A 54517-nucleotide genomic window follows, 5' to 3' on the forward strand; every position below is an offset into this window, starting at 1 on the left:
CTGGGTGGTGATGAGCAGGCTCGACGAACCGCCGACGCTCGGCGTCGTCGGGGGCGGACAGCTCGGCCGGATGCTGGCCGAGGCCGCGTCCCCGCTCGGCGTCGAACTGGTCGTGCTGGACCCGACGCCGGACTGTCCCGCTGCCCCGGTCGCCCGCGAGCAGATCGTCGGCGACTTCGACGACGCCGACGCGCTCGACGAACTCGCTGCGCGCTCGGACGCGCTGACCTTCGAGATAGAACTCGCCGACCCCGACCTGCTGGAGCGGGTCGGCGAGGAACACGACGTGCCGGTCCACCCCGACCCGGCGACGCTGCGGACCATCCAGGACAAGCTGGTCCAGAAGCGTCGCCTGCAGGACCGCGGGGTGCCGGTGCCGGAGTTCCGCGCCGTCGACGACCGCGAGGACCTGCTCGCGGCCGGCGAGGAACTCGGTTACCCGATGATGGTGAAGGCGCGCCGCGGCGGCTACGACGGCCGGGGCAACGTCCCCGTCGAGAGCCCTGACGACGTCGACGACGCGCTGGCCGAACTCGACGGCGACCTGATGGTCGAGGCGTTCGTTCCCTTCGAACGCGAACTCTCGGTCATCGCCGCGAAGGGCGACGGCGAGGCTGCGACGTTCCCCGTGGGCGAGAACGTCCACGAGGAAGAGATCCTCCGGGAGACGGTCGTTCCCGCGCGCGCACCCGAGGGCGCTCGCGAGCGCGCAGAGGAGGTCGCGTTCGACGTCCTCGACGCGATGTCCGGGCGCGGCGTGTACGGCATCGAACTGTTCGAGCGCGAGGACGGCGAAATCCTCGTCAACGAGATCGCCCCGCGGCCGCACAACTCCGGCCACTACACCATCGAGGGGGCGCTCACGTCCCAGTTCGAACAGCACGTCCGCGGCGTCCTCGGCTACCCGCTCGGGGCGACGGACCTGCGCGGCCCGGTGGCGATGTCGAACGTGCTCGGCGACGTCGACGAGGCACAACCCGCCGCGCTGACGGGCGTCGACGACGTGCTCGCGACTCACGGTGCGAACGTCCACTGGTACGGGAAAGACGAGGTGCGGCCCCTGCGGAAGATGGGGCACGTCACCCTCGTCGGCGAATCGTCTGCCAGCGACCTGCTGGCCGAAGCGCGCGACTGCACCGACACGCTCACCTTCCGCTGATAGCCATGCCCACCGCAGATTCAGTCACCGACCTGATCGAACAGTTCGAAGCCGAGGCCGACCGCGACCGTTCGCCGGAGGCGACGCCGGACGTCGGCATCGTCATGGGGAGCGACTCCGACCTCGACGTGATGGCCGGGACCGACGACTCGGCGGGCGCGTACGACGCGCTCACGGAACTCGGCTTCGAGGAACTCACCGACTACGACGACCCGCCCGGGTCGCGGTTCACCTTCGAGACGTTCGTCGTCTCCGCGCACCGGACGCCGGAACTGATGTACGCCTACGCCGAGACCGCCGAGGACCGCGGCCTCGACGTCGTCATCGCCGGCGCGGGCGGGAAGTCGGCCGACCTCCCGAACATGACGGCGTCGCTCGCCTACCCCCTGCCGGTCGTCGGCGTTCCCGTCCAGGAGAAGTCCGTCTCGTCGGTCATCGGCATGCCGACCGGCGCGCCCATCGTCGCCGTCGACGCGGGGAAGTCGTTCAACGCCGCGCTGTCGGCGGTTCAGATCCTCGCGCGTGAGCACGACGAGCTTCGCGACCGACTCGTCGAGTACCACGACGCGTTGCAGGAAGACGTCGGCGACGTCTCGCGCCGCCTGCACGAATCGGGAACGTCGACGTTCCAGGGTCGCGAGTAGCCGACGTCGGTCGCGTTTCGCGGTTTTTCTGCCCGTTCTCCTGTCGCCTCGCTGTGGGGAAATGTCGTCTTGCGTGATGGAAAGCGTCAATTGTCGTATCCTCGGGAAAGCCGGTCTCTACCTCCTGAATCGAAAGAATCAACGCTTATAGGGGTGCGCTCACAAAACACCGCCTGCTAGGAGATACCGGTATGAATCCATGGGTAGCCATTGGCGCGCTGGCGTTGGTGGGGCTCCTCATTCCACTCGGGATGATGGCGGTGTCGAGCCTCCTCAGGCCAAGCGTTCCAGAAAAAGGAAAAACAACCGTGTACGAGAGCGGTGAGGTCCCAACCGGGACGACGCGGATCCGCTTCAACATCCAGTACTACATGGTCGCACTGCTGTTCCTCGTGTTCGACATAGAGACGGTCCTGATATTCCCCTGGACCGTCATCTATCGGTCGGCCATCGAGGGTGGCGTCGGCCTCGCCACAGTACTGGTCCCGATGTTGGTGTTCATCGCCGTGCTCGTCGTCGGGCTCGCGTGGGCCTGGCGCAACGGTGCCGTGCGGTGGGTGCGGAGCCCCCGCAGTTCGCAACGGAGAGTGGAACAATGAGCAACGAGCCACGGGAGTCCATACAAACGAGTACAGACCCGCAGACGAAGACCCGACAGGCCCGCATGGGTGAGGGCGTCGACAACCGGTTCAACTCGACGCTTCGGGAGGCGTTCGGCTCCTCGCCGTTCATCCTCACGAAGTTCGACAAGTTCATGAACTGGGTGCGGGGGTCGTCGATGTTCATGCTGCAGTTCGGTATCGCGTGCTGCAGCCTGGAGATGATGCACACGTACGCCGTGAAACACGACCTGGACCGGTTCGGGTCGGGCGTGCCGCGGGCGTCGCCGCGGCAGGCCGACGTGATGATCGTCCCCGGCACCATCGTCTCGAAGTTCGCGCCGCGGATGAAGCGCGTCTACGACCAGATGCCCGAGCCGAAGTTCGTCGTCAACATGGGGTCGTGCTCCATCAGCGGCGGGCCGTTCCAGGAGGGGTACAACGTCATCAAGGGCGCCGAGGAGGTCATTCCCGTGGACATCAACGTCCCCGGCTGCCCGCCGCGTCCGGAGGCGCTCATCTACGGCGTCGTCAAGCTCCAGGAGCGCAACGCCAACGGCGAGACCAGCCCCGTCACCGTGAAGCCGTACGAACTGGAGCAGTTCGGCGACATGGAGCGCGACGAGGTCGTCGACAAGCTCGCCGACCAGATCGACGACGACACGCTCGCCATGCGGTACAACTGGAGTGACTCGCCATGAGCACCGGAACGGAGCTACCCGACACGGTAGAGACGCTCGACGGCGACGAGCTCGCCGACCTGCTCGGCGACCACGTCATCGACCGCGAGGAGCACCTCAACGCGCCGGCGTTCGTCGTCCGCCCGGACGAGGTTCAGGCGACGCTGCGGACGCTGCGCGACGAGGCCGGCTTCGACCACCTCTCGATGGTCACCGCACAGGACTACGAGGACCGCTACGAGAGCATCTACCACCTCAAGAAGTACGACGACCCGACCCAGGAAGTGAGCGTCGTCGTGCCGACGGATCCGGAGAACCCCGTCAGCGAGACGGCGGAGCCGGTCTACCGGACCGCCGACTGGCACGAGCGCGAGGCCTACGACCTGGTCGGCGTCGAGTACGAAGGCCACCCCGACCTGCGGCGCATCCTCCTGCCGGAGACGTGGCAGGGCCATCCCATGAGTTCGGACTACGACCAGGACCGGCCCCAGATCGTCACCCTGGAGGAGCACAAGAACCCGCTGCAGGACGACCACCGCGCGGGTGGCCAGGACACGATGTTCCTCAACATCGGTCCGCACCACCCGGCCACGCACGGCGTGCTCCACCTGAAGACCGCGCTCGACGGCGAGCAGGTCGCAGACGTGGAGCCCGACATCGGCTACCTGCACCGCTGCGAGGAGCAGATGGCCCAGAACGGCACCTACCGGCACCAGATCATGCCGTACCCCGACCGCTGGGACTACGCGTCGGCGGGCCTGCTCAACGAGTGGGCGTACGCCCGCGTCGCGGAGGACCTCGCGGACATCGACGTCCCGGAGTACGCGCAGGTCATCCGGACGATGGGCGCCGAACTCTGTCGCATCGCGTCGCACATGCTGGCGCTCGGGACGTTCTGTCTCGACGTCTACGGCGACTTCACCGCCATCTTCATGTACGCGATGCGGGACCGCGAGAAGGTCCAGAACATCCTCGAGGACCTCACGGGCCAGCGGATGATGTTCAACTACTTCCGGCTCGGCGGGGTCGTCTGGGACCTCCCGGAGCCGCGCGAGGAGTTCTTCGACAAGACCCGGGACTTCCTCGAGGACCTCCCGGAGGCGCTGGAGGAGTACCACGACCTCATCACCAGCAACGAGATCTTCCAGGTCCGGACGGTCGGCACCGGCATCCTGGAGCCGGAGACCGCCAAGCAGTACGGCGTCACCGGTCCCGTCGCCCGGGCGTCGGGCATCGACTACGACCTGCGCCGCGACGACCCCTACGGCTACTACGACGAACTCGACTGGGACGTCGTCACGGAGGACGGCTGCGACAACTACTCGCGGCTGCTCGTCCGGATGCGCGAGGTCGAGGAGTCGGCGAAGATCATCGAGCAGTGCGTCGACCTGCTGGAGGACTGGCCGGAAGAGGAGCGCGACATCCAGGCCAACGTCCCCCGGACGCTCAAGCCGGACGCCGACAAGGAGATCTACCGCTCCGTCGAGGGCGCGAAGGGCGAACTCGGCATCTACATCCGCGCGGACGGCACGGACAAACCCGCGCGGTTCAAGATTCGCAGCCCGAGCTTCAGCAACCTCTCGGCGCTGGCGGAGATGTCCGAGGGCGAGTACGTCCCGGACCTCGTCGCCACGCTCGGTAGCCTCGACGTGATCCTCGGGGAGGTGGACCGATGAACCTCCTCGTCCCGCTCCAGGCGAACGGGCAGACGCTGCTCCCCGAGACCGTCGGTCGCGCGCTGTTCGGCAGCCAGATGAGCGGCTGGCAGGAGCTGGTCTCGGCGTTCATCGCCGCGTTCATCGTCGGCAACATCATGCTGGCGATGACCGGCGTCGCCGGCCCGTGGGCGAAGCGGAAGATCACGGCGGCGTTCACCGACCGCATCGCGGTCAACCGCGTCGGGCCCTTCGGCCTGCTCATCATCGTCGCCGACGCCGTCCGCCTGCTGAGCAAGGAGCTCATCATCCCGGACGGCGCGGACCGTCCGGCGTACGACGCGGCACCGATCGTCGTGGCGGGGTCGGCGCTGCTCGGCTTCGCCGTCATCCCGATGGGCTCTATCTTCGGCGTCAACCTGCAACTGGCCGACCCCGAGACCGGTCTGGCGTACGTCTTCGCCGTCGCGTCCATCGCGACGCTCGGTCTGACGATGGGCGGCTACGCGTCGAACAACAAGTACTCGATGATGGGCGCGCTCCGCGCGGTGGCACAGAACATCGCGTACGAGATCCCGCTCGTCATCACCGCGGCGTCGGTGGTCATCTTCACCGGCACGCTGCAGACGAGCGAGATCGTCGCCCAGCAGCAACAGACGCTCATCAGCCTCGGCGGTCTCTCGATTCCGTCGTGGTACGCGTTCGTCAACCCGTTCGCGTTCGTGCTCTTCGTCGTGGCGAACCTCGCGGAGGTCGGCCGTAATCCGTTCGACATCCCCGAAGCGCCCACCGAGATCGTTGCGGGGTACCAGACGGAGTACTCCAGCGTCTACTTCGTCCTGTTCTACCTGGGCGAGTTCCTGCACATCTTCCTCGGCGGCGCTATCATCGCCACCGTCTTCCTGGGCGGCCCGGGTGGCCCGGTCCTGCCGGGCTTCATCTGGTTCGTCATCAAGATCTGGGCCGTCTTCCTGTTCACGCAGTGGGCGCGCTCGGCGGTGCCCCGGCTCCGCATCGACCAGCTGATCGAGATCGGCTGGAAGGGCATGCTCGTGCTGTCGTTCGCGAACCTGGTCCTCACGGCCATCATCGTGGGGGTGATGCTATGATCGGACTGCTCAAATCGATGGCAACCACGATGAAGCACGCACTGGACGGGTCCACGTTCACGGTCGAGTACCCGGACGTGGCACCCGAAGTGAGCCCCCGGTTCCGCGGGGTGCACAAGTTCAGCCAGGAGCGCTGCATCTGGTGTCGCCAGTGCGAGAACGTCTGTCCGAACGACACGATCCAGATCGTGATGGACGACCAGCGAAACGGCGAGCAGTACAACCTCCACATCGGACAGTGCATCTACTGTCGGCTGTGCGAGGAGGTCTGCCCCGTCGACGCCATCCTGCTCACGCAGAACTTCGAGTTCACCGGCGACACGAAGGACGACCTGGTGTACAACAAAGAACAGCTGAAGAACGTACCGTGGTACAAGGACATCGACCCGCTCGAATCACGCGAACCGGACCGCGGTGCGTGGATCGGCGAAGGCGAAGGCGAGGTCGACTACCAGTGAACGCGCCCGTCTCGAAATGTTGAAAGGGCGTTTATACGAACCAACAAGGTGATTCAAATGGTATACGAGATGCTCGCGTTCGGGCTGTTCGCCCTGGTGACAGTGGCGAGTAGTCTGGGCGCAGTCCTGGTGCGGGACGTGTGGCACTCCGCGCTACTGCTCGGCGTGTCGCTGCTGAGCTTCGCCGTCCATTACGTGATGTTACAGGCGGAGTTCGTCGCAGCGATGCAGATCCTCGTCTACGTCGGCGGTGTGCTGATACTCATCACGTTCGCCGTGATGCTCACACGTCAAGCAAGTACAGAGGAGGTGACCAACGCATGACCTCGAGACCGCAGACGCGCGACGCGTCGACCCTGCTGCCGGGTCTCGTCGCCGTGGCGCTGTTCGGCGTGCTCGCTGTCGTGTTCCTGGGCGCGTCGTTCGGCGACGCCGTCGGATTCCCACCCGGAGCGAACATCACCGCTAGCATCGGCTACGCGATGTTCAACATCTTCGGGATCGGCGGCGACCAGATCGTCGAAAGCGAGGGATTCCTCATCGCGTTCGAGATAATCGACCTCGTGCTCGTCGCAGCCCTCGCGGGCGCGGTGATGCTCGCCCGCCGCGAGACCGACGAGGAGTCGTCCGCGGTGCGGGCCGACGGTGGCCGCAAGGGAGGTAACGACTGATGGTAGTCCCGATAGAGAACTACCTGCTCCTCTCGGCCGCCGTGTTCTGCACGGGGCTGTTCGGTATCCTCACCCGGCGGAACGCGCTGATGTTCCTCATCAGCGTCGAGCTGATGCTGAACGCCGCGAACATCAACCTCGTCGCGTTCTCCTACTACCACGGCAGCCTGACGGGTCAGACGTTCAGCCTGTTCACGCTGGCGCTGGCCGCCGCCGAGGTCGCGGTCGGGATCGGCATCATCCTCGTGCTGTATCGCAACTTCAACGACGTCGACGTGACCAAGGCGACAACGATGAGGTGGTAAGATGGTGGAAACGGCATTCGAACTGGTTCCGGTCATCGCGCTACTGCCGTTCGTATCGTTCCTGATCGCCCTGTTCGCCGGCGAGTTCGCCCGGAAGATGCTGCCGAAGGGCGGTGCGCTCCCTGGCATCCTCGCCACAGGCGGGTCGCTGCTGCTGTCGCTGTGGGCGTTCGTCGCGGTGAGCGGCGGGAAGACCTACCACGAATCCATCGTGTGGGTCGCCGGCGACGGAACCTTCGACCTGCAACTGGGCGTCTTCGTCGACCCGCTGTCGGCGATGATGCTCGTCATCGTCTCGCTGGTCGCGTTCCTCGTCCACATCTTCAGCCTCGGGTACATGAACGACGAGGGCGAGACGGGCCTGCCCCGGTACTACGCCGGCCTCGGCCTGTTCAGCTTCAGCATGCTGTCGTTCGTGTTCGCGGACAACCTGCTGATGGCGTTCATGTTCTTCGAGCTGGTCGGGTTGTGCTCGTACCTGCTCATCGGCTTCTGGTTCCGCGAGCAGGGGCCGCCGAGCGCCGCGAAGAAGGCGTTCCTGGTCACCCGCTTCGGTGACTACTTCTTCCTCATCGGCGTCGTCGGCGTGTTCGCCACGTTCGGGACCGCCCAGTTCGTGGGCGACCACGCGTTCCCGCACATGGCACAGCAGGCGCTCCAGGAGGGCGCGACCGAGGGCATCACCACGTTCTTCGGCCTCGGGCCGCAGGCGTGGTTCGCGGTCCTCGGGCTGCTCGTGCTCGGCGGCGTCGTCGGCAAGTCCGCGCAGTTCCCGCTGCACACGTGGCTGCCGGACGCCATGGAGGGCCCGACGCCCGTCTCCGCGCTCATCCACGCTGCGACGATGGTCGCGGCCGGCGTCTACCTCGTCGCCCGGATGTACGGGTTCTACGCCATGCTCCCGACGGTGCTCGCCATCATCGCGTTCGTCGGCGGGTTCACCGCACTGTTCGCGGCGACGATGGGCGTCGTCAAGAACGAGATCAAGCAGGTGCTGGCGTACTCGACTATCTCCCAGTACGGGTACATGATGCTCGGCCTGGGCGCCGGCGGCTACGTCGCCGCGACCTTCCACCTGATGACCCACGCCTTCTTCAAGGCGCTGCTGTTCCTGGGTGCCGGGTCGGTCATCATCGCCATGCACCACAACGAGAACATGTGGGACATGGGCGGCCTGAAAGAGCGGATGCCGGTCACCTACTGGACGTTCCTCTCGGGGTCGCTCGCGCTCGCGGGCATCGTCCCGTTCGCGGGCTTCTGGTCGAAGGACGAGGTGCTCTACACGGCGCTCATCCACGGCCTGGAGAACCCCATCCTGCTCGGCGCGTACGCCATGGGACTGCTCGCGGTGTTCTTCACCGGGTTCTACACCTTCCGGATGGTGCTGCTCACCTTCCACGGTGAGCCCCGCACCGACACCGCGCGCGACCCGCACGGCGTCGGCTGGAACGTGAAGTTCCCGCTGGTCGTGCTGGGCATCCTCGCCGCCACTGTCGGACTCGTCAACATGACGCCCGTCGCGGAAGCGACCGGCATGCACATCGAGTACCTGCACCAGTGGCTCAGTGGGCCGCTGCACGCGACGAACGCCCACTTCTACGAGGACCTCGTCGTCGGTTCCTTCGGCGAGGCTGCTCACCTGTCGCCGCTACTGCCGGGTGCGGTCAGCCTGGGACTCGCGCTGGCCGGCGCTGGCCTGGCGTGGACGCTGTACAGCGCTCCGTCGCCCGAGCGGCACACGGAGAAGCTCGGCAGCGTGAAGACGCTGCTGTTCAACAACTACTACCAGGACGAGTACCAGGTCTGGCTGGCGGAGGGCGTCACGCTCCCGCTCGCCCGGGCCGCCGACAAGTTCGACCAGGGCGTCATCGACGGCGTGGTCAACGGCGTCTCCAGCGTGAGCCTGTTCGGCGGGAGCCGCGTCAAGCGCATCCAGAGCGGCGTCGTGACGAACTACGCTCTCATGCTGGTGCTGAGCTTCGTCGTCCTGCTCGTCTTCCTCGGCATCACGGGAGGTTGGTTCTAAATGTTGATCGAAGCGCTCATCGCGGTAACGCTGCTCAGCGCGGCCGTCGTCTTCTTCGCCCCCAACCGGGTGGCCGGGAAGCTGGCGTTCGTGTTGAGCCTGCTCCCGGCGGCCGGGAGCCTCTGGATGTACAGTCGCTTCGGCGGCGAGGGCAACGCCCTCCTCGGCGGTGAACTCGCCTTCGAAGAAACCGCGACGTGGGTCTCGCTCGGTCAGTACTCGCTGAACTGGCACGTCGGCCTCGACGGCATCAGCATGCCGCTGGTCGTGCTCACGACGGTGCTCACCCCGCTCGCCATCCTGGCGGCGTGGACGCCCATCGACGAGCGCCAGAGCCAGTTCTACGGCCTGATGCTGTTCATGGAGACGAGCCTCCTCGGCGTCTTCTCGGCGCTGGACTTCATGGTCTGGTTCGTCTTCTGGGAGATGGTCCTGGTCCCGATGTACTTCCTCATCGGCGTCTGGGGCGGTCCCCGCCGCAAGTACGCGGCGATCAAGTTCTTCGTCTACACGAACGTCGCCTCGCTGGTGATGTTCATCGGGTTCATGGCCATGGTGTTCGGCATCGACGGCCTGAACACGCTGGACCTGCCGGCCATCGCGCAGGCGCTGAACGACGGCGCGCTCGGCGCGCTCGGTCCACTGAGCGCCGAGACCCTGCAGGTCGTGGCGTTCTTCGCCATGTTCCTCGGGTTCGCGGTGAAGGTGCCGGTCGTCCCGTTCCACACGTGGCTGCCGGACGCCCACGTCGAGGCGCCGACGCCCGTCTCCATCATGCTGGCGGGCGTCCTGCTGAAGATGGGGACGTACGCGCTACTGCGGTTCAACTTCACGATGCTGCCCGGCGTGGCGCAGGACTACGCGCTGCTCATCGCGGTCTTCGCCGTCGTGAGCGTCATCTACGGCGCGATGCTCGCGCTGGCGCAGACCGACCTCAAGCGCATCGTGGCGTACTCCTCGGTCTCCTCGATGGGGTACGTCATCCTCGGCCTGGTCGCGTACACGATGTACGGCGTCGGCGGCGCGACGTTCCAGATGGTCGCGCACGGCCTCATCTCGGGGCTGATGTTCATGTCCGTCGGCGTCATCTACAACACGACCCACACCCGGATGGTCTCGGACATGTCCGGGCTCGCCGACCGCATGCCGATCACCGTCGCGGTGTTCGTCGCGGGCGCGTTCGGCTACATGGGCCTGCCGCTGATGGCCGGCTTCGCCGCGGAGTTCTTCATCTTCGTCGGCTCGTTCCAGTCGACCGTGCTCGCCGGCACCGTGCTCGGCACGAACGGCCTCGCGCTGCTGACCGGCCTGGCGATGTTCGGCATCGTCATCGTGGCCGGCTACCTGCTGCTGGCGATGCAGCGCACGCTCTTCGGCCCGTTCGAGGTCGAGACCGACTACGACGTCGACCGCGCGGCGTTCCACGACGTCGCGCCGCTCGTCGTGCTCGTGCTGCTGGTCATCCTGCTCGGCGTCAACCCGGACATCTTCTACACGATGATCCAGGACGCCGTGCGTGAGATGCCCGACGTTGCGACCACCGCGGCCACGGGAGGTGGGAACTGATGGCGGAGGTCGTCTGGCCCGACTGGGCAGCGATGGCACCGGCCATCATCCTCACCCTCACCGCGCTGATGCTGTTCCTCGTGGACAGCCTCAACCCGCGGAAGACCAGCGGAGCGGTGCTGTCCGGCATCGCGACGGTCGGTTCGCTCGTCGCGCTCGGCATCACCGGCTGGTTCCTCGCTGCCGGCACGGGCGAGGAGGCCATCACGCTGTACGACGGCGCGCTCGTCGTCGACACGATGAGCCTCTTCTTCGCCCTCATCTTCACCAGCGTCACCGCGCTGGTGACGGTGGCGAGCTTCGACTACCTGCGCGGCAGCCCCAACCAGGGCGAGTACTACATCCTGGTCGTGCTGGCCGCGACGGGGATGACGCTGATGGCGAGCGCGAACAGCCTCGCCGTCGTGTTCGTCAGCCTCGAACTCGCCAGCCTGCCGTCGTACGCGCTGGTGGCCATCCTCAAGCAGAACCGCGGCAGCGTCGAGGCGGGACTGAAGTACTTCCTCATCGGCGCGCTGTCGTCGGCCATCTTCGCGTACGGTATCAGCCTCGTCTACGGCGTCACCGGGTCGCTGAAGCTCGCCGACGTCGCCGCCAGCCTCAACGGCGGCTTCGAGCCGCTGGCGGGCGTGCTCGGCGTCGGCGTCCTGATGGTGCTCGGCGGGTTCGCGTTCAAGACGGCGACCGTGCCGTTCCACTTCTGGGCACCCGAGGCGTACGAGGGCGCACCCGCGCCCATCTCGGCGTTCCTCTCGTCCGCCTCGAAGGCGGCCGGGTTCGCCGTCGCCTTCCGCGTGTTCGTCACCGGCTTCCCCATCGAGGCCGTCGCGGGCACCATCGACTGGGTGCTGGCGTTCCAGATCCTGGCCGTCGTCACGATGACGCTCGGGAACTTCGCCGCCGCCACCCAGGACAAGGTCAAGCGCATGCTCGCGTACTCGTCCATCGGGCACGCGGGCTACGCGCTCATCGGCCTGGCCGCGCTGTACGGCCAACCCGGAAACAACGAGTGGGTGATGGGCGGCGCGATGCTCCACCTGCTCGTCTACGGCTTCATGAACACGGGCGCGTTCCTGTTCATCGCCCTGGTCGAGCACTGGGGCGTCGGTCGCACCTTCGAGGACTACAACGGGCTGGCGACGAAGGCACCCATCGCCTCGGTCGCCATGACGGCGTTCATGTTCAGCCTCGCCGGCCTCCCGCCGTTCGCGGGCTTCATGAGCAAGTACGTCCTCTTCATGGGTGCCATCGGCGCTGGCTTCTGGTGGCTGGCCGCCGTCGGCGCGGTCAACAGCGCGCTGTCGCTGTTCTACTACAGCCGCGTCGTGAAGGCCATCTGGATCGAGGACCCCGCGACGGAGTTCGAGTTCCAGGACCGGCCGGTCGGTCTCTACGTGGCCATCGTCGCGGCCGCCATCATGACGGTGGCGCTGCTGCCGGCGTTCGGTCCCGTCACCGACGAGGCGTTCGCGGCGGCGGCGTCGCTGTTCGCCTGACCGCCTGCGATTAGCGGTTTCGATTTTTTCGGTGCGTTCGCTGGCCCGATAGCATAGTTTCGACATTGGACAGTCCCAATCGCCCGCCTCGATTCAGCACCGCTCGCGGACGGATCCTGGATTGTACTGTCGAAACCCTGAAAGCTGATACGATTCTCCTGTCGAATAGAGTGGGTGTACGCAGTACGTGTGCATACGCCAGGATTCCACGAGGGCTCGTGCCTGCGAGCTAACCGGGGTGTGGTCCCCACAAGGTTGACAGAGAACAGACGAACCTTGCGAGGAGCAATGGACCAGATGACGCTCGAAAGTCTGACCAAGACATGTCTTTCTTTCAGCGCTGCTCGTGGTGACTCAGCCCTGGACCCGTGTCGCAGTTCCTGCTTTGAATCGACAGCTACCTTGCCGCATCCACTATTCGAGACGTCGATCGGTGAGCGAGACCGAAGACGAGGATTACTGCAAGCCACCACATCCAGATCGGGACGAGCGACATACTGCTCTCGTTATGGAACCTGGCAGCGGCCGCAAGAACGACCCAGCCGACGATCGTGAGCCCGGTTAATACTGCTAGTCGATAGTTCTTGGTCCGATAACACTCAACACCAACTGCAGTTATACTGAGACCAATAATACCTGTGAAGACTTTCATAAAGAGTACTACGATGGTGAGGGCACCGGCTCCTTGTGGAAGGAACACAGTCGGTAGAGTCCCGACTGAAATCCCGAGAAACACCACGAAATAGGGGGCATACTCCTGAACCGGCCGATCCATCTTTCGGTTCATCGGTATACGTCAGGAATCAAGTGTCTTGTGCAACTCTCGGAGTGTCGGTCGCTCTAATCCGGAAGCTGCGTTTGTTCGACCACCACTAAAAAATACTATCCGTTCCGACCGAGACCAAATGATTCCGCCCCGAAAGTCGGCCGCGTGTCCAGTGAACTGTGGTTGACGACACTGGACAATCACAACAAGCGGGCAGCCGAACGTCGCGCGTTCGTCGAACAGCACATCTGAGAAGAGCATGGACGACACCGAACAATATCCATCTCGACTTGTGACCGACTTGTGCCCTGTATTCAGCACGACCGCTGGAACCTATCATTGACTACAGACTTCGACAACCCCTTGTTATTCAGCCACCGTGACGACCTCGAAAGCCCCCGGCGGCTCCGGTCGATGCACTCGCTGCGCTCCTCGTCGCCGTCGGCGGCTGCGGTGCTTGCACCGGCGAGCACGCTCGCCGAGCCATCGTTCGCTTCGCTCACGATGACTTCGTCCGTCTTCCCGGAGCACGCGGGGGCTTTCGAGGTTGTCACGACTATTCCAGTCCTGCAGCCCGTTCCAGCCGACCCGACGTACTACTCCAAACACACCCCTCACCCGCAATCGAACCACTGAAATCGACGCTGGCCGACCACGCGAGTATGGGCGAACCGCTGGACACCCGGGAGGCGCAGCTCGAGGAGGTCCTCGACAGGCTCTACGAGACGTACCCGGACGCGACCATCTCGTTGAACTTCGCGAACCGGCTGGAACTGCTCGTCGCGGTGGTGCTCTCCGCGCAGTGTACCGACGAGCGCGTCAACCAGGTCACCGCGGACCTGTTCGAGAAGTACCGGTCGCCGGAGGACTACGCCGAGGCCGACGTCGACGAACTGGCCGAGGACCTCAACTCCGTCACCTACTACAACAACAAGGCGAAGTGGATCAACAGCGCCGCCGAGACCATCGTCGAGGAGCACGACGGCGAGGTGCCGGACACGATGGACGAACTGACGGACCTGACCGGCGTCGGCCGGAAGACGGCGAACGTCGTCCTCCAGCACGGCCACGACGTCGTCGCGGGCATCGTCGTCGACACGCACGTCCAGCGGCTCTCGCGGCGACTCGGGTTGACCGAAGAGGAGTCGCCGGCAAAGATCGAGGAGGACCTCACCGGCTTCGTCCCCGAGGAGGACTGGCAGCAGCTCACCCACCTGTTCATCAGCCACGGCCGGGCGACCTGCACGGCGCGCAACCCCGACTGCGGCGACTGCGTGCTGGCGGACGTCTGTCCGTCGTCGAAGCTCGACCACGACGTCGACCTGGCCAGCGGCGAGCCGTGGGAGGCCTGACTCTTCTTCAGGCGACGAGGTACTTGCCGACGTAGCGACCGACGCCGAGCACCCACGCCAGCAGCCAGAAGACGACGTAGCCGGCGACCCCCACGCGCAGTCGCCAGCGCCACGAGTCCATGTCCTCGTGGAGTTCGCTGATGTCGACGTCGCGGTCGGGCGCGTCGTCGGCGTACATGTCGTGGGCGCGCTTGACCTGGAAGATGCGGACGATGCCCGTGAGCGCGAGCACGAGCATGGCGTACGCCTGCAGCCCGAGGAAGACGTGGACGGCGACGATGCCACCGAGCTGTTCCAGGACGCGGGGGACCATCCAGACGAGGACGGGCACGGTCGTCAGCAGGAGCCCGGTGACGATGAACTTGAGGTGGTGGGTGAGGACGGACCAGGTGACGACGTCCTCGTCGATGACGATCCAGGCGCCGTAGAGGTAGAAGGGGAAGCTCGCGGTGACCACCAGCGCCACGACCGTCGCTATCGCCGCGTCGTCCACCATACGCGACGGTTGGACCGGGCGGCGTTAAACGGTGCGGAACGCCGACGGCGAGGCCTTCCGGATGTCAGAAGACGTTTAGCCGTCGAACTGTAAGGTCGACACGATGGCTGACTCCGACAGTGGGGCGCCCGCGGGCGGTGACGGGCCCCGCGAGGAACCCGAGTCCCGCGAGGAACTCCGCCGCGAGGTCGAGGAGAAGTACGACTTCGACGACTTCGGCCCCGAGGACATGGCGGAGATGAGTCTCGAGGAGTGGGAGGTCGCGTTCGACCCCGACTCCTGGATCACGGGCGACCGACTGCTGGACAGGGTGGAGGCCGACCTGAAACACCGCATCGCCGTCCGCGACGTGTTCGCCGTCACCGAGCGGATCACCCGCGACGGCGAGTCGCAGCTGCTGGCCTACTCCGACGAGGGGTACGCGGTCGTCTACCCCGACGGCAGCGTCGAGGGGAGCGGGACGGTGCTCCGGGACGTCAAGCCGACCGTCGCGCTTGCGTCGATGGAAGAGTACGACGTCCCCGAGGACCCGGGGGACGACGTGCTGCCCGACCCGGACGAGGTGTCCGAGGGAAGCGGCGACCTCGGCAACAAGCTGATGGCGACCATCGCGGGCATCCACGTCCTCGCCGGCGTCAGCATGCTGGCCGCGTGGGTGCTCATCTGGCTCGACCTGCTCGGCGTCCCCCAGGACGTCCAGCAGTCGTCAGCGCTGCTCGCGGTGGTCGGTGGCGGCTTCCTCGTGTTCGGTCTGTTCGTCTTCCTCCTGGTGGCGAACGCGCGTCTCTCCGACCGGTTCAGGTCCGAGGAGTACCGGAACCGGCTCAGGGCCGCGGGGGTCGAGTCGGGCGAGCGTCCGGAGTTTCTCCCCCTCGACGACGAGGACGCCGACGATTGACCGGCGAAAATCACCGGCAGTCCGACGGCATCGGTGGCTTTAAGCAATTCCCTTCCTCAGATTCGCATGTATGAAGAGGCGGGACTTTCTGCTGGCGGCCAGCGGCGTGGCTGGCGGCACAGCTGCGAGCGCGTCCGCTGCCGCACAGGGGACGACCACGTCGGGAGGTGGCAACCAGTCGAGCGGCAACGGGACGGCTGGTGGCAACCAGACCGGCGGGAACGATTCGACCGGCAACCAGACCCAGGGCGGCGGCGGGGGTCCTACGGAGGAAGTGATCGTCGGACCGGACGGCGACTTCGTGTTCACCCCGGGGACCAGCAGCCCGCTGTACATCACGCCCGGCACCACGGTGAGGTTCGTCTGGGAGTCCGACACCCACAACATCGTCGTCGGCGAACAGCCCGAGGGCGCGAACTGGGAGGGGACGCCCGGTGGCCCCTCGGACACCTACGACACGGGGTACACCTACGAGCACACGTTCGACACGACGGGCGAGTACCACTACTGGTGTGAACCGCACAAGCCCTCGGGGATGGTCGCCGACCTCGTCGTCAACGAAACCGGCCAGGCACCGTCCGGCGGCGGCGGCGCGCAGGAAGCCGACCCCGAACACATGGGCGTGCCGTTCCTGGCGCACTACGTCGGCATCGCGACGATACTGATGATGCTCGTCTCGCTCATCTACACGTTCTTCTTCCTGAAGTACGGCGAGTCCGCCAACACCAGCGGAGGGAACTGAGATGTCATCCACAGGAAGCAACTACGGCGACATTCACCGATACGAACCGGCGCGCGAGAGCACGACGGCGGCGATCGCCATCGTCCTGCTGACGATCATCGAGGTCGTGTTCGTCGGCCTGTTCACCTACGGGCTCCTGGAAGGCTGGGGGCTCACGGAGGTCGGGAACATGTACCTCGGCGGTATCCTCGCGGTCGTGTTCATCGACCTCGCGTTCATCCTCATGCTGTACCGCAAGGAGTTCCTCCCCGACGTGATGATCGTCAAGAAGCGTCGTCGCAAGTGGGAGGACCTCTACGTGCGCGAGGAGGACCAGTACGGCGAGGAGTCGTTCGGTGACGCGTGGGAACAGTTCAAGAAAGCAGTGTACCCATACTACAAACGATAAACAATGGCAGGAGACGACAAGTATCCCGAGAGCACAGGTCGCCGCCGTTTCGTCAAGGGTGTCGTGGGCAGCGCCACGCTGGCCGGCGTCGGTACCGCCGGGGCGGCCGGACTGAAGTCGGCGACGGCCCCCGGTAGCGGTGGTGGCGGTATCACCACGTTCAAGGGGGTCAAGAACACGGGCGGCCCCGCCCCGCGCGGGATGCCCCAGATACCCATCGAGATCGACGAGGAGGGGTATCTCAAGGGCATGTTCCCCGAGGCCGAAGAGAAGATGATCAACAACAAGCCGGTGACGGTCGCGGAGAAGGAGATCGCCGGTCTCACCTACTCGCCCAAGTGGTTCCAGTACTGCGGCGTCCAGACGTACAAGGGCGTCAGGCCGGAAGCCGACATGGACAACTACTTCCGGTACAAGGACTCCGACAAGTACGACTGGCAGAACGAGGAGGCCGAGTCGGGCGACAAGGTCCACGTCGACGACTTCTCCGACTACGAGGAGTGGGGCAACGGCATCGGCGAGTCCGGCCTCGGCAAGCCCGCGATGGTGACGTGGCGGTCGCAGGACGTCCCGTCGTCCCAGACGCTGACCGTCCAGGTCATCCGCAGCAAGAACGTCGAGAAGATGGCCGAGGAGGACGACTGGATGAAGGCCAGCACGCAGAAGGGGTTCATGGCCTTCCTGAACAAGTGTACCCACTTCTGCTGCGTGCCCGCGTACAAGGGCCTCGCTGGCGCAGCGAAGTTCAACGCCGAAGACGCGTCCTACTGTCCGTGCCACCAGTCCACCTACGACCCGTACACCATCGTCGAGAAGGACTTCCTGGCGCTTCCGCGCACGGAGAGTGAATGACACCATGAGCATCGAACGCAAAGACGAGTACGACCACGGCGAGTGGCTGAAGGAGAAGGACCTCACGCCGATAGAGACGACGTTCCTCACGACGCTGATCTGGCTCGACCGCCGGTTCCGCATCGTCGACTACCTCGAGCTGCTGGAGACCCTCTACTACCGGGTCAACCTCCAGATGCCCAAGAGCCACACCGAGCAGTACGGCCTCGACAACAAGTTCTGGTACTGGTACCCGCTGTACGCGCTGGGGAGCTTCTCCACCATCGCGTACGTGGTTGCCGCCATCAGCGGCGCGCTGCTGGGGTTCTACTACTCGCCGTCGACGGCGGGCGACCCCTCGACCGCGTACAACCAGCTCACCTTCATCATGACCGAGCTGAACTTCGGGTTCATGCTCCGCAGTCTCCACCGCTGGTCGGCGCAGGTGATGGTCGCGGCCGTCTTCCTGCACATGCTCCGCGTCTACTTCACGGGCGCGTACAAGGAGCCGCGTGAACTCAACTGGCTGCTGGGCATCGTCCTGATCAGCCTCACGATGGTGTTCGGGTACACGGGCTACCTGCTGCCGTGGGACCAGCTGTCGTACTGGGCCGGACAGATCGGCGTCGAGATGTCGCTCTCCGTCCCGCTGATAGGCGAGTGGGTCGCCCAGTTGCTGTTCGGTGGCTTCGCACTGACCCAGGCCACGTTGCAACGGATGTACATCCTGCACGTGTTCCTGCTCCCGTTCGTCGTCACGACGCTCATCGCCGTCCACATCGGCATCGTCTGGATGCAGGGCATCGCTGAACCACACTAACAATGACCGACGAAAACGAACCCAAGACCGACGGAAGCGGCACCGGCATCGTCCCGCCGGACGACGAGACGCCCTCGTGGATCGAGCGCAAGGAGCGCACCCAGGGCCTCTCCCGGCTGACCTACGAGTACTTCGAGCGCGCCCGTCGCGAGGACCAGGACCTCCGCCAGGAGTCCAGCTACGTCGAGCGTGACGTGCTGGCGTTCCCGACGTGGCCCCACGAGATGATCCGCAACCTCTCGATCACGAGCTTCTTCGTGGGCATGATCCTGTTCCTCTCCGCGACGCTGCCGCCCCACCTCGGCGCGCCGGCCGACCCGAGTACCACGCCGAGCATCATCCTGCCGGACTGGTATCTCTACTGGTCGTTCGGCCTGCTGAAACTCGGTCCGCTCAACCCGGACCTCGCCATCCTGGGCGGCGATTCCCTGATGGCGGACCGCACGTACGGCGTCGTGGCGAACATCGTCGTTGTCGGCATCATCGCCATCGTCCCCTTCCTGAACAAGGGGAGCGCCCGGCGGCCCGTCGAGGAGCCGTTCTGGGCGAGCGTCGGCGTCGCCGGCGTCGTCTTCGCCATCACGATCAGCGCGCTGTCCATCAAGAACCTGCTGCCCATCAACGCCCACCTCACGTTCGACCTGACGTTCCTCCTGCCGATCATCGCGGGGACGATCTCGTACGCGGTGCTGAAGTCGATGCGTGAAGGCTACATGTTCAGCCTGAACCGCCGCTACTACCGGCTGCGTCCGCCGAAGTAACTCCCCCATGGTTTCTGGCGCGGACGACGAACGCGAGTACTCCGTTTTCGACGACGAAGAGGACGACGACCAGCTGGTCGAGATACGCGACGACGGCGACGGCATCGCCGCTCGCGAGGTCGTCGTCCCCCTGCGGGTGTACAAGGCGGTGACGGTGTTCTCGACGCTGTTCGCCGTCGTGACCGTCGTCGGGGGCTTCGTCGTCCTCGACACGGCGACCGACCGGGCGCGAGCACCGCTCGAGGAGGTGCAGCTTCCGCTGGCGCTCGGCGGCGTGGCGCTCATCGCTGCCGGGGCGGTCGTGTACGCCTTCTCGACCCGGTTCCACGCCGAAGGAATGGGAAAACCTAAAGACGACTCCGACGAACCATCGAACAATGGCTGACGAATTCGCGAAAGGGCTCGGCATCGCCACGACCGCGGGCCTCGGCTGGATGGTCCTGTCGGGCTGGTACACCACGCCCGGGTTCGAGGACACGCAGCTCATCGGCGAGATCCCGACCGGTCTGGGAACGTACGGTAGCCTCGCCATCGTGCTGCGCGAGGTACTGTTCTGGCTCACCATCTTCTCGATGCTGCTGTTCTGGGTGGTCATCCCCGGCTTCCGGAAGGCCCGCCAGGCGTACGCGTAACGCGATTGCGACCCGTCTTCTTCCCTCTCTCACCCCCACGATTTCTTCCCTCCGCGACTCGCCAGCGTTGACGAGCGTGGCCGCCGCTCGACTCCGTTCCCGTTCCCCCCGAGAAGCGCCGCGGCCGTCCTAGTCGTCCAGCGAGAGGCCGGGGTGCCAGTGGTCGACGCCCGCCTCGGCCTTGACCGCGTCCATGCGAGCGAGCAGTCGGACGGCGAGGCTGGCCGTCTCGGCGGCGCGGTGTTCGCCCTCGGTGCGGAACTCACCGGTCTCGCGATTGGCGTACACCGAACAGACCGCGCCGGCGCGCAGGCCGTAGACGCTGGCGATGGTCATGATGGCGCTGGCCTCCATCTCGATGTTCTTCACGTTCGCGTCCTTCAGGTGCTCGACGAGGTCCTCGCTGCCCTCGGCGAGGAACCCCTCGAAGCCGGGGCGTCCCTGGCCGGCGTAGAAGCTGTCGGCGCTCATCGTGACGCCGGTGTGGTAGTCGTGGCCGAGCCGTTCGGCGGCCGCGACGAGCGCCGAGACCACCTCGTAGTCGGCGACGGCGGGGTAGTCCTCGCGGACGTACTCGTCGCTGGTGCCCTCCTGGCGGACGCCGCCGGTCGTGATGACGAGGTCGCCGACGGACATCTCGGGCTGGATGGCACCGCAGGAGCCGACGCGGACGAACGTGTCGACGCCGGCGCGCGCCAGTTCCTCGACCGCGATGGCGGCGGACGGCCCGCCGATGCCGGTCGAGGTGACGCTGATGGGCGTCTCGTCGTACGTCCCGGTGACGGTGCGGTACTCGCGGTGGTGGGCGACCTCCTCGGCGTCGTCCCAGAACTGCGTGATCTTCTCGATGCGCTCGGGGTTGCCGGGGAGCAGTACGGCGTCGGCGACGTCGTCCGCGCCGACCTCCAGGTGGTACTGGACGTCGTCGCTCGGGTCCTCGCTGTCGTCCATACCCGGGGTGTCGTCCCCGGTCGAAATAGGCTCTTCCGTCTCCCGGCGTCGCTACCCCAGCATCTCCTCGGTGATGGTGTCCGGCAGCAGTTCGCCGAGCGCGTACTCGCTCGTCCCGTCGCCCTCGTCGCAGACGACGACCAGGTCGTCGTCGCAGAACTCCGCGAGCGTCTGGCGGCACATCCCGCAGGGCGTGACGCCGTCGCGGCGGCCGGAGCTCACCGCGATGCGGTCGAACTCGCGGTGGCCCTCCTTGACCGCCTCCGCGACGGCGACCTCCTCGGCGTGCAGCGAGTTGCTGTAGTTGGCGTTCTCGATGTTGCAGCCCACGTACACCGTCCCCTCCGCCGTCCGCAGCGCAGCGCCGACCGGGTAGTCGGAGTAGGGGACGTGTGCGCGTTCCTGTACCTCGCGGGCCGCCTCGACGAGTTCGTCCATAGCGGGCCGTCGTCGCGCCACCCCAAATAACGACCGGACGTCGCCGCCGCCCCGTCCGTCGCTTCTGGGGTTCCCCGACGCCAACCGTTAAGCCGCATGGTGTTCTCACTGTCGGCATGGCTGGTCACGACCAGACGATCGGATCGTTCCTCTGGCGCGCGGAGCGTCTCTACCCGGACACGGAGATCGTCGCGCGCACTCACGACGGCATCGAGCGCTACGACTACGCGACCTACGCCGACCGGACGCGGCAGCTCGCGAACGCGCTCGAGGCGAGCGGCATCGAGGCGGGCGACCGCGTCGCCACCGTCTCCTGGAACCACCACCGGCACTTCGAGACGTACTTCGGCGTCCCCAATACGGGCGCACAGCTCCACACCATCAACCCGCTGCTGCCCGACGAGCACGTCCAGTACATCGTCGAGAACGCGGGCGACCGGCTGGTGTTCGTCGACCCCTCGCTCGTCGAGAAGCTGGAGAGCGCCTACGACGCCGACGCCTTCGCCAGCGTCGAGCAGTTCGTCGTGATGGGCGAGGCGGTGCCGGAGACGTCGCTCGACCCGGTGACGGACTACGAGTCGTTCGTCGGCGAGCAGGAACCGTCCTACGAGTGGCCGGAACTCGACGAGGACCAGCGCGCGGGGATGTGCTACACGTCCGGGACGACCGGCCGTCCGAAGGGCGTCGAGTACACCCAGCAGATGCTGTGGTCGCACACGATGGCGACGCTCACCCCGCAGGGTCTCGACATCGACGACGGCGACGTCGTCATGCCCGTCGTTCCGATGTTCCACGTCAACGCGTGGGGGATGCCGTTCTCGCTGACCGCCGCGGGCGCAAAGCACGTCTACCCCGGCCCGTCGCCGGACCCGGAGGACCTCGCACGGCTCATCGAGGACGAGGGCGTCACGTTCACCGCGGGCGTCCCCACCGTGTGGATGGGCGTGCTGGAGTACGCGCGGGAGAACGACCTCGACTTCGACAGCCTGGAGCGCGTGATGGTCGGCGGCGCCGCCGCGCCCAAGAGCCTCATCCGGGCGTTCGACGAGGAGTTCGACGTCACGATGCTCCAGGGCTGGGGGATGACCGAACTCTCGCCCGTCGGCACCCTCTCGCACCTCAAGGACGGTATGGAGGACTGGGACGCCGAGCGAAAGTACGAGAAGCGCCAGAAGCAGGGACTCGTCCTCCCGGGGCTGGAGTTCCGGGTCGTCGACGACGACGGCGAGGAGGTGCCGTGGAACGGCGAGGACTTCGGCGAACTGTACATCCGCGGGCCCTGGGTCACCGACTCGTACTTCGAGCGCCCGGAGGCCGACGAGACCGACTTCGAGGGGTCGTGGCTGAAGACCGGCGACGTCGTCAGCGTCGACGAGGACGGCTACGTCAAGATCGTCGACCGCGCGAAGGACGTCATCAAGTCCGGCGGCGAGTGGATCTCCTCGGTCGAACTGGAGAACGCGCTCATGGCCCACGACGCCGTCTCCGAGGCCGCGGTCGTCGGCGTCCCCCACGAGCGCTGGCAGGAGCGCCCCGCGGCGTTCGTCGTCCTCGCCGACGAGGTCGGCGTCGACCGCGACGAAGTGAAGGCGGAACTGGTGAACCTGATCCGCGAGGACTACCCCAAGTGGTGGGTCCCGGACGCCACGCTGTTCATCGACGAGGTGCCCAAGACGGCGACCGGCAAGTTCGACAAGAAACGCCTCCGCGACGAGTACGGCGACGAGTCGCTCGTCGCGGACGAGGCGCCCGACGAGCGGTAGTCGGCGAGCAGTCCCGGGAGCGACGGTCGGCGAGCGCGGCTCCCGGTGAATCGACGTGTTCGATGGGGTTCGTCCTGTGGGACGTGGCATCCGGGGGCCGGTCAGGACGAACGCTGCGCTCGCCAGCGGTCGACGACGTCGGCGACCGGTTCCTCGGTCTTCACGCCACCGACGTTCGCCGCGAGGCCCGTCGTCTCGAACAGCTGCACGACGTCGGACTCCGCCCCGGCGAACCGGAGGTCGACGCCGCGCGATTCGAGGTCCTGGTGGAGTTTCGCCAGCATCTGTGCGGCCTCGAAGTCGACCGTCGGCGACGACGCGAGGTCGAAGACGACCAGTTCGACGTCGGCGTCGCGGTCCGCGAGGCGGTCGAGGAGGTCGGTCCGGACCGTCTCCGCGTTCGCGTAGAACAGTTCGGCCTCGACGCGGTAGACGAACGCGTCCGCGACGGCCGTCGCCGCCGGGTTCTCGTCGAGCGCGACGAAGTGGTCCGTCTCCCCGAGTCGACCGAGTTCGTGCGTCGACGGGCTGCTGACCCGGGAGATGGCGACCAGCAACGAGAGGACGACGCCGACGAAGACGCCCCAGAGCATCCCGACCGCGAGGACGCCGAGCAGAGCCGCCATCGCGATGGCGAACTCCTGTTTGCTCACGAGATACAGTTGCCGGAGTGCGGTCGGGTCGACGAGGCTCTCGACGGCGACGATGACGACCGCTGCGAGGATGGCCTCGGGGAGCGTCGTGAACACGTCGGTCAGAAAGAGCAGGACGACGACGAGGACGAGCGCGACGACGGCGTTCGTAAGCTGCGTCTTGCCGCCGACGGCGTCGTTGAGCGCCGACCGCGACATGCTGCCGCCGACGGCGAAGCCGCCACCGAGGCCGGCAGCGAGGTTGGCGACGCCGTCGGCCAGCAGTTCCTGGTTCGCGTCGGTGTCGTAGTCGTGGCGGCGGGCGAACGTCTCGACCGCGCCGATGCCCTGGACGTAGGAGAGCAGGAACAGCGCGGTGGCGACGGGGACGAGGGCACCCAGCGTCGCGACGTCGGGAACCGCCGGCACCGTCGGGGAGGGGAGGCCACTCGGAATCGCCCCGACGACGTCGACGCCGCGCGCCTGCAGGTTCGTCACCGACATGAGCACGATGGCGAGGGCGACGACGACGAGCGCGTTCGGGGCACGCGGCAGGTACCGTTCACCGAGGACGAGCAACGCGATGCCCGCAACGCCGACGGCCATCGTCTCCGGATTCGTCTCGCCGAGGTGGGTGGCGGTGTACCAGAGCCGCTGGTAGAAGACGCCCGTCGCACCCTCGATGCCGAACAGTTTCCCGAGTTGCGTCGACATGATGTACAGCGCCGCTCCGGCGGAGAACCCCGTGAGCACCGACCCGGAGATGAAGTGGACGAGGAACCCCAGTCGGAACGCCCACGCGACGATCGCGACGACGCCGACGAGCAGCGTCGTCACGACGACCAGCGACGCATACGAGGCGGTGCTCCCGCCGGCGACCGCTCCGACGCCGCTCGCGAGCAGGATCGCCAGCGCCGAGGTCGGCCCCACGATGACCTGCCGGGAGGTCCCGAGAAACAGGTAGACGACGACGGCCATCAACCCGGCGTACAGGCCCGTCTGTGGCGGCAGGTTCGCCAGCGACGCGTACGCCAGCCCCTCGGGGACGACGGCTGCCGCGACGGTGATCCCCGCGACGACGTCCGACCGCAGCCACGACTCGTCGTACCGTGGCAGCCACTCCAGCACCGGGAGGACCGACGAGAACCGTCCGTCGAGCCGTCGTTTCAGGCGCTCTACTGACATCGCAGTACGCCTCTCACCGTCGACCGCAGGGCACTTCCCGTCTATGGCTCGGGAATCTGCACTCGCTGGACCGACGTTTCTACTGGACTCGGTTGCGAACTGAACGGCTGTTATCTCATAGTGCCAGGCCATCGTCGAATTCTCGGTGCTGGCGATCAGATACGTCGGAAAGTACCATCCAGAAGATGGCGTCTGGGCGACACAGTTGCGCGGGCGGCAGTGCGCCCGCTCACCGACCGACCGCCCCGCGCCGCAGCGGCAGTCGTCCGTCTGACGTACCTATTTGAAACTGGTCACAAGTGGTGTTCGTATGCGCACTGCGGACGCCGACATGCCGACGGTCACAATCGAACTCACGGAAGAGGAACTCGAGGAGATCGACGACATCGCGTTCGCAAACCATCGCGACAACCGCGACGCGGCGATACGCGACCTCCTCGACGAGTGGCTGAAAGACCGTGACGACTAGGAGACGGCCGGGCGTGTGACGCACTGGACACGCGCGACCGTCACCCGGTCTACCGGCGATACGGCCGCGGAATCGACATCCGGGACGATACGCTTCGGTCCCCGGTTCCGGTTCGAGTTCCTCTGCAGGGTCGTCGGCGGATGCTCACCTGCCCTCTCGGGGGCAGGGGGAGAGCGTCCACCGGCGAGCTTCCACCGTCAGCGCCCCTGCCGTCAGCGCCACTGCGGGCCACGCTCGACGGCGTAGCGTTATGCGACTCGACGTCCAACCACGCGGTATGCTCGAACGACTGCTCTCGGTGTTCGGACTGGTCGAACTCGTCGCTCCGGACTGGCTCGTCGAGCGTTCGGCGGCGGCCGCGTTCGAATCCACGGACGGCTGCACGCTCAAGTCGTGGGTGCGGCCCGCGATCCGCGTCGAAGGAGCCGCGTTCGTGCTCCTCGGCCTGCGCGGTCGGTCGCCGACCTTCCGGCGACTGCTCGGCCTGCTCGGCGTTCCTGCCGCCGTCGCGCCGAGACGGTTCGTCGCGTTCGGCACGCGCCTCGCGCACGACGACGCCGAAGCGTGCCAGTGGAGGTCGTGGGTCGTCCCCGCGACGCGCGTGCTCGGTCTGGCGTACGTGCTCGTCGCGCTCCGGGAGGTGGGTGGTCGGAGCAGCGAGACGGAGCGGTGAGTTCACCGACGACTGCCGTCGTGGTCTCACGAACCGACGGTCAGTCGGCCACGGAGTATGCGGTACGCGCCCGCCAGCGCGACGGCGACCGGGTACGAACCGGCGAAGAAGGGTCCCCAGAACACCCACGGCTCCAGCGTCGTGAACAGCCGACTACCGACGGCACTGCCGAGCGTGAGCGCGACGTACCCCGGCAGCGCCAGCGGCGTCATCAACCGGGCGTCGACGGCGCCGGCGACCAGCGGTCCGACCAGGAGGAGGTAGGTGGCCAACACGGTACGGCCGAGCAGCACCCGCCGGACGTCCGACCACGGGACGCCGTCGGCGCTCATCGCGTTCCCCTCCCGCCCGCCGGGACGACGCCGTGGCGCGCTAGCAGGTCGGCGGCGGCCTTCCTCGTCCACCGGACCTGCGTGGCTTCGTCGAGCAGGAAGTCGGTCGTCTCGACGATGTACCCCGACCTGTCGAGGTCGCCGGCGACCTTGTGGACCAGCATCGGGCGGTCGCCGGTGAGCGTGCCACCGACCCGGTAGTCGTGGTACGGCATCGACCACGGGACGACGGCGTCGTTGAGGTAGGCGACGGTCCGGTCGGCGTACGTGGCGGCCGCCCCGTCGTCGGTCGGCCAGAGCGTCTGTCCGACCGAGTCCTCGTGGAAGCGGTAGATGCCGACGGAGCTGTGGAGGTCGAGGACGACGTCGGGGTCGTGACGCTGGACGACGCTCCAGATGGCGCGCGCCAGCGCCGTCGTCGACCGCTCCCCCGTCGGGAACCGCCGGTTCAGGTCGCCGCGTGCGCCCTCCCGGCGGTCGTTGCGGATGGCCACCCGGTTGGCGCGCGGTATCGCGACGAGGGTGCCGGACTCCAGCGGCCACCTGGCCACGTCGCCGGCCGCGCGATAGCCGCTCGCCTCGTCGCCGTGCATCCCGCCGACGACGAGCGCGGTCGGACCGTCCCGGGTGCTCTTCCGGACGAACACCTCCGTCGCCTGCCTGGTTCCGGAGCGGATGGCGTACGACGAGGTCTCGTTGTTAGCCGCGGAGCCAGCCGCGACGTCACCGTCCCCGGACTGCGACGCCCCCAGCAGTTCCGTCGCCCCGAACGCGGCGGCCGCGCCACCCACCACGGTGAGGAACCGTCGCCGTTGCATGACCGGACCACTACCACCGGCACCACATCAACCTTCTCGTCGGCCGCGATTCGCGTTCCGATCCGTGACCCGTCGTCTGGTCGTGACCCGTCGCCTGGTCTCGCGATTTAGGCCGGGGGCACCCCGACGACTTCCGGACGACGCGGTCGAATTCTGTCCGGCGCCTGCAGACGACGCCAGCTTCGTCGGTGCCCGTGTCCACCGGACTGGGGGTTCGATAAACGCGAAGAATGGGGCGTTTCGCTACTTCTCACAGCAGTCGGGACAGGGAATCGTGAACTCTCGCCGTTCGCCGTCGATCGGAACCGCCCCGACCGTGCCCGGAATGCGTGCCTGGGCCCGGTACGTGTAGGTGTTACCTGGCTTGAGCCACCACTGCTCGCTCTCTTCGCTCACCCCCTCGTTCCCGTACTCGAAGGTCAGCGAGAACGTCTGGCCCTGTTGCTGGTCGCCCGAGAGCTGTGCCGGTGCCGCCGCCGGATTCCAGAGCTTGACCTCCTCGCCGTAACTCCCGGACGTCGTCCCCTTCTTCTTGTACGTGAATCCCGCCCAGACGTGGTCGTGACCGGCGAACTCGGTCATCGTTCCGAAGAGGGTGACTCGCTGCGTGCCAGCCTCCGCCCCCATCGTGCGAACGTCTGCTGTCTTGTCGGTGGCTGAATCTGCTCTCACTCCCCCCACGCCGAACGTCCCGAGTCCCAGGACGCTCGTGATGGCAGAGCCGAGAACTGACCGGCGCGTCGATCGGAGATCGAACCGTAGATTCGACATCGCACCCAGAGAGTACCCGCACACCCATCTTTGTTATGCGGCCCCTTCTAATCAATTGTCTAACTGTTTGGGGCATCGACGAAAGATGCATTCCTGGTTTCTAATTCGAGGGGCGTAGGTTCTACGAGACGACGAAATCTCCAGCAATGTCGCCCGGTCCCGCCACTGTCCGCCATCATGGTCGGTGATATATGGGTTACCGATTGCCAGCGCAGGTGCGTTCTCCCGATACGGCACTGTCGTCCTCGTTCGCGGAGCGCGGTTGGACGTTGTAGCGCTGGGCGCACGTCGCTCGTGCCCAGTTCGAGGTCGACGCGGTGGTCGAGACGGTCTCGCCCGGTCTGTTGGCGTTCTGCCATCTAGTGGTCGTTGCCATCAGCAAGGGATTCCCGTCGTCTCCTAGACCCGACACGCAATTACTGTAGTTCGTTCGATGATCCAGGGCCAAAAGATAGATTATATAGTCTCGAAGTAGGTGAAACCATGATCAACATCGTCGTCGTCAGCTGGATGGTCAAACTCGTCCTGAAACTGGCCCTGCTGGTAGTCATCGTCCTCCCGCTCTGGCTGGCCTACGTCATCCCGATGTCGCTGTTCGGGAACGGGACGGAGGCGAACGAACGAGTGATGCGGGTCTTCAGGCGACTCTCGTCGTAGCGCCGTTCGTTTCTCTCACGGTTCACCCTGAACGGATAGCCCTACGCCCGACTAAGAGGAGGTGGAAGCCCACCCGACGGTACGTCCGATCAGTCTCTGCTAGACGTCCGCCTGCGGAACACTGCCGACACGCTTCGGTGATGTAGACCACGGTGCCAGACCCGACTGTCGACGCTGTGGCGTCGACGCTGGACGCTACTCTGTCCGGCGAGAGTCTGGCGACCGATCCGACGGAGCACGCACGACAGTTCGACTGGGATGCGGTTGCTGGCAGTCGGAATCGATGTGTCGCAATGCGATCCACCACTCCCACCACCAGCACCGTGGTAAATATCTCTCGCTTCCTCGGTTCGCTTCCGGCGTCCGTTCGTTTTTGACCCGGACGTGAGTACGCTCGCGCATGGCCGAACAGTCCACCGCCGACCTGGTCGTCTACAGCGACTACGTCTGCCCGTTCAGCTACCTCGGCAAGGAATCGCTCGAGAACTACCGCGAGGAGCGCGACGACCCCCTCGACGTCGAGTGGCGCGTCTTCGACCTCCGCGGGTACAAGCGCGACGACGACGGCGAACTCCGCGACGTCGACGACGGCAAGGACGACGACTACATGGCGAAGGTCCGCGAGAACGTCGAACACCTGAAAGCGCAGTTCGACGCGGAGATGACCGTCGACTTCTCCGTCGACGCCGACTCCTGGAACGCCAACAAGGCGACGCTGTTCGTCCGCCGGAACTACGACGCCGAGACGTTCCGCGCGTTCCACGACGCCGTCTTCGAGGCGCGCTGGCAGGCGGCCCGCGACATCGGCGACCCGGACGTGCTCGCCGACGCGGCCGCGGACGCGGGCGTCGACCCCGGAGAGGTCAGGGACGCCATCGCGGACGACGCGCTCGACGCCGACCTGGAAGAGCGGTTCGACGCGGCACGCGACGCCGGCGTCACCGGCGTCCCGACGTTCGTCGGCGACCGGAACGAGGCGAGCGGGGCGCTCCCGCCCGAACAGCTCGACCGGCTCGTCGAATAGCGCGACCGTCGTTTCCGGCCGCTGTGGGTCGTCCAGCACGTCGATCTTCCGTCTCGACGGAACCGAGCCTCTCACGTAGCTCCAGTCCCAACCGTCGGCCGTGACCTCCGCCATCGTGCCGACGATACTGCACGGGGCGACCCCCGCAGCCTCGACGTCAGCGCTGACAGTGGTGCTAACGCTGGGCGCGCTGGGGTCGGTGGCCGTGCTCGTGCTGGCGCTGGCGGCGCTCCGGCGACGGCGGTCGCTGCCGTACCTGCTCGTGGCGCTGGCGATCGCGGCGCTGGCGACGCGCGCAGTCGTCGGCGCGCTGACGATGGGGGGATATCTCGGGTCGACGACCCACCACCTCGTCGAGCACGGCCTTGACGTGGCCGTCGTCGCGCTGGTGGTCGGAGCTGTGTACTACGCCCGGACGGTCGAGAACCAACTATGACAGATCAGGGAACGCGCATCCGCCGACACGTCGAATCGAAACCAGGCGTCCACTTCAACGCCCTCGTGCGTGGGCTGGACCTCGCCCCCGGACAGGTCCAGTACCACGTCAGGAACCTGCTCGCCGACGACACGCTCGTCAGCGAACAGCTGTACGGCAAGACGCACTACTACCCGCCGGAGTACGACGAGTGGGAGCGGGGCGCGGTCGCGCTGCTCCGCCGCGAGACGGCCCGCGACGTCCTCGTCAGCCTGCTGGAGGCGGGCGAGGCCCGTCCGGCCGACGTCGTCGACGACCTCGACATCGCCCGCAGCACGCTGGCATGGCACGTCGGCCACCTCGAAGAGCAGGGCCTGGTCGAGAAGCGTCGCGACGAGCGCAACCGCGTGACGCTCGTCCCGACGCGCCCGGAGGAGACCGCGCGCATGCTCGGCGTCATCGAGCCCTCGCTCCCCGAGCGGATGGTCGACCGGTTCACCCGACTCGTCGACGACCTGCTCGCCGAGTGACGCCGTCGCCGTCGACGGAGAGCGTCCGTCGCCGTCACCGCGGGCGATACTGCTGTTGCTCCCGTCGCGGTTCGCTCACTGCTCCAGCGTGGCGTCGAGCGTGATCTCCGGCCCGGCGAGCGCCTTCGAGACCGGGCAGTTCTCCTTGGCGCGCTGGGCGAGTTCGTCGAAGGTGTTCTGGTCGACGTCCGGGACGGCGGCCTCCAGCGTCAGGTCGATGCGCGGAATCTCGAAGCCACCGTCGGCCCGTTCGAGGTGAACGTCCGCCCGCGTCTCGAGGCGGTCCGGTTCGTGGCCCTCCTCCTCGAGGAACGCCGTCAGCTGCATCGAGAAGCAGCCGGAGTGCGCTGCCCCGATCAGTTCCTCGGGGTTCGTTCCGGGCTCGTCCTCGAACCGGGTCGGGAACCGGAACGTCCCCTCTATCTGCCCGCTCTCGGTCTCGAAGTCACCGCTGCCGTCCTTTCCGCCCTGCCAGTGGGTCTCCGCTTGTCTCGATGGCATATCCGTACGCCAGTACGGACGGCGGCGGTTTGGAGATACTGGCCGACCACCTCCCGACTGCGGAGGGGTTCCGCCCCGGCGTCCCGTTCCCCGTTAGCAGCGCTCGCGACCGACGTAGGCGAGGTTGCCGGCGAGCAGGCCGACGCTGCCGACGAAGAAGAGCGCGCCGACGGGCGAGGCGAGGTCGACGAACAGCCAGTACAGCGGTGCGGCCGCGGAGGGGCCCACGGCGACGACCGCGAGTTCGGTGACGACCGGCCCGCAGCAACAGCAGGCGTTCGGCGCGGCGACGGCGGCCGTGCCGGTCGTCGTCTCGGTCGTCCCGGTCGTTCCGGCGGGGGCGGCGGTCCGCCACTGGCTGGCGATGACCGCGCCGTTCAGGCCGACGAGTGCCGCCACGAGGCCGACCTGGATCGCCATCCCGAGGGAGACGACGCCGCTCGCGGGGACGCCCGGGAAGAAGAACTCGACGCCGGACCAGTAGACCAGCGGGTTCGCCACCGGGGTGACCTCGACGAACCCGTGGTCGGGGACGCCGATGCCGTGTTCGGGGACGAACGTGACCATCCCCATGGAGAAGGCGAAGAAGAGCGCAGCGAGCACGCCCGTGCCGACGCCGAACCGGCGGGCGACGCGGTCGCGGGCGACGCGCGCGAGGATGCCCCGGGCGTCGCGGTATAGCACGTAGGCCACGGCGACCGGCAGGGCGAACACGAGCAGGTAGCCGACCGGGTTCTCCAGTCCGCCAAGGACGGGGTACGCGACCCACATGCCCAGGAGTGCTCCGACGAACGCGTAGCGCGGGCGCTCCGGGAACTTCAGGCGGCCGACGACGAGGCTGACGACGGCGATGCCGATGCCGACCGCCAGCGTCAGCGGCGCGTACCACGCGCGGTCGATTGGCGTCTGCGACGCGCTCAACGTCTTGACCGGCGAGAGCTGGACGAGCCCCACCGCACCGGCGGCGGCGACGAACAGTCCGAGGAAGACGCCGCCGAGCGCCGTCGTGCGGTCGAGGCCACGGCGGCCCGCGATGACGCTCCCCGCGACGACGCCCGCGCCGACGACGAGCACGACCAGCGCGAGCCACTGGGGGTACGGCTGTGGGTGCTGGCTCCCGTGTGCCGCCGCGACGCCGGGGATGAGTGTCAGTGCGACGACCGCGAACGCGGCCAGCCGACGCAGGGCCGCGTGGAACGACCGCGGCCGCGTCGGCCGGTTCCGCGTCGACCGCGTCCGCGTCGAGTCCCGAGTCATGGCCCGGCCTAATCGCCGAACGTGCATGTAAACTCCGGATTCGTACGACGTGCGCGACTCCGGCATCGCGCCACGGTCGCGAGAAAACGAGACGGTCCAGCGCTCCGCGGTCGGCGGCCGACTCAGCCGAGGACGTACCGGAGCGCCGGGTGGCGTTCGACCAGTGCTTCGCCGTCGACCTCGAAGCGCTCGATGACGCTGTCGAGCCCGAGGATGTGGCCCGCGCCGAACGCCGCGACGGCGAGGAACACGAGCATGTACGCGAAGTCGCCGTTGATGACGCCGTGCTGGACCTCCCAGTTGCCGAGGTAGAACAGCAGCATCATGAACGCGCCCCAGAACGCCGCGAGGCGGGTGAACGCGCCCACGAGGAGGCCGAGCCCGATGAGGAACTCGCCGTAGGGAACGGCGACGTTCACGAAGTCGACGAACCACGGCGTGGTCCCCATCCAGTGGAACAGCCCGCTCGCGGGGCTGGCCGCCGGGACGTGGGTGAGGTAGCCGCCCGCGGAGAACGGCTCGGCTGCGGCGATCTTCGCCCACCCGGCGTGGAGGAACGCGTAGCCCATCATCAGGCGCAGCGCGAGGACGAACCACGCGCTCAGGCTGTGTGCCCGACCGCGCACCTGCAGCCCGCCCAGCGTGCTCTCGAAGGTGTTCGTTCCGGGTTCGATTTCAGTTGTGGTCATCGTGGCTCACCTTACGGTTGAGGATCCGCCGGTGGAAAACGTATAACCACTAACCGGTTCCCGGGGCCGTGGAACTGTTCCCAGTTCCTGGGAATAGCAGTGGCACCGTTCGGCCGTGACTGCCCTCGACGCGAGAGTACCGCGTAGGACGGGCGTCTGACGGGATTATTTATGCCACGTCGTTGCGTGAAGTGTTGTTCGCGGTGAAATACTCCCATGGCACCAGAAAACAAGCGACTGACGCCAGACAACCGACCGGTGACGCCGGAGGGCGGGTCGACGCATTCGGGCGACGTCTTCCACCGTACCGGAATCCGGCCGGACGAACGAACAAGCGAGGCAGTCGTCCAGGCAGTTGCGGCAGCGACGGGGGAGGACCCGACGAGAATCGATCCACTGTACGAGTCCATCAATCCAGATGCGCTGAACGAACTCTTCCAGTTCGACGGCTCCGGACGACCACAACCGGACACCGCTGTCCAGTTCGACTACGCCGGTTTCTCCGTCGTCGTCCGTGAGACCGGAATCATCGAGCTGCGCTGACTGCGTTCGTCTCACGGCAGAACTCTGACCGTTCGCGGCGGAGTGGACGTCGACACCTGCGGTCGTATCGCTCGCCTCTATCTCGGTCGGCATCGGCATCTCTCGGCGCACGCCGACTCGTCGGTGACGCGTACGTCGAGTACGTCCGGTCGAACTGCGACGGCTCGACCGCCGACGAGTGCTACTGGCTACGGTGGCACCGTCACTCCACGACGACGACGCCCTTCATCCCGAGCGTCTTGTGGGGCCGGCAGTAGTACTTGTACGTCCCCGTCTCGTCGAACGCGTGCTCGAACGTCTCGCCCTTCCTGGCCATCATGTCGCTCCGGAAGTCGCCGTTCTCCTCGACGACGTTGTGGCTGCCCCTGCCGGTCCACTTCCAGCGGACGGTCGTGCCCGACGACACCGTCACCGCCGCCGGGGAGAAGCCGTTGGCACCGTTGTTCCCCTGCGTGCCGACCTTCACCGTCACCGTGTCGCTGCCCGTCTCGTCAGTCACGCTGCCGTCGAAGTTCGAGGTGTCGGAGAGGTAGCCGTCGAACTTCGAGGACCCACTGCCCCCGCCGCCACCGAGACAGCCCGCCAGTGCACCCGTGCTCGTCGCTACCGCTCCGATCGTTGCGAGGTAGGTTCGTCGCGTCGTCATCGTCTCACTCGTCCGGTCGTATCCCCCGCGTCAAAAAGGGTCTGTCTCCCGTTCCCGGAAGCTGATAACGGGCGAACGTGTTCGGCGCGGGAGTTAGGTGGCGGCGCGTCGTAGGGTCACGACCAGATGGGCGACCGAACGACTGTCACCGACGAGCGGGCGACCGCCGCCGACCGGACGACCGGTGTGGACGACCAGACGACCGTCACGGTGCGGTGTACGGGCCACGTCCGGACCGCCGTCGGGGAGCCGGAACTGGAGTTCACCTTCGAGGGCGACCGGCTCCGGGAGTTCCTCGACGCGTTCTTCGACGAGTACGACGTCGCGGACCTGGTCATCGCCGAGACGGAGGCGGAGGCGACGACCCGCGGCTGGGCACCGGTCGAGGGGCTGCCCGGGTCGTGGCGGAAGAACCCGGAGGGCGAACAGACCCGGGCGTTCGCTCGCGTCGCGATCAACGGCCGGTTCAACGAACACCTCGACGGTCTCGCCACGGAACTGCAGGACGGCGACCGCGTGGCGCTGATGTACCCGTTCATCTTCTGCTGCTGACCGCCGGCCTGCTTCCTCGCTACCGACTGCGTTCCCGACGGACGTCCGCGGTCCAGACACCTCCATCCGCTCGGTGCGTCGATCCGCCGGGTAGACAGTACGGCGGGGTCTGCTGTCCGCCCGCCGCGCGCGTCGTCGTCGTCACCGCCCCCGGCCGCTTTTCCACTCCCTCGCAGCCGACGGACTCTCCGGTTCCGTCCGCCGTCGCGGCCACGGATAGCGTATCGGTCGAACATATTCACGGCGTTCCCGCCGGTCGGGAAGCGGGGCGGCTTTACACGGGGGTCGCGGTGGCAGCGTCGACCGTATGAAGGTAGAACGAAAGACGCTCGCGAAGCTCCTCGTCGTCGTCTTCGTCGTCAACCTGGTCGTGATGGGCGTCGGCGCGTGGTACTCCGCCGAGAACGCGCCGCCCATCCCGAAGCGGGTCGTCGGCCCGGACGGCGAGACGGTGGTCAACGCCGGCGAGGTGCAGGCGGGCAAGAAGACCTTCCAGTCGAACGGCATGATGAACCACGGGTCCATCCTCGGCAACGGCGCCTACTACGGCGTCGACTACACCGCCGACGCGCTGGACCTGAAGGCGCAGTACATGCGGCAGTACTACGCGCGCGAGCAGTACGACGCGGCCTACGACGCCCTCCCGGAGCCGAAGCAGGCCGCGGTCGACCAGCGCGTGACGACGGACCTGGAGTCGGGGGCCGTCGACGACGTGGTCCGGTACTCCGCGGCGGAGACGTACGCCCACCAGCAGGTCCGCGAGGAGTACGTCGACCGCTACCACGCGGGGAGCCACGAGCGCGGCGTCCCGGCCGAGATGATCGGCAGCGAGGACGACGCGCGCCGCTTCGCCGACTTCGCGCTCTGGACGGCCTGGATCTCTCACACGGAACGTCCGGGGTCCAGCCACACCTTCACGAACGACTGGCCGTACGACCCGCTCGCGGGGAACGACGCCACCGGCGCGGCGATGACGTGGAGCGTCGTCGCCATGGTGCTGCTCGTCGCCGGTGCGGGCATCGGCGTCTGGCTGTACAACTCCGTCGAACTGCCGGAGCCGACGACGGCGGGCGTCACCGTGCCGGCACCCGACGACATCGACCTGGTTCCGAGCCAGCGCGCAGCGGTCCGGTTCGTCCTCGTCGGCGCGGGCCTGTTCCTGGCCCAGACGCTGCTCGGCGGCCTGCTCGCGCACTTCTACGTCGAGCGGGCCGGCTTCTTCGGCATCGGCGACGCGCTCGGCGTGAACGTGCTCGAACTCGCGCCGTTCGCGCTCGCGAAGACGTGGCACCTCGACCTGGGCGTGCTCTGGATAGCGACGCTCTGGCTGGGCGCGGGCCTGTTCCTGCCGCCGCTGCTGACCGGCCACGAACCGGACGGGCAGAGCCGATACGTGAACGTCCTGCTCGGGGCGCTGGTCGTCGTCTCGGTCGGCGGCCTCGCCGGCATCTGGCTCGGCATGAACGGCTTCTTCGACGGCCCGCTGTGGTGGCTGCTCGGCAACGAGGGGCTGGAGTACCTCGAGGTCGGGCGCGTCTGGCAGTTCGGCCTGCTGGCCGGCTTCGTCGGCTGGGCGGTGCTGGTCGCGCGCGGGTTCAGGCCGCTGCTTTCGCGCGAGCAGCCGTACGGCCTCTCGCACATGATCCTGTACGCCGGCGGCTCCATCGCGCTGCTGTTCACCGCCGGGATGCTGTACACGCCGCAGACGAACATCGTGATGACGGAGTTCTGGCGCTGGTGGGTCGTCCACATGTGGGTCGAGGGGGCGTTCGAGTTCTTCATCGTCGCCATCGTCGGCCTCACCCTCGTCTCGATGAACCTGCTTGAGAAGCGCTCCGCCGAGAAGGCCGTACTGTTCGAGGCGCTGCTGGTGATGGGGTCGGGCGTCGTCGGCGTCTCCCACCACTACTGGTGGATCGGCCAGCCCGACGTCTGGGTGCCGCTCGGCAGCGTCTTCTCGACGCTCGAACTCATCCCGCTCGTCGTCATCCTCTTCGAGGCGCTCGGCGAGTACCGCGCGCTGGCGTCCGCCGGCGAGACCTTCCCCTATCGGCTCCCGTTCATGTTCATCATCGCCAGCGGGGCGTGGAACTTCGTCGGGGCGGGCGTGCTCGGCTTCTTCATCAACCTCCCCATCCTCAACTACTACGAGCACGGCACCTACCTCACGGTCGCGCACGCCCACGCCGCCATGTTCGGCGCGTTCGGCTTCCTCGCGCTCGGCATGGCGACGTACATGCTCCGCATCACGACGCGCGACTGGGACGGCCGCCGGCTCCGCTGGGCGTTCTGGTCGTGGAACGTCGGCCTCGCGATGATGGTCGGCGTCTCCCTGCTCCCCGTCGGCTTCCTGCAACTGGAGACGGCGTTCACCCAGGGGTACGCCGTCGCGCGCAGCCTCGCGTTCTACGAGCGCGACCTGGTCCAGTTGCTGTTCTGGCTGCGGATGCCCGGCGACGCGCTCGTCATCCTCGGCACCGTCCTGTTCGGCTGGGACGTCGCCGTCAAACTCCGCCGCCAGCGCGAGACCAGCGAGGAGGCCGTCCGACAGCCCGTGGCCGACCGCACGCTCGTGGAGGGCGACGACTAGCCCCCGCCAGACACTCTCCGGGGTTCGGGACCTCACTTCGTTCCTGTCGACGGACGACGCCTCCGAGCGGGGTCAGTCCGCGCCCTGGACCGCACAGGACTCGTCGGTGTAGTCGACCTCTGCGACCGAGTCGATGGGGTCGTCGCCACAGACCGGACAGTCCGGGTTCTGGCGGTACTCCAGTTCCTCGAAGGTCATGTCCATCGCGTCGTAGAACAGCATCCGGCCCTCCAGCAGGTCGCCGACGTCGACGACGGCCTTCACGGCCTCGGTGGCCTGGACGCAGCCCACGGTTCCGGGAAGGACGCCGAGGACGCCCGTCGACGCGCAGTCGGCGACCATCCCCTCCGGCGGTGCCTCGGGGAACAGGCACCGGTAGCAGGGGCCGCCGGGCGTGACGGTCGTGACCTGCCCTTCGAACTTGTAGATGGCGCCGTGGGAGAAGGGAATCGCTGCCAGCGTGCAGGCGTCGTTGACCAGGTAGCGCGTCCGGAAGTTGTCCGTCGCGTCGACGACGAAGTCGTAGTCGGCGACGAGGTCGCCGACGTTCTCCGGTTCGACCCGCAGTTCGTGGGTCGTGACGGTCACGTCCGGATTGAGGTCGGCGACGAAGTCGGCGGCGCTCGCCACCTTCGGTCGGCCGACGTCGGCGTCGCCGTGAACGACCTGGCGCTGGAGGTTGCTCCGCTCGACGACGTCGTCGTCGGCGATGCCGAGGTGGCCGACGCCCGCGGCGGCGAGGTACTCGATGGCCGGCGACCCCAGGCCGCCGGCGCCGACGACCAGCACCGACGCGTCCAGCAGCGCGGCCTGTCCCTCCTGGCCCACCTCGTCCATGATGATGTGGCGGGAGTAGCGGTCGAGTTGCGTCGCGTCCAGCGAAAGGCCCATGGTCGCGATTGGTGGTCGCGAGCCATAAACCCGTGCCTCGCCGACCGTCGCGGCTGCCACCGGTCCCTGCGCGGACAGTGCTCGTGTTCGACGAGCGGCCTTGCACCTTCTTTTGGCGAGCCTAAAAATCGGAACGTTTTAATCCTTTAGGCCGACCTAAATCCTCGCATGCAGACGAACAGACGGGACCTGCTGAAGGCAGGCGGCGGACTGGTAGCGAGCACCCTCGTCGCGGGCTGTGGCGCGCAGCTCTCGGCGTCGGGCGAGACGGGCGGCTCGGGTGCGAATGCGGCGGTCGCGGCCGAGTGGAACGCCATGCGGGCCCGGCTCTACGACGCGCAAGCCCTCGCCGTCGCGGGCGAGTTCGACGCCGGCGCGTCGGTCGCCGAGGACGTCTTCGCGCGGTTCGAGGCGGCGTCTGGCGAGTGGGGCGCCCACGAGAAGCTCGAGGAAACGAGCGAGAAGCAGTACGAGGAGTTCGAGGAGGCCCTCGGACAGCTGACGTCGCGGCTCCGGGAAGGGAACCAGGCGGAGGTCGACGTGGAGGTCGGCCTCGGCGACGATCACCTCCGGGCGGCCCAGGAACGGCTCGTCGGTGAGGCGAACGTCCGTGCGCTCGACCTCCAGCTGTTCGGTACGCGCGTCGAGAACGCAGCGATGCTCGCCGCAGCCGGGAAGACCGACGCCGCGGCGACCGTCGCTGGGAACGTGCTCGGCGACTTCGAGTCGAGTCCGGTCCACGACGCCCTCGAATCCGCCGCGAGCGAGAGCTACGAGGCGTTCGAGAGCGCGGCGAAGACGGCGAAGCGAGCGGCGAACGACGGGAACGTGAAGATGGTCCTCGGGCGGGCCAACGCCGCCGTCACGGCCGCCGTCGAGGGCTCCTACGCGGTCGCGGACGCGAAGCCGGCCGCCGGCGCGGGCCACCTCGCGGCGATGCAGGGTCAGGCCTTCGACGCGAAGGCGCTCGCCTCGCTCGGCGGGCCGTCGACCGCGTACGCCCACGCCGCCGCGCTGAACGTCTATCGCGCCCGCGTCGCCGACTGTGCGTGGCTGGTCAGCCAGGGCGCGACGGACCGGGCGAAGCAGGTCGCGACCGACGTCTTCGCCCACTTCGAGGGTGCGAAGGCCCACGAGGCGCTGGAGGAGGCCGACCACGACGCCTACGAGAGCTTCGAGGGCGGACTGGAGACGCTCTCGACTGCGGCAGGGTCGGGCGACCGGACGACCGTCGCGTCGGCGATCGACCAGATCGACGGCGCGCTCGTCGCGGGCATCGAGGCGCTGGCGAGCGGCACCGCGGCGGCCGTCCTCCAGTCCGGATTCTTCCGCGCGCGGTTCGGCGACGCGATGGAACTGCAGGCGAGCGGCGAGACGACGACCGCCGCCAGCATCGCCCGGAGCCTGTTCGAACGCTTCGAGGCGGACGAACTCGGTTTCCACGAGGCGCTGGAGGACACCAGCGAGAAGCTCTACGAGCGGTTCGAGCACGAGCACCTGAAGGAGGGGCTCATCCCGGCACTGGAGAACGGGAACGGCTCAGCGGCGAACACGCACTTCGACGGCGTCCAGCAGGCGCTCCTCGACTTCGAGGCGAAGGCGGGCGCCCCGGCGCTCGCTTCCGGTGCGGAGGCGGCGATGGCGACCGGACGCGCGTTCGACGCGGCCGGCGTGGCCGCGCTCGGCGATGGCGACCGCGCGGCGACCGTCGTCGAGGACGCGTACTCGACGTTCGAGGCCGGTGCCGCCGGCTATCACGAGGCGCTGGAGGAGGCCGACCACGACGCCTACGAGCAGTTCGAGACGCGCCTCGTCGGCGTGGGCGAGGCCGCGAGCGGAGACGGCGACCCCTACGCCGCCGCGAAGCGGTTCAACGGGACGAGCGTCGGGTCGCTGTACGCCATCGTGGACGCGGCCGGCGGCGACTACGGCCCGCAGGCCGCGACCGTCGTTCAGGACGTCTTCGGCCAGTTCGAGAAAGCGACCGTCCACGAACTGCTCGAGGAGGGCGACCACGCCACCTACGAGGCGTTCGAGTCGGCGCTGAACGACTACGCGACCGCACTGAAGAACGGCGACGGCGTCGACGCGGCGGCGGACGCGTTCGCCAGCGCCGCGCTCCGCGGCCAGTTCGCGGTCGTCGGCGCAGTCGACAAAGCACCCGTCGACGGCGAGTCCGGTTCGGACGAGTCCGGCGGCGGCCACGACGAGGGCCTCACGGGCGGTCCGAACGTCCAGCAGGGCGTGCCGGACGACGCCGACCATGTCGTCGACATGAAGGCCGTCTCGTTCGAGCCTGCGGAGCTCACGGTGAAGCAGGGCGACACCGTCGCGTGGAAGCACGCCGGCGGCGAGGCCCACTCCGTCACCGCCTACGAGGCCGAAATCCCGGAGGCGGCGACCTACTTCGCCTCCGGCGGTTTCGACTCCGAGGAGGCGGCCCGCGAGGGCTGGGAGGCGGGCAAGGGCGCCGTCCAGTCCGGCCAGTCGTACGTACACACGTTCGAGACGGAAGGCACGTTCGAGTACGTCTGCGTGCCCCACGAGGCCGCGGGGATGAAAGGGACGATCGTCGTCGAGTGATCGACCCCGGACGCCGACGTCAGACGTTACCGCTCAGCGCGTCGAAGACGTCGTCGGTGAACTCCTGTTCGGACCAGAGGCCGACCTCGGAACCGCCGGCGACGACGGCCGACTCGACGGGCACCTGGCCGCCGCCCATCCGGGCGTGTCCCCCTGCGTCCGCGCCCGGGATGTCGTCCACGGCCGCCTGGAGCGCCCGGCCCATGTGGACGCGGTCGTCGCGTGACCGCCCCGAGAGGTGCATCGTGTCGCCGCGCCGGCCGTAGACGACCACCGCCGTCACCCCTTCGAGGTGCATCAACTCGTCCGCGGCCTGCGGGATGGCGTCGACGTTCGACACCTCGCCCACGTGGCTGACCGCGAACGAGCCCCGCACCTCGCGGTCGCTGATGGCTCGCGACTTCACCTCTAGCACCTCCGCGCTCACCTGCGGGTTGGCGATGCGGTCGAGGCGGTGTTCGTCGACGCCCCGGTAGAGGTAGGCGCTGGCGGCGAACTCCGCCTCCGAACAGCCGTTCGTCAGGTGCTTGGTGTCCGACTGGATGCCGTACAGGAGGCCGGTCGCGACGTCCGACGGGAGGACGAAGTCGTCGGCCGGCGGGACTGCGTCGGGGCCGATGGGGTCGGCGTCGAGGTCCTGGAAGTACTTCGCGACGATGGTCGAGCACGCACCGTACTCCGTTCGCTTGTCCGTGAACACCTCGCCGGTGCCGTTGCCGGGGTGGTGGTCGACGACCGCGTACGGTTCGATGCGCTCGGCACCGTCGAAGCCGCGGGGCGTGTTGTGGTCGACCAGCACGATGGTGGAAGCCGCGAGGTCCGTGACGTGGTCGACCGTCTCCATGTCCAGGTCGAGGACGGTCCGGAACGCGCGGTTCTCCTGGTGGCGGACCTGCCCCGAGTACTGCAACGTCGCCTCCGTGTCGACCGCCTCGGCGAGGTGGGCGACGCCGACCGCACACGCCATCGCGTCCGGGTCCGGATTCGGATGCATCAGGACGACGACCTCGTCGCGCTTCGCCAGCGCCCGCCTGAGACGGGCGCCCATCGGTCGCCGGATCCACCGGACGACGAGCCACAGCGAGACGGCGAGGACGACCATGCCGACCACGGCGGCGGCCACGATGGCCGGATTCGCGGAGCCGTAGCTCCCCACCTCCTGGATCAGGCTCCGAGCCGACTGGCCGCCCGGAATCTCCATACGACGTGGTCAATACGAGAAGACAAGAATTTTTCCCGAGAGTTACACGTGTCAGACTCTTGTAATCCGTCCGTCAGACGTCCCCGGTCCACTCGTCGACCGCCGACCGGTACCCCTCGCGGAACGTCGGATAGGAGTACTCGTACCCGAGCTTCCGCAGCCGCTCGTTCGAGCATCGCTTGCTCGACCGCGCCCGTCCCGACGCAGCGTCGGACGGGCGCACGTCCGGCGGCTCGACCCCACATTCTGCGGCCAGCCACGCCGCCAGTTCAGGCCGCTCGACCGGCTCGTCGTCGACCACCAGGACGACCTCGTTCCGGGCGTGGTCTCCCGCCAGCAGGAACCGGACCGCGCCCGCCGCGTCGTCGCGGTGGACGAGGTTCAGGTAGCCCTCGGCGACCGGGCCGTCGAGATAGCGGTCCAGCCGGTATCGGTCCGGCCCGTAGAGGCCCGCGAACCGGGCGACCGTTCCGTCCATCGGCCCGGGCGCGTCCAGCGCCGTCCGCTCCGCCTCGACGAGCACCGACTCTCGCTCGGTCGCCGGGTCGAGCGGCGTCTCCTCGTCGACCCACGCGCCGTCCCGGTCGCCGTAGACGCCCGTGCTCGACGTGTAGACGAACCTGTCCGGTGGATCGTCGCGGGCCGCGAACGTCTCGACGGCCGTCTCCAGTCCCTCGACGTACACCTCGCGCGCGGCCGCTGCATCGCGACCGCCGGCGCTCGCCGCGTAGACGACCGCGTCCACCGCGGGGACCGCCGCGAGGTCGTCCGGGTCGGTCACGTCACCCTGCACCGCGTCGAATCCAGCGTCCGCTATCGCTTCGCCCCCCGCGTCCGACCGGCGCACGCCGACGACGTCGTGTCCGGCCGCCGTTAGCTGTGCACCGAGTTCGATGCCGACGTACCCACAGCCGAGGATGGCGACGTCCATGGACGATGTCGGTCCCGAATCCGCATAACTCCGCCGCTCTAGGCTTTGCGCTCGGCGATGACGTGGTGGATGGCCGCGTACTCCGCCAGCGTCATCTTCCGACGGCCCTCCACCTGCTGCTGGACCGTGCGTGGTTCGACCTCCCCGTCGATCTCCGACGCCAGCCTGTCGACGTCGAGGACCGCCGTCGTCATCCCCATCATCAGGTGGTCGCGCAGTTCGGTGACGATGGCGTCCTTCGACGGAGCGTCCCCGGCGGTCGCCAGTATCGCCGCCGCGTCCTCTATCGTCACCCCGGGCGACTCGCCGTCCGCGAGCCCCGCGACGACGTCGCGGTCCACGTCGGCGCGGTCGGCTACCGCGTCGACGCCGACGGCGTCGATGGTCGCCGCGAGTTCCGCCTCGTACTGCGCTCGGAGCTCGGCCGGCGTCAGCGACGCCGGGTCCGCAACCTCGTCGTAGAGCATGTGCGACGAGTCGGGAGCGCGGACAAAAGGGGTTGTCGCTCCGGCGCTACCACCCCGCCGACCGCTCGTCGGCGTTCCCGTCCACGTCGCCGACGCCGCGACCGTTCGGCGGCACGGCGATCGCGACCACCGTCGTCGTCCGGAACGACACCGGCGTCGAACGACCGAGCCGCTCCGCGTGGCCGTCGCCGTCCGCGTCCATCCGGACGGTCGCGGCCTCCCGGACGTAGGCCGTCGACGCGCCGGTCGCACCGGGCGGTCCCTGCGGTGCTCGCACGACGAACCGCTCGTAGTGCCCGCGAACGGTGACGTGCCAGACGTTGACCGTCGCGTACCAGTACCCCGGCACCGGCACGACCGGGAGCCCCCCAGGTACGTCCGACAGCACCTCGCCGACCCAGCGTCGCTGGGCGCGCCTGCTGAGTCTCTCGACGCCGTTCCCCGCCATGCGCTTCAGCTCCTCGTTCACGACGGTCCTGGTGGTCGTCAGCGTCCCGTTCACCACGCTCCGCTTCGGTCTGCTCGCGTTCCGGCGCGCCGCGTCGAGCGCGAACCGCGTCGCTAGCTGCACGCGCCCTCGTTCGACGGTCGACCACTTCCCGGCTCGTTCGGCGGCGAGCGCCGTCGCGACGGCCCGCGCCGCGGACCCGTTCACGACCGCCAGCGCCGTCGCGTGGGTCGTCCGCCAGCGGGCCAGTCCGCGACCGACGCCGCGACGGACCGTCGACTCGTCGAGTCCGGGTGCAGTCCCCCGGAGCCGGTCGCGGAGCCGTCGTTCGAGATCGTCGAGCGACGCGCCGAGCGACGACCGGAGCCGGTCTCTGCGTTCGCGCAACGTCGCGTTCCGTCCGGCCGCCAGCGTCCGGTTCGCCCCCCGGAGCGTCAGCGCAGCCGAGCGGAGGTCGACGCGCCCACGCTTGCGACTGCCGCCCAGGTCCCCCGTGACGGCGTCGACCGCGTCGCCGTAGGGGACCGTGAACACGTTGACGTTGCGCGCCGCCAGCGGGTGGACGGAATCGCCGTCCGGTACTGCGACGACCTGCCCGTGGTCGACCGACGCGAGCGTGAGGTACGGCGGTGCGCCGTCCACGCGGAGGTCGAGCGCCTGCCCTGGACCGCCTGCCGGCATGGGACGCCGTTCCGGCGTCTTGGTCGCCCGCCGCGCCCGGAGGATCTGTTGGATCTTTCCCAGCGACACGCCCGTGGCGTCACCGACGATGTCGTCGAGCTGTCGGCGCGCCCGGGCGGACCGGTCTGCGCGGTCGTCGAGTCGTGCGAGCACCCGGTCGAGATACGCGGCGCGAGCTGCGAACCGCGCCCGCTCCGCGACGTCTTCGTACTGGACCGGCGCGTCCAGGAGGTCGCTCCGACGAGCGCGCAGGCGCTTCGCCAGCTTCGCCGCCGGAATCGTCTCCCCGACGAGCTGTCCGCGTGGGACCGTCACCGAGACGTTCCGGACGCGGTCGCGCAGCGACTGGAGGTCACGATACGCCCGGGAGCGGAGCCCGTCGGGCCGCTTTCCGTGTACTGTCACCGGTTCTGTGTCGAGCGGACGCTCGACGGCGCGACGCGCCAGGCGGTCGGTACCGCCGCGATCGCGGACGAGCCGTTCCAGGGCTTTCCGCTCCACGTCGGCGAAGTTCGGGCCTGGTGGGTCGGTCGCACGCTCGTGGACCGTCACCACTGGCCGCTCCGGCGCGACCGCCGTCGAGCGATGGTCGCCGGCGACGCCGAGCGCGACGACCGCCACGTCCCGCCACCGTCGCTCGGTTCGCGTCGTCCGGTTCCCGTGCCGCCAGGTGCGGACGACGACGTGTTCGCGAACGACGCGACGCCCTTCGTGGTGGAGCAGGTGCCAGCCCGTCGGCGGTGCAGGTGGGTCGACGTCGACCGCCTCGACCGTGACGCTGCTTCGCTCGTCCGCCCCGGCGAGCGACCAGTTGCGTCCGGGTGGTACGGGTTCGGGCTCCGACTCGCTGGCGACGTGCTGCACTGAGGTCACCGGCCGGACGTCGATCGAGTAGGACGAGGCGAGCGCGTCGTCGAAACCGCCCCCGAGGAGGTCGTACAGCGCACGGTCGGCCGTCTCGTTGACCGCGACGGCAGTCGTCGACTCCGGCGAGGTCGCGGGGTCGCCGACGCCGGGAATCCTCGATAGTGCCTCCGACGTCGCCGTCGCGAGGACGTCGTCGACCCACGGTCCAGCACGGCCGCTTCCCGGCTTCAGGAGGTCCGTCAGCCCCACGCGGGCGGTCGCGCGACCCAGCGCCCGCCGCCCGGCCGGGTCGCTGCGTCCGAACGCCGCTCGCTGCTCCCCGAGGAGCGCTCCGTTCGTCGTCAGTTCGACGTGCCGGTTCGCCAGCACGTTCTCTATCGGGGCCCCGCCGTGCTGTGCGTAGCCGCGCGCCCAGACGACGGGGTAGAGGCGCGCCGTGAGCCGTCGTCCGAGCCCCGACTTCAGGGGGCCGCGGTTCAGCCGTCGCTCGAACCGCTCGACGCGCTCGTGGAGTGCGAGCACGGGCGTTGCGACCGTGAGCGTGACCGTCCGTGCGCCGCGTGCTATCACCCGTCCGCCGCGTTCGACGCGAACGGAGACGTTCTCGACCTGGACGCGGACGCCGCTCTCCGTCGACGGGCCGACGGCGGTGACGGTCACGTCGCGCTTCGCTCGTCGCAGCGCGCTCGCGTTCGGGGTGGGGGACAGCGACACCTCGGCCTCTGCGTCTCCGACGCGGGCGGCCACCGATTCGAGCTCGCGACGGGCGGTGTCGTAGACGCGGACCCGGAGGTAGTCGCGGAAGGGCGTCGACGCGTTCAGCACGCGGCCAGCGCTCGTGTTCGCCGGTTCGACGACCGGACGGGCAGCAGCGTCCCGGGCGACGTGCTGGACGGCGTCGCGGAGCGCGGTCCGCGAACTTGCCACGGCGCGCTCGGCGGCACGGTCGGCGTCGCGTTCGACCGCCGGCGTCGGCGGGGCGACGATGGTCGCCGACAGCGTCGCGCTCCCCACGAGCAGCAGGACGCCGACGAACGCGAAGGGGACGCGACCCCTGGTGTCGTCCGCGAGTCTCACGGCGACCACACCCTGACGACGACCTCGACGCGGTCGGCTGCGGTCGCTCGCGCTGCCTGGTCCGGCGACGCGTACTGCTCGCCGAGTCGCGGTTCGAGAGTGGCCGAGAGTCCCGCCGCGAGCTCGTGTCGCGCACCCGCGAGGTCGTCCGACGCCAGTTCGTCCCCGGGGTTCGCGTCGGTCAGCGCTGCGAATCGGCGGAACCGGACGCTCGTCAGCGGGGCAGTCCGTCGGTGCTGGAGCGAGGCCCGGAGCCGTTCCGGCGGGAACAGTCCCCGGACGATCCGCCGGGCGACGGCGTCTGCGACCCGGTCGTACGTCTGCCAGCCGACGACGGGTCGGGCGGTGCGTCGAACCGGTGCGATTCCGCTGGGGACGTCGACCACCGCGGCGTGGACGTCGGCCTCCGGCGGCGGTGACGGCCCCAGCGTGCAACCCCCGGCGACGGGAGCGTCCGGGTACGGCTCCCACCGGGCGACGACCTGGACCTGCCGACCCGCAGTTCCCGTGCCACCGCTCAGCGAGCGGAACTCCCGTTCTAGCGCACGTTCGAAGTCGTCGTTCCGGTCGGTGACGTCGCTCCCGTTCACGCTGACGTCTCCGGTCGCACAGGCCGCAGCGAGGCCGGTGAGGGTGTCGTGCGCCGCTCGGCTGTAGGTCCGGGGGCCGTCGGGGAGGGACACTCCACCGCGACCCGTCACGGAGAGCGTGTAGTTCACCTCGGCAGTGCTCGTCGTCAGGGTCTCCGCGACGGCAGCGGCGGGGTTCCCACTCCTCTCGGCAGGCGCGTCGGCGGAGACGAGAACCAGTGCGGCGGCGCTCACGAGCAGCAGACACAGCGTCGCGTCGACGGCGGTGCTGATCCCTCTCATCGCCACACCTCGACCGACAGGCGGGCGGGCCGCACCACGCCGGGGGCAATGCGGACGCTCACCGTGGTCGCGGCCGTCGTCACCTCGGCCCCTGGCGGCGGGTCGCGACCGGCGCGCCACCGCTCGTCCGTGGTCGAGAGCGTCACCGCGAGGTGGTGTCCGTCAGGGGCTACGGAGTGAGCGCGGTGGAGGGCTGCGGGCTCGACGACGCCGTTCGTCGTCGCGACCCTCTCGACGCGAGGGAGCACGTTCCGTGCGTGCTCCCGCTCCGGGTTCGGCAGGACGTTCGAGAGCGCGCCGGCGTACGTCACGAGGCCGACGGAGACAGCGAAGACGGCGACGAGCGCGACCAGCGGCTCCGTCTGGCCCCTAGCCGGCGACCAGCGTCGCATCGACGCCCTCCCAGGTGAGACAGCGCGCGAGCAGTCGGTCGTCGGCCGGATGCCACGTCGCGTCGCGGCCGCGCGCCCGTTCGACGGCCCGGCGGAAGGCGGCCGGCGAGTCGAACGCCTGCTCGGGCGAGGTGCCGCGAAGGACGGCGGCGAGCGATGTTCCGTCGCGGACGGGGACGACGGGGCCCGCAGCGAACGTCGCGTGAGCGGTCCCGGCGTCGTTGCGGAGTCCGAGACGGTGGGGGCCGATCCGTATCGTCGCGGCCGCGACGGGGTGTTCGGCGGTCGCGGCGTACTCGCAGCGAGCGACCGAATCCACGGTGTCGGCGACGCTGGCGGCGTCTGGCGGCGGGGCGGTCGGGAACGAGAGCGCGACCCCGAGCGTCGCGACGCTGGCTGCGGCGACGCCGATCCAGACGTACCACGCGTCCACGGGTGCGTCGAGCATGGACCCGCCTGGTCCCGTTCCCGTACTTAAACCTACGCGAGCGTGCTCGCGCCGGCGAACGCGACGAGGTAGACGCCGGTCGCCGACAGGACCGCGAGTCCGACGCGGTAGCCGACGAGCGTCCGGTCGAAACCGCGTTCGAGGCTGGTCGCGAGTGCCGTCACGACGGCAGCCAGCAGGAGGACGTAGACGCCGACCGCGAGCCCCAGCGTCGCCGTCGGGACGCCGCCGTCGAACTCGCCGGTGTCGGCCATCCCCCGGGCGAGCGCGACGGTGGCCCCTGCGACGAGCGGGCCGAAGGCGGCGGCCGTGCTCTTCAGCGTCCCCGTCACCCGGGCGAGTTCCCGCCGCGCCTCGCGCTCGACCTCGTCGAGGTCGTCGAGGTGGTCGGCCATCGCGACCACCGCCGCCCCCGCCGGTCGTCCCTCGCGCGCGGCCAGCGCGAGTAGCGCCGCCGCACTGCGAGCGCGCGGACTGGGAACGTCCGCGAGTGCGCCGTGCTCTCCGAGGAACGCCTCGCGGACGCCCGCCCGGAGGAGTCGCTGGTTGCGCGCGGCGGCGGCGAGGACGTCGCCCGTCTCGCCGGCCACCTCGTCCGCCGCGACGGCGACGGCGTCCTCGACGGCCGCACCTTCCTTCACCCGGCGTCCGACGAGGTAGAGCGCGTCCGTCAGGTGCGTCTCGACCGCCCGGACGCGCTCCCTGACTGCGACGACGGGCCGGGTCGCTCCCACGAGCATGGTTCCCACGCCCGTCCCGGCGGTGGCCACCCAGCGCGTCCACGACGGGAGGACCGCGCCACTCGCGACGAACGCCGCGACGCCGGACGCGACCGCGACGCCGACGACGGTCCACCGCCGGTCGGGAACTGCCGGATGCGCGCGGGTGACGGTCGGCGGCGGGAAGGCGACGGGACGGCGGGCGAGCAGCCACGCGCTCGCCGCCAGCAGCGCAACCGGCAGGAGCAGGTCGTAGACGACGACCAGCACGCCGGGCGTGACGGGGAGACCGGCCGCCCGCCCGGCCGGGAGCACCGCGACCAGAGCGAGCGGCAGGAGGACGCCGAACGCGTAGATTGCCGTCGCTGGTCCGCGGACCTCGGCGACGAACGACGCCATCCGGTCGCGGGTCCCGGTCAGGACGGCGTCCAGTGCGCGGTCGAGGGTGCGTCCGCGCTCGCCCGCCGGCGCGTCGGCCGCGGCGGAAACGAGGAGCGTCGCCCGCCGGAGCGCCGGGTTCCAGTCGGCCCACTCGGCTGCGAACGTCGTCAGCCCGGTCCGCGGCGTCCCGGTCGCGCGCCGAACGTGGTCGTCGAGACTCGCCGCGAGCGGGCCGTCGCCCGTCTCCGCGGCGAACGCGGCGGCGCGCTCGGCTGCCGGTTCGATCCGCATCCGGAGGACGGCGCGGGCGACCAGGTCGGGAGCCGCGCCGAGTGCCCGGGTTCGGCGTGCAGCCGCGGCGGCGACGGGGACGCGCCCGGCGAGCGCGGGCACGGCGAACGTGACTGCTAGCGAGAGCAGGACGCTCGGTACTCGAACCGCGGGCGGGGCAAGCGCGACTGGAGGGAGGGCGGCGAGCGCGACGACCGTCGCCACGCCGTAGCCCGCGCGGAGCACCGTCTCGGCGTCGGCGTCCGCACCGAGGAACGCGAGCGCGCGTTCGAGGTCGTCGTCCGGCGTCGGCGTCGCGGGCCAGCGGCGGCCGAGTGCGGCGAGCGCGTCGAATGCGCGGGCCATCAGGACGCCTCCCGTTCTCGGACGGTGACGTCGGTCGCGTCGGTCGCGTCGGCAGCCGACCGCATCTCCGCCTCGCGGTCGGTCAGCAGGGCGAGCACGTCGGCGTACGACTCCGCCGAGCGGGCCATCCCCTCCACGAGGACGCTGTTACCGCGGTCGATGCGCCCCGTCGCCGCGAGGCTCCCCGAACGCAGTTCGTACAGCGGTTCGAACCGCGGTGGGCCGGTGTCGACGACCTCCTCGACCGCCTTCACGCGGCGCGCTCGTCCTTCGTCGGTCTCGTACGGTTCCAGGGTAACGACGAGGTCCGTGGCTGCGAACGACGAGGCGGAGACGCCGAGGTCCTCGACGACGCGCTCGCGGACCGCCGCGCCGCCATCGCCGTGGATGGTGCCGAGGACGGCGCTCCCGTTCGCGCCGACGCGCATCGCCTCGTAGAGGACGCCGGCCTCCTCGCCGCGCACCTCGCCCACGACGAGCGCGCCCTCGCCCAGTCGGAGCGCGGTCCGCAGGGCCGCCGTCGGCGGGAGGCCCGTCCCGTCGTCGCCCCCCGCTTCGGCGCTCGTCCGGAGGGCCTGTACGTCGCGGCCCGCCGCCTGGAGCGCCTCGACGGGGAGCTCCGGCGTGTCCTCCAGGACGACCGTCCGCGTCGCCGCCGGAAGCTCCCACAGCAGCGCGCCGAGCAGCGTCGTCTTGCCCGCGCCGCGGGTGCCGGCAACGAGTCCGGCGGCGGCGCGCTCGACTGCGAGAGAGAGCAGCGCGGCGGCGTCCGCGGGGAGGGTGTGGTTGGCGACCAGTTCCGGGAGTCGCCAGGTGTCGTCGTCGCCCGCGCGGAACGCGAACGCGACGCCGTCGCTGACGGGGTCGGTCACGCCCGCGACCCGGACGGGCCGCCCCCTGACGTCGGCCGTCGCGTCGAGCGTCGGGCTCGCGCGAGAGAACGACCGGCCGCTCGTCCGCCGGAACCGGGACGCGAGAGCTTCTGCGCCGTCCCGCGTGAGTCGGACGTTCGTCCGTACCCGTTCGCCGTCGACGGTCGCGCGGAGTCGCGTCTCGGTGACTGGCGCGGTGGCGAACACGTCCGAGAGGGCCGGGTCGGCGAACAGGTCACCGAGCACGCCGTAACCGCGGGTGTGCTTCGCGAGGACCTGGGCGAGCGCGTCGACGGGGTCGTCGTCGTCCGCGACGCGTCGAACCGCCCGCGACGGAGCGTGACGACCGCCCCCGACCCCGCCGTCGGCGAGCAGGTCGCGGGCGCGCTCCAGCGTCGCCCACGCCGAGCGGTCGAGCGCGTGTTCGGCCGGTTCGAGGTGGTACGTGCGGATGTCGTCGTCCGGGCGGGCGTAGACGCGGACCGTCGCGCCTGTCGGGAGCGTCCGGCGGTCGTCGAACACGGCGTTCGCGGGCGGTCGCGCGGCGATTCGAGAGCGGGCGACGGTCGGGCCGACGAACGGTCGGAGTGCGTCCGCGTAGTCGTCGACGCGGCGTGCGCCGGCCGCGAGTCCCGTCTCGGCCGCCGCATCGGCGATCGGGCCGGCACGTCCTACGGCGTCGAGAGCCGCGCCGAGGGGGTCTCGTTTCGCTCGTTCGGCGAGGTCGGCGTCGTGGAACGCGACGCGCTCGGCGAACCGTCCCGCCGCGACCAGTAGCGCTGCGGCGCCCCCCTCGTACGCTCGCTCGACGCCGCTGGCCCGCGTCACCACGCGGTCGGCCTCGCGCTCCGCCAGCGCACCCACGACCGTCGCCCGGCAGGCGGGCGCCTCGACGAGGTCGCCGGTGCCGGGACAGTCGTCGGCGTCCACCACGACCGCGCCGTTCTCGACGGTCGGTTCGCAGGCGCAGTCGCTCTCGTCGCTTCCGAACTGGAGGCGGTCCCACATGGACCGCCGTGGTCGCGCCTTCGGATTTAAAATAAGGGGCCTACTCGCCGGTGAGCGCCTCGCTCGCGGGCGACAGCGACACCGTCGAGCCGAGGCCGTCCTCGCGGGCCTTCTCGTAGAGCATCTGGGCGGCGGCGACAGTCTCGATGCCGGTGCCGCCGCTGTCGAACACCGTGATCTCCTCGTCCGACTCGCGGCCGGGTGCCTTCCCGGCGACGACGTCGCCGAGTTCGGCGTGGACGTGGTCCTCCGAGACGACGCCCTCGTCGACGGCGTGGATGAGGGAGCCAGCGTCCTGGGTGGCCCGCTCGCGCAGGTCGAGGACGTACTTCGCACGCTCGACGGTCGTGGCGTCGAGTTCGTGCTTCTCGGGGTGGTACTGTCCCATCGCGGTGACGTGGGTGCCGTCGTCGAGCAGGTCGCCGTCGAAGACCGGTTCGCTCGCCGTCGTCGCAGTGATGACGACGTCTGCACCCTCGACGGCGGCGGCGTTGCTGGCGACGGCGGCGACGGCCGCGTCGAGCCGTTCGTTCATCTCCGCGGCGAACGATTCGCGGTTCTCCTTGGTCGGGGAGTACACCCAGACGCTGTCGAGGTCGCGGACGGCGGCGGTCGCGCGCAACTGACCGCGCGCCTGTGCACCGCTGCCGATGACGGCGAGCGTCGACGCGTCCTCGCGGGCCAGGGCGTCAACCCCGACTGCGCCCGCCGCGCCCGTCTTGAACGGGTTCATGCTCGCGCCGTCGAGCAGCGCCCTCGGCTCGCCGCTCTCGGCGTCGAACAGCGGGGTCACGAACCACGCGTCGCCGGCCCCGAAGCCGGCTGCGTACATGTACCCGCCCATCGCGCCCGTCTCGGGCAGGACTGCGGAGTAGCCCGTCAGCATCCCTCGCGGCTCGTCGTTGACGAGTTTCGTCCGCGGTTCGGCGGGCGCGCCCTCGCCCCGCTGGCGGTATCCCTCACGGACCGCTGCGACGTACTCTTCGGGCGTCGCGAGTCCGGAAACGTCGTCGCTCGTCAGAAACAGCGCGTCGGTCATATCTGCACGTCGAACGCCAGCGTCAAAACAGTTGAGGGAGCCGCGTTAGTCGGCCGAGTTGACTGGACTGGAGCTACGAGTGGAACCGTGGGCCGAAGTGGCGGACGAACTGGAACCCGAGTCGACGGGTCCGTTGACGAACAGTGCGTGACCGACGAGCAGGACTGCCACACCTGCGCCGAGCGGGACTGCCATGGTCACGGCGAGTCCCGCGACGTTGAGGACGCCAGTGACACCGACCAGCGCGAGCGGAATGAGGCCCAGAATGAAGTCGTAGTACCCAGTCATAATCTATTATAGACTATGCGGGGTAGGTATATAACTGTTTCCCATAGGTCAACAGCCAGTTTTCTATAGGCAGATGGTAATCACCGGGCAGGTTCTTCATAAGTTATGAAGTGGTTACACAGTTAAAGCTGAGCGTCAGCCTCCGAGAGAGCGGTCAACGCGGCGTTCGAGCGCGTGACCATATTCGTTCCAGTAATCGGGCGTCGGGGTGGCCACTCGTGTCGCCGAGCCAGCGGCGTGCGCCGCAGGGGTCCGCTCGTTCGCCCGCTCCGTAGCGTCTTTACGCTCCGGCGCGCGACTGTCGACCATGACCGGTCGGGACGTGCGCGAGACCTACGACCGCATCGCGGGGCACTTCGCGGAGACGCGGGAGTACCCGTGGCCCGAGGTCGAGTCCTTCCTCGACGAGCGGACCGCGGACGTGGCGCTCGACGTCGGCTGCGGCAACGGACGCCACGCGGAACTGCTGGCTGGGCGCGCCCGCCGCGTGGTCGGCGTCGACGTGAGCCGCGGCCTGCTCGGCGAGGCGCGAGCGCGGGCGCGCGAGCGCTCGTTCGCGGTCAACCTTCTACAGGGCGACGCGGCGCGGCTTCCGCTGGCCGACGCCACCGTCGGACTCGGGGTGTACGTCGCGGCGCTGCACCACCTGCCGACCCGGACCGACCGGATCACCAGCCTCGACGAACTCGCCCGCGTCCTCGCGCCGGACGGCCGCGCGCTCGTGAGCACCTGGAGCACCGCCCACGACCGCTTCGACCGCGAGTCGGGGTTCGACACCACGGTGGACTGGACGCTGCCCGGCGGCGAGACGGTGCCGCGGTTCTACCACATCTACTCGCCAGCGGAGTTCCGCGACGACGTGGCCGCGAGCGCGCTCGCACCCGTCGAGACGTTCGTCTCCAGCGGCAACTGCTACGCCGTCGTCCGCGCGGAAGAACAGTAACACCCTTAAACCGCGACGCGCAAATCGGGGATGCGAACGCGATACGGCGCGCCGATGGTCTAGTGGTAGGACCTGAGCCTTCCAAGCTCATGGCCCGGGTTCAAATCCCGGTCGGCGCATTTTTCGGCGACCGACACGGCGAGCAGTTCATCTGCTCGCCACTGCGGGAGACGGAAAATCGGCCGAGGGATTTGAAGTAGAGAAGACGCAGCGCCGAGCGGAGCGAGGCGACCGTCTTCGCGTGGTTCAAATCCCGGTCGGCGCACTCCCTGTGGTCGTTTGC

Annotated in this window: 59 protein-coding genes and 1 tRNA gene; 35 read left to right on the forward strand and 25 right to left on the reverse strand. The window is 68.5% G+C overall.

Going from position 1 to position 54517, the window contains the following annotated elements; translation table 11 throughout:
• Positions 1-10 precede the first annotated feature (10 nt).
• The 13 genes from purK (at position 11) to NKT36_RS12520 (ending at position 12368) form a co-directional block, all read left to right on the forward strand.
• A complete protein-coding gene (gene purK, locus NKT36_RS12460; RefSeq protein ID WP_327051376.1) occupies positions 11-1159 on the forward strand; it encodes a 5-(carboxyamino)imidazole ribonucleotide synthase in 1149 nt (382 codons plus the stop codon).
• A 5-nt stretch (positions 1160-1164) separates the two neighbouring features.
• Complete coding sequence (purE, locus tag NKT36_RS12465; RefSeq protein WP_327051377.1) at positions 1165-1803, forward strand: 5-(carboxyamino)imidazole ribonucleotide mutase; 639 nt, start codon at positions 1165-1167, stop codon at positions 1801-1803.
• A gap of 191 nt (positions 1804-1994) precedes the next feature.
• Entirely contained in the window at positions 1995-2402 is a 408-nt protein-coding gene (locus NKT36_RS12470) for an NADH-quinone oxidoreductase subunit A (RefSeq protein ID WP_327051378.1), read from the forward strand.
• Positions 2399-3103: an NADH-quinone oxidoreductase subunit B gene (locus NKT36_RS12475; RefSeq protein ID WP_327051379.1), complete on the forward strand. Its 705-nt coding sequence runs from the start codon at positions 2399-2401 to the stop codon at positions 3101-3103. The genes NKT36_RS12470 and NKT36_RS12475 overlap by 4 nt, the downstream gene beginning before the upstream one ends.
• Entirely contained in the window at positions 3100-4758 is a 1659-nt protein-coding gene (locus tag NKT36_RS12480; RefSeq protein WP_327051380.1) for an NADH-quinone oxidoreductase subunit D, read from the forward strand. The genes NKT36_RS12475 and NKT36_RS12480 overlap by 4 nt, the downstream gene beginning before the upstream one ends.
• Positions 4755-5846 carry a complex I subunit 1/NuoH family protein gene (locus tag NKT36_RS12485; RefSeq protein WP_407652178.1) on the forward strand — a complete coding sequence of 364 codons (1092 nt, stop codon included), beginning with the start codon at positions 4755-4757 and terminating at the stop codon, positions 5844-5846. Before NKT36_RS12480 ends, NKT36_RS12485 begins: the two co-directional genes overlap by 4 nt.
• Entirely contained in the window at positions 5843-6304 is a 462-nt protein-coding gene (locus tag NKT36_RS12490) for a NuoI/complex I 23 kDa subunit family protein (RefSeq protein WP_327051381.1), read from the forward strand. Before NKT36_RS12485 ends, NKT36_RS12490 begins: the two co-directional genes overlap by 4 nt.
• 57 nt (positions 6305-6361) lie before the next feature.
• The gene (locus tag NKT36_RS12495; RefSeq protein WP_327053393.1) at positions 6362-6628 is read left to right on the forward strand and encodes an NADH-quinone oxidoreductase subunit J; all 267 of its coding nucleotides are present in this window, start codon (positions 6362-6364) and stop codon (positions 6626-6628) included.
• Positions 6625-6975: a proton-conducting membrane transporter gene (locus tag NKT36_RS12500; protein ID WP_327051382.1), complete on the forward strand. Its 351-nt coding sequence runs from the start codon at positions 6625-6627 to the stop codon at positions 6973-6975. Before NKT36_RS12495 ends, NKT36_RS12500 begins: the two co-directional genes overlap by 4 nt.
• The gene (nuoK, locus tag NKT36_RS12505; protein WP_327051383.1) at positions 6975-7280 is read left to right on the forward strand and encodes an NADH-quinone oxidoreductase subunit NuoK; all 306 of its coding nucleotides are present in this window, start codon (positions 6975-6977) and stop codon (positions 7278-7280) included. The genes NKT36_RS12500 and nuoK overlap by 1 nt, the downstream gene beginning before the upstream one ends.
• Before the next feature lies 1 nt (position 7281).
• Positions 7282-9306, forward strand: a complete 2025-nt coding sequence (gene nuoL / locus NKT36_RS12510) for an NADH-quinone oxidoreductase subunit L (protein WP_327051384.1) — start codon at positions 7282-7284, stop codon at positions 9304-9306.
• Positions 9307-10872 (forward strand): complex I subunit 4 family protein, encoded by a 1566-nt coding sequence (locus tag NKT36_RS12515; RefSeq protein ID WP_327051385.1) that lies wholly within the window; start codon positions 9307-9309, stop codon positions 10870-10872.
• Positions 10872-12368, forward strand: a complete 1497-nt coding sequence (locus tag NKT36_RS12520) for an NADH-quinone oxidoreductase subunit N (RefSeq protein ID WP_327051386.1) — start codon at positions 10872-10874, stop codon at positions 12366-12368. The genes NKT36_RS12515 and NKT36_RS12520 overlap by 1 nt, the downstream gene beginning before the upstream one ends.
• Before the next feature lie 397 nt (positions 12369-12765).
• Here NKT36_RS12520 and NKT36_RS12525 read toward each other — a convergent pair whose 3' ends face one another.
• Complete coding sequence (locus NKT36_RS12525) at positions 12766-13155, reverse strand: hypothetical protein (protein ID WP_327051387.1); 390 nt, start codon at positions 13153-13155, stop codon at positions 12766-12768.
• Between the two features lie 293 nt (positions 13156-13448).
• Positions 13449-13637 (reverse strand): hypothetical protein, encoded by a 189-nt coding sequence (locus NKT36_RS12530; RefSeq protein WP_327051388.1) that lies wholly within the window; start codon positions 13635-13637, stop codon positions 13449-13451.
• A 159-nt stretch (positions 13638-13796) separates the two neighbouring features.
• On the opposite strand from NKT36_RS12530, the gene nth reads away from it, so the two are divergent.
• Positions 13797-14486 (forward strand): endonuclease III, encoded by a 690-nt coding sequence (gene nth, locus NKT36_RS12535; RefSeq protein WP_327051389.1) that lies wholly within the window; start codon positions 13797-13799, stop codon positions 14484-14486.
• A gap of 7 nt (positions 14487-14493) precedes the next feature.
• On the opposite strand, the gene NKT36_RS12540 is transcribed toward nth, so the two are convergent.
• The gene (locus tag NKT36_RS12540) at positions 14494-14982 is read right to left on the reverse strand and encodes a DUF7321 family protein (protein WP_327051390.1); all 489 of its coding nucleotides are present in this window, start codon (positions 14980-14982) and stop codon (positions 14494-14496) included.
• Between the two features lie 103 nt (positions 14983-15085).
• Here NKT36_RS12540 and NKT36_RS12545 point away from each other — a divergent pair, with 103 nt between their 5' ends.
• The 8 genes from NKT36_RS12545 to NKT36_RS12580 all read left to right on the forward strand — a co-directional run bounded on the left by NKT36_RS12545 (position 15086) and on the right by NKT36_RS12580 (position 20054).
• Positions 15086-15880 carry a DUF7319 domain-containing protein gene (locus NKT36_RS12545; RefSeq protein WP_327051391.1) on the forward strand — a complete coding sequence of 265 codons (795 nt, stop codon included), beginning with the start codon at positions 15086-15088 and terminating at the stop codon, positions 15878-15880.
• Positions 15881-15950: 70 nt separating this feature from the next.
• A complete protein-coding gene (locus NKT36_RS12550) occupies positions 15951-16622 on the forward strand; it encodes a plastocyanin/azurin family copper-binding protein (RefSeq protein ID WP_327051392.1) in 672 nt (223 codons plus the stop codon).
• Between the two features lies 1 nt (position 16623).
• Positions 16624-17010: a DUF7318 family protein gene (locus tag NKT36_RS12555; protein ID WP_327051393.1), complete on the forward strand. Its 387-nt coding sequence runs from the start codon at positions 16624-16626 to the stop codon at positions 17008-17010.
• 3 nt (positions 17011-17013) lie between these two features.
• Positions 17014-17862: a ubiquinol-cytochrome c reductase iron-sulfur subunit gene (locus NKT36_RS12560; protein ID WP_327051394.1), complete on the forward strand. Its 849-nt coding sequence runs from the start codon at positions 17014-17016 to the stop codon at positions 17860-17862.
• 4 nt (positions 17863-17866) lie between these two features.
• A complete protein-coding gene (locus NKT36_RS12565; protein WP_327051395.1) occupies positions 17867-18661 on the forward strand; it encodes a cytochrome b in 795 nt (264 codons plus the stop codon).
• A gap of 2 nt (positions 18662-18663) precedes the next feature.
• Positions 18664-19422 carry a cytochrome b family protein gene (locus NKT36_RS12570; protein WP_327051396.1) on the forward strand — a complete coding sequence of 253 codons (759 nt, stop codon included), beginning with the start codon at positions 18664-18666 and terminating at the stop codon, positions 19420-19422.
• 7 nt (positions 19423-19429) lie between these two features.
• On the forward strand, positions 19430-19807 hold the full coding sequence (locus NKT36_RS12575) for a DUF7315 family membrane protein (RefSeq protein WP_327051397.1): 378 nt from the start codon (positions 19430-19432) through the stop codon (positions 19805-19807).
• Positions 19800-20054 (forward strand): DUF7314 family protein, encoded by a 255-nt coding sequence (locus tag NKT36_RS12580; RefSeq protein ID WP_327051398.1) that lies wholly within the window; start codon positions 19800-19802, stop codon positions 20052-20054. Before NKT36_RS12575 ends, NKT36_RS12580 begins: the two co-directional genes overlap by 8 nt.
• 129 nt (positions 20055-20183) lie before the next feature.
• Here NKT36_RS12580 and udp read toward each other — a convergent pair whose 3' ends face one another.
• Together udp and cdd are read right to left on the reverse strand one after the other, a co-directional pair.
• Positions 20184-21005, reverse strand: a complete 822-nt coding sequence (udp, locus tag NKT36_RS12585; protein ID WP_327051399.1) for a uridine phosphorylase — start codon at positions 21003-21005, stop codon at positions 20184-20186.
• 51 nt (positions 21006-21056) lie between these two features.
• Positions 21057-21443: a cytidine deaminase gene (gene cdd, locus NKT36_RS12590; protein WP_327051400.1), complete on the reverse strand. Its 387-nt coding sequence runs from the start codon at positions 21441-21443 to the stop codon at positions 21057-21059.
• 116 nt (positions 21444-21559) lie between these two features.
• On the opposite strand from cdd, the gene NKT36_RS12595 reads away from it, so the two are divergent.
• Entirely contained in the window at positions 21560-23206 is a 1647-nt protein-coding gene (locus NKT36_RS12595; protein WP_327051401.1) for a long-chain fatty acid--CoA ligase, read from the forward strand.
• 101 nt (positions 23207-23307) lie between these two features.
• Here NKT36_RS12595 and NKT36_RS12600 read toward each other — a convergent pair whose 3' ends face one another.
• Positions 23308-25023, reverse strand: coding sequence for a SulP family inorganic anion transporter (locus NKT36_RS12600; protein WP_327051402.1), 1716 nt, complete (start codon positions 25021-25023; stop codon positions 23308-23310).
• Positions 25024-25333: 310 nt separating this feature from the next.
• On the opposite strand from NKT36_RS12600, the gene NKT36_RS12605 reads away from it, so the two are divergent.
• Together NKT36_RS12605 and NKT36_RS12610 are read left to right on the forward strand one after the other, a co-directional pair.
• Positions 25334-25492 (forward strand): ribbon-helix-helix protein, CopG family, encoded by a 159-nt coding sequence (locus tag NKT36_RS12605; protein WP_327051403.1) that lies wholly within the window; start codon positions 25334-25336, stop codon positions 25490-25492.
• A 277-nt stretch (positions 25493-25769) separates the two neighbouring features.
• Positions 25770-26165: a hypothetical protein gene (locus NKT36_RS12610; RefSeq protein WP_327051404.1), complete on the forward strand. Its 396-nt coding sequence runs from the start codon at positions 25770-25772 to the stop codon at positions 26163-26165.
• Positions 26166-26191: 26 nt separating this feature from the next.
• Here the strand turns inward: NKT36_RS12610 and NKT36_RS12615 are convergent, their stop codons facing one another.
• The 3 genes from NKT36_RS12615 to NKT36_RS12625 form a co-directional block, all read right to left on the reverse strand.
• Positions 26192-26497: a hypothetical protein gene (locus NKT36_RS12615; RefSeq protein WP_327051405.1), complete on the reverse strand. Its 306-nt coding sequence runs from the start codon at positions 26495-26497 to the stop codon at positions 26192-26194.
• Positions 26494-27315 (reverse strand): succinylglutamate desuccinylase/aspartoacylase family protein, encoded by an 822-nt coding sequence (locus NKT36_RS12620; RefSeq protein WP_327051406.1) that lies wholly within the window; start codon positions 27313-27315, stop codon positions 26494-26496. The genes NKT36_RS12615 and NKT36_RS12620 overlap by 4 nt, the downstream gene beginning before the upstream one ends.
• A gap of 243 nt (positions 27316-27558) precedes the next feature.
• Complete coding sequence (locus NKT36_RS12625) at positions 27559-27942, reverse strand: hypothetical protein (RefSeq protein WP_327051407.1); 384 nt, start codon at positions 27940-27942, stop codon at positions 27559-27561.
• 627 nt (positions 27943-28569) lie between these two features.
• On the opposite strand from NKT36_RS12625, the gene NKT36_RS12630 reads away from it, so the two are divergent.
• The 4 genes from NKT36_RS12630 to NKT36_RS12645 all read left to right on the forward strand — a co-directional run bounded on the left by NKT36_RS12630 (position 28570) and on the right by NKT36_RS12645 (position 30712).
• Positions 28570-28743: a hypothetical protein gene (locus NKT36_RS12630; protein ID WP_327051408.1), complete on the forward strand. Its 174-nt coding sequence runs from the start codon at positions 28570-28572 to the stop codon at positions 28741-28743.
• A gap of 400 nt (positions 28744-29143) precedes the next feature.
• Entirely contained in the window at positions 29144-29767 is a 624-nt protein-coding gene (locus NKT36_RS12635) for a DsbA family oxidoreductase (RefSeq protein WP_327051409.1), read from the forward strand.
• A gap of 169 nt (positions 29768-29936) precedes the next feature.
• Positions 29937-30203: a DUF7471 family protein gene (locus NKT36_RS12640; protein ID WP_327051410.1), complete on the forward strand. Its 267-nt coding sequence runs from the start codon at positions 29937-29939 to the stop codon at positions 30201-30203.
• Positions 30200-30712, forward strand: coding sequence for a winged helix-turn-helix transcriptional regulator (locus NKT36_RS12645; RefSeq protein WP_327051411.1), 513 nt, complete (start codon positions 30200-30202; stop codon positions 30710-30712). Before NKT36_RS12640 ends, NKT36_RS12645 begins: the two co-directional genes overlap by 4 nt.
• 75 nt (positions 30713-30787) lie before the next feature.
• On the opposite strand, the gene NKT36_RS12650 is transcribed toward NKT36_RS12645, so the two are convergent.
• From NKT36_RS12650 to NKT36_RS12660, 3 genes are all read right to left on the reverse strand, one after another.
• On the reverse strand, positions 30788-31213 hold the full coding sequence (locus tag NKT36_RS12650; RefSeq protein ID WP_327051412.1) for an OsmC family protein: 426 nt from the start codon (positions 31211-31213) through the stop codon (positions 30788-30790).
• 93 nt (positions 31214-31306) lie between these two features.
• Complete coding sequence (locus NKT36_RS12655) at positions 31307-32470, reverse strand: hypothetical protein (RefSeq protein ID WP_327051413.1); 1164 nt, start codon at positions 32468-32470, stop codon at positions 31307-31309.
• A 122-nt stretch (positions 32471-32592) separates the two neighbouring features.
• Positions 32593-33159, reverse strand: coding sequence for a DoxX family protein (locus NKT36_RS12660; protein ID WP_327051414.1), 567 nt, complete (start codon positions 33157-33159; stop codon positions 32593-32595).
• Positions 33160-33375: 216 nt separating this feature from the next.
• Here NKT36_RS12660 and NKT36_RS12665 point away from each other — a divergent pair, with 216 nt between their 5' ends.
• On the forward strand, positions 33376-33702 hold the full coding sequence (locus tag NKT36_RS12665) for a HalOD1 output domain-containing protein (protein ID WP_327051415.1): 327 nt from the start codon (positions 33376-33378) through the stop codon (positions 33700-33702).
• A 202-nt stretch (positions 33703-33904) separates the two neighbouring features.
• Here NKT36_RS12665 and NKT36_RS12670 read toward each other — a convergent pair whose 3' ends face one another.
• Positions 33905-34348 (reverse strand): halocyanin domain-containing protein, encoded by a 444-nt coding sequence (locus NKT36_RS12670; RefSeq protein ID WP_327051416.1) that lies wholly within the window; start codon positions 34346-34348, stop codon positions 33905-33907.
• 126 nt (positions 34349-34474) lie between these two features.
• On the opposite strand from NKT36_RS12670, the gene NKT36_RS12675 reads away from it, so the two are divergent.
• Positions 34475-34900: a MoaD/ThiS family protein gene (locus NKT36_RS12675; RefSeq protein WP_327051417.1), complete on the forward strand. Its 426-nt coding sequence runs from the start codon at positions 34475-34477 to the stop codon at positions 34898-34900.
• Between the two features lie 307 nt (positions 34901-35207).
• Entirely contained in the window at positions 35208-37490 is a 2283-nt protein-coding gene (locus NKT36_RS12680; RefSeq protein ID WP_327051418.1) for a nitric-oxide reductase large subunit, read from the forward strand.
• A gap of 72 nt (positions 37491-37562) precedes the next feature.
• Here NKT36_RS12680 and ubaA read toward each other — a convergent pair whose 3' ends face one another.
• Positions 37563-38381, reverse strand: a complete 819-nt coding sequence (ubaA, locus tag NKT36_RS12685) for an SAMP-activating enzyme E1 (protein WP_327051419.1) — start codon at positions 38379-38381, stop codon at positions 37563-37565.
• A gap of 168 nt (positions 38382-38549) precedes the next feature.
• Between ubaA and NKT36_RS12690 the strand changes: the two genes are divergently transcribed.
• The gene (locus NKT36_RS12690) at positions 38550-40964 is read left to right on the forward strand and encodes a DUF5059 domain-containing protein (protein ID WP_327051420.1); all 2415 of its coding nucleotides are present in this window, start codon (positions 38550-38552) and stop codon (positions 40962-40964) included.
• 19 nt (positions 40965-40983) lie between these two features.
• Here NKT36_RS12690 and NKT36_RS12695 read toward each other — a convergent pair whose 3' ends face one another.
• The 11 genes from NKT36_RS12695 to NKT36_RS12745 form a co-directional block, all read right to left on the reverse strand.
• The gene (locus NKT36_RS12695) at positions 40984-42165 is read right to left on the reverse strand and encodes a DHH family phosphoesterase (RefSeq protein WP_327051421.1); all 1182 of its coding nucleotides are present in this window, start codon (positions 42163-42165) and stop codon (positions 40984-40986) included.
• 73 nt (positions 42166-42238) lie between these two features.
• Positions 42239-43096 (reverse strand): SDR family oxidoreductase, encoded by an 858-nt coding sequence (locus NKT36_RS12700; RefSeq protein ID WP_327051422.1) that lies wholly within the window; start codon positions 43094-43096, stop codon positions 42239-42241.
• A 38-nt stretch (positions 43097-43134) separates the two neighbouring features.
• Positions 43135-43563, reverse strand: coding sequence for a DUF5791 family protein (locus NKT36_RS12705; protein ID WP_327051423.1), 429 nt, complete (start codon positions 43561-43563; stop codon positions 43135-43137).
• Between the two features lie 46 nt (positions 43564-43609).
• Positions 43610-46645 (reverse strand): DUF7286 family protein, encoded by a 3036-nt coding sequence (locus NKT36_RS12710; RefSeq protein WP_327051424.1) that lies wholly within the window; start codon positions 46643-46645, stop codon positions 43610-43612.
• Positions 46633-47508: a DUF7284 family protein gene (locus tag NKT36_RS12715; RefSeq protein WP_327051425.1), complete on the reverse strand. Its 876-nt coding sequence runs from the start codon at positions 47506-47508 to the stop codon at positions 46633-46635. The genes NKT36_RS12710 and NKT36_RS12715 overlap by 13 nt, the downstream gene beginning before the upstream one ends.
• Entirely contained in the window at positions 47505-47900 is a 396-nt protein-coding gene (locus NKT36_RS12720; RefSeq protein ID WP_327051426.1) for a DUF7285 family protein, read from the reverse strand. The genes NKT36_RS12715 and NKT36_RS12720 overlap by 4 nt, the downstream gene beginning before the upstream one ends.
• Complete coding sequence (locus NKT36_RS12725) at positions 47878-48348, reverse strand: DUF7283 family protein (protein WP_327051427.1); 471 nt, start codon at positions 48346-48348, stop codon at positions 47878-47880. The genes NKT36_RS12720 and NKT36_RS12725 overlap by 23 nt, the downstream gene beginning before the upstream one ends.
• A gap of 32 nt (positions 48349-48380) precedes the next feature.
• Positions 48381-50084 (reverse strand): type II secretion system protein, encoded by a 1704-nt coding sequence (locus NKT36_RS12730; protein WP_327051428.1) that lies wholly within the window; start codon positions 50082-50084, stop codon positions 48381-48383.
• The gene (locus NKT36_RS12735; RefSeq protein ID WP_327051429.1) at positions 50084-51964 is read right to left on the reverse strand and encodes an ATPase, T2SS/T4P/T4SS family; all 1881 of its coding nucleotides are present in this window, start codon (positions 51962-51964) and stop codon (positions 50084-50086) included. Before NKT36_RS12735 ends, NKT36_RS12730 begins: the two co-directional genes overlap by 1 nt.
• 40 nt (positions 51965-52004) lie before the next feature.
• The gene (locus NKT36_RS12740) at positions 52005-53003 is read right to left on the reverse strand and encodes an ornithine cyclodeaminase family protein (RefSeq protein ID WP_327051430.1); all 999 of its coding nucleotides are present in this window, start codon (positions 53001-53003) and stop codon (positions 52005-52007) included.
• A 45-nt stretch (positions 53004-53048) separates the two neighbouring features.
• On the reverse strand, positions 53049-53291 hold the full coding sequence (locus NKT36_RS12745) for a hypothetical protein (RefSeq protein ID WP_327051431.1): 243 nt from the start codon (positions 53289-53291) through the stop codon (positions 53049-53051).
• A 307-nt stretch (positions 53292-53598) separates the two neighbouring features.
• Here NKT36_RS12745 and NKT36_RS12750 point away from each other — a divergent pair, with 307 nt between their 5' ends.
• Together NKT36_RS12750 and NKT36_RS12755 are read left to right on the forward strand one after the other, a co-directional pair.
• Positions 53599-54234 (forward strand): class I SAM-dependent methyltransferase, encoded by a 636-nt coding sequence (locus NKT36_RS12750; RefSeq protein WP_327051432.1) that lies wholly within the window; start codon positions 53599-53601, stop codon positions 54232-54234.
• A gap of 48 nt (positions 54235-54282) precedes the next feature.
• Positions 54283-54353: transfer RNA gene (locus NKT36_RS12755), tRNA-Gly, on the forward strand.
• The last annotated feature ends 164 nt before the right edge of the window (positions 54354-54517 follow it).

Source organism: Halomicrococcus gelatinilyticus (assembly GCA_024227995.1).
In the GTDB taxonomy this organism is placed as follows: domain Archaea; phylum Halobacteriota; class Halobacteria; order Halobacteriales; family Haladaptataceae; genus Halomicrococcus; species Halomicrococcus gelatinilyticus.

Excerpts from the sequence above, each read along its gene's own strand:
- nuoL (WP_327051384.1), top strand. The coding sequence starts at position 7,282 with ATGGTGGAAACGGCATTCGAACTGGTTCCGGTCATCGCGCTACTGCCG.
- NKT36_RS12715 (WP_327051425.1), bottom strand. The coding sequence starts at position 47,508 with ATGAGAGGGATCAGCACCGCCGTCGACGCGACGCTGTGTCTGCTGCTC.
- NKT36_RS12605 (WP_327051403.1), top strand. The coding sequence starts at position 25,334 with ATGCGCACTGCGGACGCCGACATGCCGACGGTCACAATCGAACTCACG.
- NKT36_RS12555 (WP_327051393.1), top strand. The coding sequence starts at position 16,624 with ATGTCATCCACAGGAAGCAACTACGGCGACATTCACCGATACGAACCG.
- NKT36_RS12740 (WP_327051430.1), bottom strand. The coding sequence starts at position 53,003 with ATGACCGACGCGCTGTTTCTGACGAGCGACGACGTTTCCGGACTCGCG.
- NKT36_RS12515 (WP_327051385.1), top strand. The coding sequence starts at position 9,307 with ATGTTGATCGAAGCGCTCATCGCGGTAACGCTGCTCAGCGCGGCCGTC.
- NKT36_RS12610 (WP_327051404.1), top strand. The coding sequence starts at position 25,770 with ATGCTCGAACGACTGCTCTCGGTGTTCGGACTGGTCGAACTCGTCGCT.
- NKT36_RS12495 (WP_327053393.1), top strand. The coding sequence starts at position 6,362 with ATGGTATACGAGATGCTCGCGTTCGGGCTGTTCGCCCTGGTGACAGTG.
- NKT36_RS12525 (WP_327051387.1), bottom strand. The coding sequence starts at position 13,155 with ATGAACCGAAAGATGGATCGGCCGGTTCAGGAGTATGCCCCCTATTTC.
- NKT36_RS12545 (WP_327051391.1), top strand. The coding sequence starts at position 15,086 with ATGGCTGACTCCGACAGTGGGGCGCCCGCGGGCGGTGACGGGCCCCGC.
- NKT36_RS12680 (WP_327051418.1), top strand. The coding sequence starts at position 35,208 with ATGAAGGTAGAACGAAAGACGCTCGCGAAGCTCCTCGTCGTCGTCTTC.
- NKT36_RS12615 (WP_327051405.1), bottom strand. The coding sequence starts at position 26,497 with ATGAGCGCCGACGGCGTCCCGTGGTCGGACGTCCGGCGGGTGCTGCTC.
- NKT36_RS12470 (WP_327051378.1), top strand. The coding sequence starts at position 1,995 with ATGAATCCATGGGTAGCCATTGGCGCGCTGGCGTTGGTGGGGCTCCTC.
- NKT36_RS12480 (WP_327051380.1), top strand. The coding sequence starts at position 3,100 with ATGAGCACCGGAACGGAGCTACCCGACACGGTAGAGACGCTCGACGGC.
- NKT36_RS12665 (WP_327051415.1), top strand. The coding sequence starts at position 33,376 with ATGGCACCAGAAAACAAGCGACTGACGCCAGACAACCGACCGGTGACG.
- NKT36_RS12645 (WP_327051411.1), top strand. The coding sequence starts at position 30,200 with ATGACAGATCAGGGAACGCGCATCCGCCGACACGTCGAATCGAAACCA.
- NKT36_RS12695 (WP_327051421.1), bottom strand. The coding sequence starts at position 42,165 with ATGGAGATTCCGGGCGGCCAGTCGGCTCGGAGCCTGATCCAGGAGGTG.
- NKT36_RS12490 (WP_327051381.1), top strand. The coding sequence starts at position 5,843 with ATGATCGGACTGCTCAAATCGATGGCAACCACGATGAAGCACGCACTG.
- NKT36_RS12565 (WP_327051395.1), top strand. The coding sequence starts at position 17,867 with ATGAGCATCGAACGCAAAGACGAGTACGACCACGGCGAGTGGCTGAAG.
- NKT36_RS12700 (WP_327051422.1), bottom strand. The coding sequence starts at position 43,096 with ATGGACGTCGCCATCCTCGGCTGTGGGTACGTCGGCATCGAACTCGGT.
- NKT36_RS12730 (WP_327051428.1), bottom strand. The coding sequence starts at position 50,084 with ATGGCCCGCGCATTCGACGCGCTCGCCGCACTCGGCCGCCGCTGGCCC.
- NKT36_RS12650 (WP_327051412.1), bottom strand. The coding sequence starts at position 31,213 with ATGCCATCGAGACAAGCGGAGACCCACTGGCAGGGCGGAAAGGACGGC.
- NKT36_RS12520 (WP_327051386.1), top strand. The coding sequence starts at position 10,872 with ATGGCGGAGGTCGTCTGGCCCGACTGGGCAGCGATGGCACCGGCCATC.
- NKT36_RS12575 (WP_327051397.1), top strand. The coding sequence starts at position 19,430 with ATGGTTTCTGGCGCGGACGACGAACGCGAGTACTCCGTTTTCGACGAC.
- cdd (WP_327051400.1), bottom strand. The coding sequence starts at position 21,443 with ATGGACGAACTCGTCGAGGCGGCCCGCGAGGTACAGGAACGCGCACAC.
- NKT36_RS12595 (WP_327051401.1), top strand. The coding sequence starts at position 21,560 with ATGGCTGGTCACGACCAGACGATCGGATCGTTCCTCTGGCGCGCGGAG.
- NKT36_RS12560 (WP_327051394.1), top strand. The coding sequence starts at position 17,014 with ATGGCAGGAGACGACAAGTATCCCGAGAGCACAGGTCGCCGCCGTTTC.
- NKT36_RS12540 (WP_327051390.1), bottom strand. The coding sequence starts at position 14,982 with ATGGTGGACGACGCGGCGATAGCGACGGTCGTGGCGCTGGTGGTCACC.
- NKT36_RS12745 (WP_327051431.1), bottom strand. The coding sequence starts at position 53,291 with ATGACTGGGTACTACGACTTCATTCTGGGCCTCATTCCGCTCGCGCTG.
- ubaA (WP_327051419.1), bottom strand. The coding sequence starts at position 38,381 with ATGGGCCTTTCGCTGGACGCGACGCAACTCGACCGCTACTCCCGCCAC.
- NKT36_RS12720 (WP_327051426.1), bottom strand. The coding sequence starts at position 47,900 with ATGCGACGCTGGTCGCCGGCTAGGGGCCAGACGGAGCCGCTGGTCGCG.
- NKT36_RS12600 (WP_327051402.1), bottom strand. The coding sequence starts at position 25,023 with ATGTCAGTAGAGCGCCTGAAACGACGGCTCGACGGACGGTTCTCGTCG.
- nth (WP_327051389.1), top strand. The coding sequence starts at position 13,797 with ATGGGCGAACCGCTGGACACCCGGGAGGCGCAGCTCGAGGAGGTCCTC.
- NKT36_RS12705 (WP_327051423.1), bottom strand. The coding sequence starts at position 43,563 with ATGCTCTACGACGAGGTTGCGGACCCGGCGTCGCTGACGCCGGCCGAG.
- NKT36_RS12655 (WP_327051413.1), bottom strand. The coding sequence starts at position 32,470 with ATGACTCGGGACTCGACGCGGACGCGGTCGACGCGGAACCGGCCGACG.
- NKT36_RS12635 (WP_327051409.1), top strand. The coding sequence starts at position 29,144 with ATGGCCGAACAGTCCACCGCCGACCTGGTCGTCTACAGCGACTACGTC.
- purE (WP_327051377.1), top strand. The coding sequence starts at position 1,165 with ATGCCCACCGCAGATTCAGTCACCGACCTGATCGAACAGTTCGAAGCC.
- purK (WP_327051376.1), top strand. The coding sequence starts at position 11 with ATGAGCAGGCTCGACGAACCGCCGACGCTCGGCGTCGTCGGGGGCGGA.
- NKT36_RS12725 (WP_327051427.1), bottom strand. The coding sequence starts at position 48,348 with ATGCTCGACGCACCCGTGGACGCGTGGTACGTCTGGATCGGCGTCGCC.
- NKT36_RS12670 (WP_327051416.1), bottom strand. The coding sequence starts at position 34,348 with ATGACGACGCGACGAACCTACCTCGCAACGATCGGAGCGGTAGCGACG.
- NKT36_RS12750 (WP_327051432.1), top strand. The coding sequence starts at position 53,599 with ATGACCGGTCGGGACGTGCGCGAGACCTACGACCGCATCGCGGGGCAC.
- NKT36_RS12550 (WP_327051392.1), top strand. The coding sequence starts at position 15,951 with ATGAAGAGGCGGGACTTTCTGCTGGCGGCCAGCGGCGTGGCTGGCGGC.
- NKT36_RS12660 (WP_327051414.1), bottom strand. The coding sequence starts at position 33,159 with ATGACCACAACTGAAATCGAACCCGGAACGAACACCTTCGAGAGCACG.
- NKT36_RS12630 (WP_327051408.1), top strand. The coding sequence starts at position 28,570 with ATGATCAACATCGTCGTCGTCAGCTGGATGGTCAAACTCGTCCTGAAA.
- NKT36_RS12500 (WP_327051382.1), top strand. The coding sequence starts at position 6,625 with ATGACCTCGAGACCGCAGACGCGCGACGCGTCGACCCTGCTGCCGGGT.
- NKT36_RS12735 (WP_327051429.1), bottom strand. The coding sequence starts at position 51,964 with ATGTGGGACCGCCTCCAGTTCGGAAGCGACGAGAGCGACTGCGCCTGC.
- NKT36_RS12625 (WP_327051407.1), bottom strand. The coding sequence starts at position 27,942 with ATGGGGGCGGAGGCTGGCACGCAGCGAGTCACCCTCTTCGGAACGATG.
- nuoK (WP_327051383.1), top strand. The coding sequence starts at position 6,975 with ATGGTAGTCCCGATAGAGAACTACCTGCTCCTCTCGGCCGCCGTGTTC.
- NKT36_RS12485 (WP_407652178.1), top strand. The coding sequence starts at position 4,755 with ATGAACCTCCTCGTCCCGCTCCAGGCGAACGGGCAGACGCTGCTCCCC.
- udp (WP_327051399.1), bottom strand. The coding sequence starts at position 21,005 with ATGGACGACAGCGAGGACCCGAGCGACGACGTCCAGTACCACCTGGAG.
- NKT36_RS12475 (WP_327051379.1), top strand. The coding sequence starts at position 2,399 with ATGAGCAACGAGCCACGGGAGTCCATACAAACGAGTACAGACCCGCAG.
- NKT36_RS12570 (WP_327051396.1), top strand. The coding sequence starts at position 18,664 with ATGACCGACGAAAACGAACCCAAGACCGACGGAAGCGGCACCGGCATC.
- NKT36_RS12690 (WP_327051420.1), top strand. The coding sequence starts at position 38,550 with ATGCAGACGAACAGACGGGACCTGCTGAAGGCAGGCGGCGGACTGGTA.
- NKT36_RS12580 (WP_327051398.1), top strand. The coding sequence starts at position 19,800 with ATGGCTGACGAATTCGCGAAAGGGCTCGGCATCGCCACGACCGCGGGC.
- NKT36_RS12675 (WP_327051417.1), top strand. The coding sequence starts at position 34,475 with ATGGGCGACCGAACGACTGTCACCGACGAGCGGGCGACCGCCGCCGAC.
- NKT36_RS12620 (WP_327051406.1), bottom strand. The coding sequence starts at position 27,315 with ATGCAACGGCGACGGTTCCTCACCGTGGTGGGTGGCGCGGCCGCCGCG.